Origin of the sequence: Bradyrhizobium viridifuturi (assembly GCF_001238275.1) — a bacterium.
Classification (GTDB): Bacteria; Pseudomonadota; Alphaproteobacteria; order Rhizobiales; family Xanthobacteraceae; genus Bradyrhizobium; species Bradyrhizobium viridifuturi.
Genome location: NZ_LGTB01000020.1, coordinates 54887 through 110755, shown reverse-complemented (window position 1 = coordinate 110755; position 55869 = coordinate 54887). Strand labels below are relative to the sequence as shown.

At 63.5% G+C, this 55869-nt stretch carries 50 protein-coding genes and 6 pseudogenes (1 of these 56 running past the window's edge); 20 read left to right on the top strand and 36 right to left on the bottom strand.

The genetic code is table 11. The features are described from left to right. Positions 1-23: 23 nt before the first annotated feature. Positions 24-1688, bottom strand: a complete 1665-nt coding sequence (locus tag ALC15_RS19590; RefSeq protein WP_050628657.1) for a methanol/ethanol family PQQ-dependent dehydrogenase — start codon at positions 1686-1688, stop codon at positions 24-26. Positions 1689-1916: 228 nt separating this feature from the next. Further along, positions 1917-2162 (bottom strand): hypothetical protein, encoded by a 246-nt coding sequence (locus ALC15_RS19585; RefSeq protein WP_050628656.1) that lies wholly within the window; start codon positions 2160-2162, stop codon positions 1917-1919. A gap of 202 nt (positions 2163-2364) precedes the next feature. Between ALC15_RS19585 and lanM the strand changes: the two genes are divergently transcribed. After that, positions 2365-2763: a lanmodulin LanM gene (gene lanM / locus ALC15_RS19580; protein ID WP_050628687.1), complete on the top strand. Its 399-nt coding sequence runs from the start codon at positions 2365-2367 to the stop codon at positions 2761-2763. Between the two features lie 342 nt (positions 2764-3105). Beyond that, entirely contained in the window at positions 3106-3186 is an 81-nt protein-coding gene (pqqA, locus tag ALC15_RS42005; protein WP_009031067.1) for a pyrroloquinoline quinone precursor peptide PqqA, read from the top strand. A gap of 104 nt (positions 3187-3290) precedes the next feature. On the opposite strand, the gene ALC15_RS19575 is transcribed toward pqqA, so the two are convergent. Further along, positions 3291-6419: an efflux RND transporter permease subunit gene (locus tag ALC15_RS19575; protein ID WP_050628655.1), complete on the bottom strand. Its 3129-nt coding sequence runs from the start codon at positions 6417-6419 to the stop codon at positions 3291-3293. Then, positions 6412-7248 (bottom strand): efflux RND transporter periplasmic adaptor subunit, encoded by an 837-nt coding sequence (locus ALC15_RS19570; protein WP_244486159.1) that lies wholly within the window; start codon positions 7246-7248, stop codon positions 6412-6414. Before ALC15_RS19570 ends, ALC15_RS19575 begins: the two co-directional genes overlap by 8 nt. A gap of 440 nt (positions 7249-7688) precedes the next feature. Between ALC15_RS19570 and ALC15_RS19565 the strand changes: the two genes are divergently transcribed. Continuing rightward, positions 7689-7922, top strand: coding sequence for a hypothetical protein (locus ALC15_RS19565; RefSeq protein ID WP_050628654.1), 234 nt, complete (start codon positions 7689-7691; stop codon positions 7920-7922). Between the two features lie 3 nt (positions 7923-7925). On the opposite strand, the gene ALC15_RS19560 is transcribed toward ALC15_RS19565, so the two are convergent. The 4 genes from ALC15_RS19560 to ALC15_RS19545 are packed head-to-tail and all read right to left on the bottom strand — an operon-like array spanning position 7926 to position 10740. After that, positions 7926-8279, bottom strand: coding sequence for a hypothetical protein (locus tag ALC15_RS19560; protein ID WP_050628653.1), 354 nt, complete (start codon positions 8277-8279; stop codon positions 7926-7928). A 40-nt stretch (positions 8280-8319) separates the two neighbouring features. Then, entirely contained in the window at positions 8320-9030 is a 711-nt protein-coding gene (locus ALC15_RS19555; RefSeq protein WP_050628652.1) for an ABC transporter ATP-binding protein, read from the bottom strand. Further along, complete coding sequence (locus ALC15_RS19550) at positions 9020-9757, bottom strand: ABC transporter permease (protein WP_050628651.1); 738 nt, start codon at positions 9755-9757, stop codon at positions 9020-9022. Before ALC15_RS19550 ends, ALC15_RS19555 begins: the two co-directional genes overlap by 11 nt. A 2-nt stretch (positions 9758-9759) precedes the next feature. Continuing rightward, positions 9760-10740, bottom strand: coding sequence for an ABC transporter substrate-binding protein (locus tag ALC15_RS19545; protein WP_050628650.1), 981 nt, complete (start codon positions 10738-10740; stop codon positions 9760-9762). Positions 10741-10841: 101 nt separating this feature from the next. On the opposite strand from ALC15_RS19545, the gene ALC15_RS19540 reads away from it, so the two are divergent. Beyond that, positions 10842-11186 (top strand): hypothetical protein, encoded by a 345-nt coding sequence (locus ALC15_RS19540; protein WP_430649180.1) that lies wholly within the window; start codon positions 10842-10844, stop codon positions 11184-11186. A 25-nt stretch (positions 11187-11211) separates the two neighbouring features. On the opposite strand, the pseudogene ALC15_RS19535 reads toward ALC15_RS19540, so the two are convergent. Beyond that, positions 11212-12035: pseudogene (locus tag ALC15_RS19535) on the bottom strand (quinoprotein dehydrogenase-associated SoxYZ-like carrier). A gap of 43 nt (positions 12036-12078) precedes the next feature. After that, a pseudogene (locus ALC15_RS19530) lies at positions 12079-12968 on the bottom strand (quinoprotein relay system zinc metallohydrolase 2). Positions 12969-13171: 203 nt separating this feature from the next. Here ALC15_RS19530 and ALC15_RS19525 point away from each other — a divergent pair. Next, on the top strand, positions 13172-14053 hold the full coding sequence (locus ALC15_RS19525; RefSeq protein ID WP_050628648.1) for a substrate-binding domain-containing protein: 882 nt from the start codon (positions 13172-13174) through the stop codon (positions 14051-14053). Next, complete coding sequence (locus ALC15_RS19520) at positions 14050-14604, top strand: PQQ-dependent catabolism-associated CXXCW motif protein (protein ID WP_050628647.1); 555 nt, start codon at positions 14050-14052, stop codon at positions 14602-14604. The genes ALC15_RS19525 and ALC15_RS19520 overlap by 4 nt, the downstream gene beginning before the upstream one ends. Before the next feature lie 37 nt (positions 14605-14641). Here ALC15_RS19520 and ALC15_RS19515 read toward each other — a convergent pair whose 3' ends face one another. The 6 genes from ALC15_RS19515 to ALC15_RS19490 form a co-directional block, all read right to left on the bottom strand. Beyond that, positions 14642-14938, bottom strand: a complete 297-nt coding sequence (locus ALC15_RS19515) for a copper-binding protein (protein ID WP_050628646.1) — start codon at positions 14936-14938, stop codon at positions 14642-14644. 126 nt (positions 14939-15064) lie between these two features. After that, positions 15065-15682, bottom strand: a complete 618-nt coding sequence (locus ALC15_RS19510; RefSeq protein ID WP_050628645.1) for a hypothetical protein — start codon at positions 15680-15682, stop codon at positions 15065-15067. Continuing rightward, positions 15679-16527 (bottom strand): ABC transporter permease, encoded by an 849-nt coding sequence (locus tag ALC15_RS19505; protein ID WP_050628644.1) that lies wholly within the window; start codon positions 16525-16527, stop codon positions 15679-15681. Before ALC15_RS19505 ends, ALC15_RS19510 begins: the two co-directional genes overlap by 4 nt. Beyond that, positions 16524-17339: an ABC transporter ATP-binding protein gene (locus ALC15_RS19500; RefSeq protein ID WP_050628643.1), complete on the bottom strand. Its 816-nt coding sequence runs from the start codon at positions 17337-17339 to the stop codon at positions 16524-16526. Before ALC15_RS19500 ends, ALC15_RS19505 begins: the two co-directional genes overlap by 4 nt. Continuing rightward, positions 17336-18313, bottom strand: coding sequence for a YVTN family beta-propeller repeat protein (locus tag ALC15_RS19495; protein WP_050628642.1), 978 nt, complete (start codon positions 18311-18313; stop codon positions 17336-17338). The genes ALC15_RS19500 and ALC15_RS19495 overlap by 4 nt, the downstream gene beginning before the upstream one ends. Before the next feature lie 5 nt (positions 18314-18318). After that, positions 18319-19500 carry an ABC transporter substrate-binding protein gene (locus tag ALC15_RS19490; protein WP_050628641.1) on the bottom strand — a complete coding sequence of 394 codons (1182 nt, stop codon included), beginning with the start codon at positions 19498-19500 and terminating at the stop codon, positions 18319-18321. Between the two features lie 176 nt (positions 19501-19676). Here ALC15_RS19490 and ALC15_RS19485 point away from each other — a divergent pair, with 176 nt between their 5' ends. Next, a complete protein-coding gene (locus ALC15_RS19485; RefSeq protein WP_094193972.1) occupies positions 19677-20153 on the top strand; it encodes a DUF3280 domain-containing protein in 477 nt (158 codons plus the stop codon). Positions 20154-20166: 13 nt separating this feature from the next. Here ALC15_RS19485 and fghA read toward each other — a convergent pair whose 3' ends face one another. Then, the gene (fghA, locus tag ALC15_RS19480) at positions 20167-21006 is read right to left on the bottom strand and encodes an S-formylglutathione hydrolase (RefSeq protein ID WP_050628640.1); all 840 of its coding nucleotides are present in this window, start codon (positions 21004-21006) and stop codon (positions 20167-20169) included. Between the two features lie 30 nt (positions 21007-21036). Beyond that, on the bottom strand, positions 21037-21657 hold the full coding sequence (locus tag ALC15_RS19475) for a response regulator transcription factor (RefSeq protein WP_050628639.1): 621 nt from the start codon (positions 21655-21657) through the stop codon (positions 21037-21039). Positions 21658-21838: 181 nt separating this feature from the next. Here ALC15_RS19475 and ALC15_RS19470 point away from each other — a divergent pair, with 181 nt between their 5' ends. Beyond that, entirely contained in the window at positions 21839-23212 is a 1374-nt protein-coding gene (locus ALC15_RS19470; protein WP_050628638.1) for a histidine kinase, read from the top strand. Here ALC15_RS19470 and ALC15_RS19465 read toward each other — a convergent pair. After that, a complete protein-coding gene (locus ALC15_RS19465) occupies positions 23193-23588 on the bottom strand; it encodes a YkvA family protein (RefSeq protein WP_050628637.1) in 396 nt (131 codons plus the stop codon). The two genes, ALC15_RS19470 and ALC15_RS19465, sit on opposite strands and share 20 nt — an antisense overlap. 30 nt (positions 23589-23618) lie before the next feature. Further along, complete coding sequence (locus tag ALC15_RS19460) at positions 23619-24593, bottom strand: helix-turn-helix domain-containing protein (RefSeq protein WP_050628685.1); 975 nt, start codon at positions 24591-24593, stop codon at positions 23619-23621. A 420-nt stretch (positions 24594-25013) separates the two neighbouring features. On the opposite strand from ALC15_RS19460, the gene xoxF5 reads away from it, so the two are divergent. The 5 genes from xoxF5 to ALC15_RS19435 all read left to right on the top strand — a co-directional run bounded on the left by xoxF5 (position 25014) and on the right by ALC15_RS19435 (position 30272). Continuing rightward, positions 25014-26819, top strand: a complete 1806-nt coding sequence (gene xoxF5 / locus ALC15_RS19455; protein WP_050628636.1) for a lanthanide-dependent methanol dehydrogenase XoxF5 — start codon at positions 25014-25016, stop codon at positions 26817-26819. 124 nt (positions 26820-26943) lie between these two features. After that, the gene (locus ALC15_RS19450; RefSeq protein WP_050628684.1) at positions 26944-27426 is read left to right on the top strand and encodes a c-type cytochrome, methanol metabolism-related; all 483 of its coding nucleotides are present in this window, start codon (positions 26944-26946) and stop codon (positions 27424-27426) included. 31 nt (positions 27427-27457) lie between these two features. Further along, entirely contained in the window at positions 27458-28585 is a 1128-nt protein-coding gene (locus ALC15_RS19445; RefSeq protein WP_050628635.1) for an S-(hydroxymethyl)glutathione dehydrogenase/class III alcohol dehydrogenase, read from the top strand. A gap of 33 nt (positions 28586-28618) precedes the next feature. Continuing rightward, on the top strand, positions 28619-29182 hold the full coding sequence (gfa, locus tag ALC15_RS19440; protein ID WP_050628634.1) for an S-(hydroxymethyl)glutathione synthase: 564 nt from the start codon (positions 28619-28621) through the stop codon (positions 29180-29182). A 136-nt stretch (positions 29183-29318) separates the two neighbouring features. Further along, complete coding sequence (locus ALC15_RS19435; protein WP_050628633.1) at positions 29319-30272, top strand: hypothetical protein; 954 nt, start codon at positions 29319-29321, stop codon at positions 30270-30272. Positions 30273-30281: 9 nt separating this feature from the next. Here the strand turns inward: ALC15_RS19435 and ALC15_RS19430 are convergent, their stop codons facing one another. Beyond that, positions 30282-30737, bottom strand: coding sequence for a hypothetical protein (locus ALC15_RS19430; protein WP_050628632.1), 456 nt, complete (start codon positions 30735-30737; stop codon positions 30282-30284). Positions 30738-30952: 215 nt separating this feature from the next. On the opposite strand from ALC15_RS19430, the pseudogene ALC15_RS19425 reads away from it, so the two are divergent. Then, positions 30953-32093 (top strand): annotated as a pseudogene (locus ALC15_RS19425) (epoxide hydrolase family protein). A 61-nt stretch (positions 32094-32154) separates the two neighbouring features. Here the strand turns inward: ALC15_RS19425 and ALC15_RS19420 are convergent. The 6 genes and pseudogenes from ALC15_RS19420 to ALC15_RS19395 all read right to left on the bottom strand — a co-directional run bounded on the left by ALC15_RS19420 (position 32155) and on the right by ALC15_RS19395 (position 38372). Then, positions 32155-33165 (bottom strand): ABC transporter ATP-binding protein, encoded by a 1011-nt coding sequence (locus tag ALC15_RS19420; protein WP_050628683.1) that lies wholly within the window; start codon positions 33163-33165, stop codon positions 32155-32157. Further along, positions 33158-34137, bottom strand: a pseudogene (locus tag ALC15_RS47225) (ABC transporter ATP-binding protein). Before ALC15_RS47225 ends, ALC15_RS19420 begins: the two are co-directional and overlap by 8 nt. Then, positions 34134-34954, bottom strand: a pseudogene (locus ALC15_RS19410) (ABC transporter permease). The pseudogenes ALC15_RS47225 and ALC15_RS19410 overlap by 4 nt, the downstream one beginning before the upstream one ends. A gap of 67 nt (positions 34955-35021) precedes the next feature. Continuing rightward, a complete protein-coding gene (locus ALC15_RS19405; RefSeq protein ID WP_050628631.1) occupies positions 35022-35957 on the bottom strand; it encodes an ABC transporter permease in 936 nt (311 codons plus the stop codon). 55 nt (positions 35958-36012) lie between these two features. Further along, complete coding sequence (locus tag ALC15_RS19400; RefSeq protein WP_050628630.1) at positions 36013-37602, bottom strand: ABC transporter substrate-binding protein; 1590 nt, start codon at positions 37600-37602, stop codon at positions 36013-36015. A gap of 113 nt (positions 37603-37715) precedes the next feature. Beyond that, positions 37716-38372, bottom strand: coding sequence for a GNAT family N-acetyltransferase (locus tag ALC15_RS19395; RefSeq protein WP_244486158.1), 657 nt, complete (start codon positions 38370-38372; stop codon positions 37716-37718). Positions 38373-38673: 301 nt separating this feature from the next. On the opposite strand from ALC15_RS19395, the gene ALC15_RS19390 reads away from it, so the two are divergent. Then, positions 38674-39300 (top strand): invasion associated locus B family protein, encoded by a 627-nt coding sequence (locus tag ALC15_RS19390; RefSeq protein WP_050628629.1) that lies wholly within the window; start codon positions 38674-38676, stop codon positions 39298-39300. Between the two features lie 46 nt (positions 39301-39346). On the opposite strand, the gene ALC15_RS19385 is transcribed toward ALC15_RS19390, so the two are convergent. Genes ALC15_RS19385 through ALC15_RS19375 form a run of 3 tightly spaced genes read right to left on the bottom strand, consistent with a single transcriptional unit; the run spans position 39347 to position 43026 of the window. After that, positions 39347-40288 (bottom strand): aldo/keto reductase, encoded by a 942-nt coding sequence (locus ALC15_RS19385; RefSeq protein ID WP_050628682.1) that lies wholly within the window; start codon positions 40286-40288, stop codon positions 39347-39349. Between the two features lie 15 nt (positions 40289-40303). Then, complete coding sequence (locus tag ALC15_RS19380) at positions 40304-41797, bottom strand: DHA2 family efflux MFS transporter permease subunit (protein ID WP_050628628.1); 1494 nt, start codon at positions 41795-41797, stop codon at positions 40304-40306. After that, a complete protein-coding gene (locus ALC15_RS19375) occupies positions 41794-43026 on the bottom strand; it encodes an HlyD family secretion protein (protein ID WP_050628627.1) in 1233 nt (410 codons plus the stop codon). Before ALC15_RS19375 ends, ALC15_RS19380 begins: the two co-directional genes overlap by 4 nt. Positions 43027-43172: 146 nt before the next feature. Between ALC15_RS19375 and ALC15_RS19370 the strand changes: the two genes are divergently transcribed. After that, complete coding sequence (locus ALC15_RS19370) at positions 43173-43814, top strand: TetR/AcrR family transcriptional regulator (protein ID WP_050628626.1); 642 nt, start codon at positions 43173-43175, stop codon at positions 43812-43814. A gap of 273 nt (positions 43815-44087) precedes the next feature. On the opposite strand, the gene ALC15_RS19365 is transcribed toward ALC15_RS19370, so the two are convergent. After that, the gene (locus ALC15_RS19365; RefSeq protein ID WP_050628625.1) at positions 44088-44882 is read right to left on the bottom strand and encodes a class II aldolase/adducin family protein; all 795 of its coding nucleotides are present in this window, start codon (positions 44880-44882) and stop codon (positions 44088-44090) included. A gap of 187 nt (positions 44883-45069) precedes the next feature. Here ALC15_RS19365 and ALC15_RS19360 point away from each other — a divergent pair, with 187 nt between their 5' ends. Further along, positions 45070-46566 (top strand): M81 family metallopeptidase, encoded by a 1497-nt coding sequence (locus ALC15_RS19360; RefSeq protein ID WP_050628624.1) that lies wholly within the window; start codon positions 45070-45072, stop codon positions 46564-46566. Next, positions 46563-47573: a glutathione S-transferase N-terminal domain-containing protein gene (locus tag ALC15_RS19355; RefSeq protein WP_050628623.1), complete on the top strand. Its 1011-nt coding sequence runs from the start codon at positions 46563-46565 to the stop codon at positions 47571-47573. Before ALC15_RS19360 ends, ALC15_RS19355 begins: the two co-directional genes overlap by 4 nt. 39 nt (positions 47574-47612) lie before the next feature. On the opposite strand, the gene ALC15_RS19350 is transcribed toward ALC15_RS19355, so the two are convergent. The 5 genes from ALC15_RS19350 to ALC15_RS19330 all read right to left on the bottom strand — a co-directional run bounded on the left by ALC15_RS19350 (position 47613) and on the right by ALC15_RS19330 (position 53586). Further along, positions 47613-48242, bottom strand: coding sequence for a 2-hydroxychromene-2-carboxylate isomerase (locus ALC15_RS19350; RefSeq protein ID WP_050628622.1), 630 nt, complete (start codon positions 48240-48242; stop codon positions 47613-47615). Positions 48243-48803: 561 nt separating this feature from the next. Next, positions 48804-50669 carry a flavin-containing monooxygenase gene (locus ALC15_RS19345; protein WP_244486157.1) on the bottom strand — a complete coding sequence of 622 codons (1866 nt, stop codon included), beginning with the start codon at positions 50667-50669 and terminating at the stop codon, positions 48804-48806. A gap of 9 nt (positions 50670-50678) precedes the next feature. Further along, positions 50679-51452: an SDR family NAD(P)-dependent oxidoreductase gene (locus ALC15_RS19340; protein ID WP_050628621.1), complete on the bottom strand. Its 774-nt coding sequence runs from the start codon at positions 51450-51452 to the stop codon at positions 50679-50681. Continuing rightward, positions 51449-52093, bottom strand: a complete 645-nt coding sequence (locus ALC15_RS19335; protein ID WP_050628620.1) for a TetR/AcrR family transcriptional regulator — start codon at positions 52091-52093, stop codon at positions 51449-51451. The genes ALC15_RS19340 and ALC15_RS19335 overlap by 4 nt, the downstream gene beginning before the upstream one ends. Further along, positions 52090-53586: an AMP-binding protein gene (locus ALC15_RS19330; RefSeq protein WP_050628619.1), complete on the bottom strand. Its 1497-nt coding sequence runs from the start codon at positions 53584-53586 to the stop codon at positions 52090-52092. The genes ALC15_RS19335 and ALC15_RS19330 overlap by 4 nt, the downstream gene beginning before the upstream one ends. A gap of 170 nt (positions 53587-53756) precedes the next feature. On the opposite strand from ALC15_RS19330, the gene ALC15_RS19325 reads away from it, so the two are divergent. Further along, on the top strand, positions 53757-55016 hold the full coding sequence (locus tag ALC15_RS19325) for an ABC transporter substrate-binding protein (RefSeq protein WP_050628618.1): 1260 nt from the start codon (positions 53757-53759) through the stop codon (positions 55014-55016). Between the two features lie 97 nt (positions 55017-55113). After that, positions 55114-55869: pseudogene (locus tag ALC15_RS19320) on the top strand (branched-chain amino acid ABC transporter permease); it runs 146 nt beyond the window's last position.

The following is a 55869-nucleotide window of genomic DNA, read 5'->3' as shown; positions in this document are numbered from 1 at the left end:
TTTCAGTCACGTGTGCTCCGCGCTCAGTTCTTGACCGCGAAAACCCACACCGAGCCGCCGGGCGGCACCTTGGCAAGCCGCTCGTCGCCCGAGAACAGCGAATAGACGCCGCCATATCCCGAGGTGACGGCAACATATTGCACGCCGTCCTGCTGCCAGGTTACCGGTTGTCCTTCGATGCCCGAGCCGGTCTGGAACTGCCAGAGCTTCTTGCCGTTGTCGGCGTCGAACGCCTCGAACTCGCCGGTCAACTGACCGGAGAACACCACGCCGCCGGCCGTGGAGAGCACGCCGGAGAAGCGCGGAATATCGCTCGGCGCTTCCCACTTCGCCTTGCCGGTCATCGGATCGATCGCCTTGAGATGGCCGCGCGGTCCGGTGCCCCATTCCCAGGGGTCGGTGAGGTCCATGCCGAGATACCATTCGCCCTGCTTGAACGTCACCGGCTCGGCCTTGTACTTGCCGCCGAAGGCGAGCGTGTTGGCATAGGCGAGGCCGGTCTGCGGATTGAACGACATCGGCTCCCAGTTCTTGCCGCCGAGGATCGACGGGTAGACCGTGACCTTCTTGCCGTCACGCGCATCCTTGGCGACGTCGGTCTCGATCGGCCGTCCGGTCTTCAGGTCGACGCCGGTAGCCCAGTTGACGTTCACATAGGGATTGGCCGCGAGCAGCTTCCCGTTGGTGCGGTCGAGCACGTAGAAGAAGCCGTTGCGGTTGGCGTCCATCAGCACCTTGGTCGGCTTGCCCTCGACATTCATGTCGGCGAGCACCATCTCGGCCACCGAGTCGTAGTCGAACGGGTTGTTCGGCGAGAACTGGTAGTGCCACTTGATCTTCCCGGTCTTCGGATCGAGCGCCAGCACCGAGCAGGTGTAGAGGTTGTCGCCGGGACGCACGGCCGAGTTGAACGGTCCGGGATTGCCGATGCCCCAATAAACCGTGTTCAATTCAGCATCGTAGGAGCCGGTGATCCAGGTCGATCCGCCGCCGAGCTTCCAGGTATCGCCCTTCCAGGTGTCGCCGCCGGGCTCGTCTGGGGTCGGGATCGAGTAGGTCCGCCAGAGCTTCTTGCCGGTGGCCGGATCCCAGCCGTCGATGAAGCCACGGGTGCCGAATTCGGCGCCCGAGATGCCGGTGATCACGACGCCGTCGGCGACCAGCGGCGCCACCGTCATCGAGTAGCCTTCCTTGATGTCCGCAGCCTTCTCGCGCCACAGCTCCTTGCCGGTCTTGGCATCGAGCGCGATCACATTGGCGTCGAGGGTGGTGCGGAACAGTTTGCCGTCATAGAGGGCAGCGCCGCGATTGATGATGCCGCAGCAGACGATGCGCGGCGTCTCGGCGGGATATTCGACCTTGGTCTTCCAGATCTGCTTGCCGGTCTTGGCGTCGATCGCGATCGTGGCGTTGTGCGTGGTGACGTAGAGGACGCCTTGATACACGAGCGGCTGCGATTCTTCGCTGCGGTCGTCGTTCAGGCTGTAGTTCCAGACCGGCACCAGATTCTTGACGGTGTCCTTGTTGATCTGGTTCAGCGTCGAGAAGCGCTGAAGGTTGTAACCCATTCCGTAATTGAGAACGTTCGATGTATCCGTCGCACCCTTGACCAACTGCTCGTTGGTCTGAGCGCTTGCACCGTAAGATGCAAGAATCACGAGGCTTGCGGCCAGCGCAATGCGTCTCATCCTATCCTCCCAATGAACCTTTTGCTGCACGCCTATCCTGACGTTGCGGATGGAACCATCGGCCTGAAACCAAAACGGGTCAATACGAAAACGTGAACGAACCCCAGTCACCGCGCAAAGCCGATCGAGGGCGTCGACTTTTCCGCTGATGCGTCCGTAGCTTACCGTCGTGTGGAATACGCAAGGCCACGGTCGGCTCGACCTTATGCCGCAGCGCGAACGGTTCGATCAGCTCGACGGTGCATGGGGGCAGGCACTTGGCCGCGGCTTGGTGCCCCGCTTGTCCAGCGGCACATTGCAATTGTCGATGCGCTGCTCGTCGGTCCATTTGCGTCCGAGCCGTTCCTTGCCGGTGAGCACACGCGGCTGGACGGCCTTCGCCGCCGGGGCAGGGACCGTGTTTTGCGCGGACACGGGCGCACTCAGACCGAGCGCGACGACGCAGCCCAACATGGTCCCGCAAATGCCGCGCATGGGTTACCTCGCTTGTTCCGGTGCAATGCCATCTGGCCGGCTGCCACAGATGAGCCGTGAGGCAGTTTCTTTCCACCCGAATCCCGACAGGCCGTGCTGGTCGCACGCGCTGTAGGAAGCTTCGTCGAAGCTGCTATGGTGGGCCTTGATCACAGGGCACACTCCGCGTCCGCGGCGGAGCGGCACTCAAGGGAGACGAATGATGATTTCGCGCCGATCGCTTGCTTTGACTTTGGCCGCTGCCGTCCTGTCCGGTCCCGCTCTGGCCGCATCGGTTGGCCGCAGCGCGCTCAAGATGCTCGACCCCGACAATGACGGTACCGTCGACCTTGCCGAAGCCAAGAAGGCTGCCGCCGACCTGTTCGCGAAGCTCGATCCCGACCACGACGGCACGCTCGACGTCCGCGAATTGCGCGGACGGCTGACCGCGAAGGAGCTCAAGATGGCCGATCCGGATCACGACGGCACCCTGACGCTCGACGAATACCTCGCGGTCGTCGAGCAGCGTTTCAAGGCCGCCGATCCCGACAACGACGGAACGCTGGATGCGAAAGAGCTGAAGACGCGCGCCGGCCGGGCGCTGCTGCGCCTGCTCAAATAAGTCCGTGCCTCAGGATTGTGCCGGGTGGACTCCGGTTATTGATGCAGGATTCTGCGCATCACAAAAAAAAGTTGCGATTTCGCTCTTGGGCAAGACGTCGCCGGCGCAATCGGGTCTGCTTATCCGTGCGTCGCCGCCCGGCAGTCGGAAAATGCCTGACAGATCAGCGTCGGGATTTCCCGGCCGTTCAAGAGCCGGACGGACGTCAGCGAGCCGTCGTCCGCTTCGGCATGTCCAGCAGCGAAGTCGGGTCCTTAACCGGCCGGCTTGCGCCCTGGAAAGGCCAGCCCTAGCTTGCCGTGCGGCGCGAGGCTTGCGCCAACTTATACTTGGGAGAAGGAAATGGCCTGGAAAACACCGAAGATCGTCGAAGTGCCGGTGGGCATGGAAATCAACATGTACGCCTGCGCAGCGCGCAAGTAAGACACCATTGACGACCTGCCACGGCTTCTATGGCGAATGCCGCCGAAGCCGTGGCATTGTCGACCTATCCTTTCTCGGCGCATCATCGCGCGCCTTGCCCGCGCTCAGGGGCGGCTCTTGAAGCGTGCAAATCGAAGCGCGAGGGTCGGCAGCACCAGCAGACTCAGCGCCATCGACGTCATCAGACCCCCAAGGATGACGACCGCCATCGGGCCCTCGATTTCACGCCCCGGCTCTCCTGCACCGATCGCCAGCGGCAGCAATCCAAGGCCAGTCACGAGAGACGTCATCAGGATCGGGACGAGGCGGTCGGCCGCGCCCTCGATCACGGTATCCAGCCCCCACACGCGACCGTCGACCAGGACGAGGTGCTCGTAATGCGAGATCATGAGGATCGAGTTGCGCAGCGTGATTCCGAACAGCGTAACGAAGCCGACCATCGATCCGAGTGAAAGCAGGCCACCGGTCAACGCCAGTGCGAACACGCCACCGACAAACGCAAACGGCAAGTTGATCAAGACCAGCAACAGATTTCGCCAATGGCCGGTCACCATCGCAAGAAGAACGACGATGCCTGTCCCGGCTAGCAAGGAGTTGATGATGAGATCGTGCCGCGATCGCGCCTGCGCCTCGGCTGCACCGGCAAATTCCACGTGAGCACCGGGCGGCAACGTGACCTCGCGGGCCAGCTTGCGTTTGGCGGCGGCCACAAAGGATTCGAGATCGCGTCCGCTGACGTTCGCCGTTACGGTCTGAACGCGCTGCGCATTCAGGTGCTGGATCTGATAACGGCCCGAGGTCTCGTAGACGTCGGCGATTTGCTTCAGCAGAATGTAAGCGCCGCTCGGCGTGCGTACAGGTAAGTCACCGATCTGAGTGACTCGGGCGCGGACATGCGCGTCGAGGATCACGATGACATTGAAGACGGCGTTGCCTTCATATCCCTGGCCGACGACATCGCCCTGATAGGCGGTGCGAATGAGTTCGAGCACTTCGACCGCATCAAGGCCCCAGCGCTGCAGATCCGTCGGGCGAAGCGTCACATTCACTTGCGGCATTCCCGGCGGGGATCGTTGCTGCACATCGGCGGCCCCCGCGACTTCATCCAGTTCTCGCGCGACGTCGCGCGCCGCGCGCTCGAGCAAATCGAGATCGGGCCCGTAGATGTTGACGACTACCGCCGCGGTGAAGCCGGAGACGGTCTCCTCGACACGTTCCGTCAGATAGGTCTTGCTCGAGAAGGAGACCCCGGGGAAGCCGGCAAGAGCGACCCTGATGCGCGCCTCGGCGGCGGATTGCGCCCGACCCGAGAGCCCCGGCTCCAGGTCGACCTCGAACTCGCTGGAATGTGGCCCGACCGTGTCGATGCCGGCCTCGGCGCGGCCTGCATGCTGCGCCACCCGGCGCACACCCGGAATTTTTAGAAGCGTATCGGTCATCAGCTTGCCGATCCGAAGCGATTCGTCGAGCGAAGTGCCGGGGATCGCTGAGACGTGCAGAATCAGATGGCCTTCGCGCAGATCCGGCAGGAACGTCCCGCCGAAGAAAGGCAGCATTGCAGCGCCTGCGATCGTCAAAACCGCGGCCGCCGCCGTTACCAGCTTCGGGTAACGGCCGATATGACGCAGCAAGGCCTCGTAGTAGCGACGGGACCACCGTACCGCGGGCGGTTCATGCAGGCGCTGTCCGCCGGTCCTCCCGACCAGAAGCAGCATGGAAAGCGCCGGCGTCACCGTGAGGGCGACTGCCAGCGAGGCGAGCACGGCCAAGATGTAGGCGATGCCGAGCGGCCCGAAGAGGCGGCCGGCAATACCGGAAAGCGTCAGGATCGGGAAGAAGACCAGCAGCACCGCAAATGTCGCATAGGCAACGGCGGTACGCACTTCGAGGAAGGCCTCGAGCACGACGCGAGCCTCGGGTCTCGGCGCTGTCGCCCGGCGGTTTTCGCGCAGTCGACGCACCACATTCTCGACGCCGATCACGGCGTCATCGACGACTTCGCCGATCGCGATTGCGAGGCCGCCCAGCGTCATCGTGTTAAGCGTTTCCCCCATCCATTGCAGCGCGAGCACGGCCGCTATCAACGAGAGCGGAATGGCAGTGCAGCTGATGATCGAGGTGCGCCAGTCGAACAGAAACAAGAACAGGACGACGACCACGAGCGCCCCGCCGATCAACAAGGCGTTGAGCACGTTCTCGGTCGCCGCGTCGATGAAATTGGCAGGCCGGAAAATGTCCGCGTGGAGTTTGACACCGTCGGCTTCAAGGCCCGGTCGAAGCTCTTGCAGGGCGGCTTCCGCCCGCGTGGTGACCTCCCGCGTATTCGCGCCGTATTGCTGGCTCACCATGAGCATGATGCCGGGCACGCCGTCGATGAGGGCGGCCCCGATCGGCGGCTCGGGAGCGGTCACGACGGTGGCGACGTCGCCGAGGACCACGCTTGCGCCGCCTTCGTGCAGCAGAACGGTGCGGGCAAGCTGATCGGGCGTCAGGGACTGTCCCTGGGTTTGCAGCGTGACGCGCTGATTGGCGGTATCGATGAAGCCGGCGCCCCGTACGCCGGTCGCCTTGCGCGCGGCGGCGAGTACATCGTTCATGCCGACCCTGAACCGGATCAGGTCGTCCGGACGGACCTGCACCTGCAGGGACCTGACGTCTTTGCCGTAAGTGGATACTTGTGCCACGCCCGTGACAGCCAGAAGCCGTCTTGCCACGGTCCAGTCCGCAACGGTGCGCAAATCCATCAGCGAGCGCCGGTCGGACGTCAGGCCAATGACCAGCACCGTGCCGGCCAGCGGCGTCAACGGTGTCATCGAGGGCGGCTGCACGCCTTGTGGCAGCCGCGCGGCCACGGCTGAGAGACGCTCAGTCACCAACTGGCGCGCCCGGTAGATATCGCTGCCCGGCTGGAAGACGACCGTCACCACGGAGAGGCCCTGGATCGACGACGAGCGCAGGCTTTCGACCCCGGCTAGGCCGTTGATCGACGTTTCGATCGGTTGCGTGACCAGAATCTCGACATGCTCCGGGCTAAGGCCGGGAGCTTCGGTCTGGATAGTAACCTGTGGCGGTGCGAATTCGGGGAAGACGCCATATTTGGCCTCGCCGAGCGCGAACAGGCCGTAGCCCAGCAGCGCGAACGAAAGCGCGAGCACGATGCCGCGGAAGCGGATGGCGAACGCGACGAGAGCGGCTTGCGGTCCTGAACGGTCGGAGCCGGTGCCGTCAGTCATTGTCGTCGCCGCTCCGAAGCTCGCTCTTGGCCTCCTCGGACAGCAAGACCTGTGCACCCCGGATGACGATTTCGGATCCCGACGGGATGTCGCGGACGACGTAGTCGTCATCCGAGACCGGCTGATCCGTGCTGATCGGATGACGTCGGAAGCTGTCGGGGCTCACGCGCAGGTAAACCCACGATCGGCCCTGCCATCGCACGATCGCGGTATCCTCGATGAACACGCCTTCGTAAGTGGTGCCCGACGGCACATAAACTGTGGTGTTCATGCCGGGCAGCAGACCACTGTCGCCAGGCGCCGAGAAGAAATAGCTCAATCCCTGGATACGGGTGTCGGTGCGTGTTGCCGGGGAGATGTACTGCAGATCGATATTCGCATTGCGCGTCGGCGCCTGTGCGAGGGCCGTTCCCGGAGTCTCGGTGACACTCACGCCGGGCGGGAGCGTCACCTGAACCAGAAACTGATCGCGCTCGATCAGCCTCACGACCGCGGGCGAACGCTCGACGATTCCGTGGCCGATCACCGGTCCCCATTCCTGTTGTGCTGTTGCTGCGAGAGTCCTGAGTTGCGATTCCGCCGCGGCAAGCGCGGCCCTGTCGGTTCGCAGCGTGCCCTCCGCGGTTTCGGCTTCCTTTTTCGGGAGCGCGGCGGAGTCGACAAGATTCTTGGTCCGGTCGAATGCGCTCTTCGCGACTTCGAGCTTGGCCTGCGCTGTCTGGAGTTGAGCCTGCGCATTGGCGTAGCTGTTGGTAAGCTCCGTGATGCGAGAGATGTCCAGCACCGCGCCGTATGCTCGGAACTGCTCAGGATGCGGTGCGGCTTTCACAACCGAAGTTTCGAGCCCGATCTGTCCCTGCTGGCTGGGCGTCAGCTTGACCGGTGCCTGATTGCTGTTTGCGGTGCGGGAGGCTCAGTGCGCCCCGAATCTGGCTTGTCCGGCTGCGACTCCGCCGCTGTGCCCCGAACCAGCCCCGTGACAGCCCAAGCGCCGGCGGTGAGCGCCAGCAGGCATATGGCGACCGCGACGCCGCGCCGGGAGGTTTCCGTAAGAGCCATCAGCCTGTTAGCAGTTGTGGGAACCAGCTTATTGACGAAATGAACCGGCGGCAAGGCGTCGGTTTCACGGTTGTTGGCTCGGGTGACGCCGACGTGCCGGCGGGGCGGCGACCGTCGGGTTCCGCTTGATCTCGCGCGAAAATGAAACTTCCGGCTGCTGCGGGCGTAGCGCTTATGTTATCTTTTCACGACGCTCGCGAGGTTTCATGCATGAACCCGATTGATCTGATCGTCACCGTATGTGCCGTGCTGTCGCCGGCGACCTGCGAGGAGCAGCATCTGGTGTTCAACTGGAGCGGCTCGCTGCAGCAATGCGCCATGGCCGCGCCGCCTTACATTGCTCAATGGGTCGGCGAACATCCGAAATGGACCGCGGTGCGATGGCGTTGCGAATATCCGCACACCAATGATCGCGCGAGCGCGGACGGCAAGCCGCCGGCGTAGCCGTTACTTGTTGCAGTCCTTCAGGTCCTTGTCGGATACCGAAAACACGGCATCGGCCTTGATCTCGAGGTCGCGGGCGAAGCACTGTTTGCCTCCGCTATAGCCGACCTTGGCGTCGTAGCGGCCGGGCTCGACCCCGGTGATACGCAGGCGCTCGTCGTGGTCGACCTCCTTGTCCTTGTCGTTCAGCGTCTGGTTGGGACCCCATTCATTCTTGCCGGCCGGCGACAGCTCGAAGCTCGCAATCGTGGCGCTGGTCAGATTCCACAACCGGATGCCCTTGCCCTTGCTTTGGGCGAGCACTGCGGTCGGCAGCAAAAGCAAGGCAACTCCAACGGCAATCAACGCACGCGACATCCGACTTCTCCCTTACGCTTCGTCCAAGGATGACGGCGTCTCACATATTTGCAAGGTCCAACTGCGAGAGCTGCCGCTTGATCTCGCCGATCTCCAGCTCGCCGCGCGTCGCACGTGGTGTGGTGATGGTCTCGACGTGAAGGATTCGGGCCGGCCGCGGCGACAGGAAGAACAGGCGATCACCGAGGCGGACCGCGTCGTCGAGATCGTGGGTGACCAGGAGCGTCATCATCTTGCGGCTGGCCACCAGGGTCGCGACCTGGTCGCGCAGCCTGCCCGCGAGGGCATTGTCGAGCGAGGCCAGCGGCTCGTCGAGGATCAGGAAATCCGGCTCGATGGCGAAGGCGCGGGCGAGGGCGACGCGGCGGGCGAGGCCGAGCGACAACTCGCCGGGAAAGTGGTTGCGATGCGCGCTCAGTTCAAGCACCTCGAACAGCGCCGCCAGCGTGCCGTCGTCGACGTCAGGCGCGGCGAGCCGCACATTCTCCTCCACGGTGCGCCAGGGCAGCAGCCGCGGCTCCTGGAACACCATGCCAAGGCGCATGCCGGGCGAGCGGTTGACGTGGCCCCGGTAATTGCCGTCGAGCCCGGCGAGGATCCGCAGCAGGGTGCTCTTGCCGCAACCCGACGGTCCGAACAGCACGCCAACCTCGCCGGCGTTCAACGTGAAGGTGACGTTATCGAGCACGTCGTGCCGCTTTCCGGCCGCGCTCTCGAAGCTTTTGCCTGTGATATTGACCTCAAGCTGCACGGAGCCGCCACCGCGTTAGCCTGGTTTCGAACGGCTGCACCATCAGGGTCTCGATGACCAGCACGACGCCGGCAAAGCTCAGCGAGTAGGCGAGCAGCAGTGGAATGTCGAACAGCTGGAAGGCGACACCGATCTCGAAGCCGACACCGTTCGGCCGGCCGAGATATTCCGCGACCAGCACGATCTTCCAGACCAGCGAGAGCCCGGAACGCGCCGCGGCCGCGATGTAGGGCGCAAGCTGTGGCAGGATCACATGCCGGAACGCCCGGCCGCGCGGCAATGCAAACGCCGTTGCCATCTCGTCGAGCGCGGGGTCGAGCGCACGAGCGCCCTCGCGCAAGGTGACGACGGCGGTCGGGAGCTTGTTGATGGCGATGGCCGCGATCGCCGCGACCTCGGTCAGCCCGGCCCAGATATAGGCGAGCACGATGACGACCAGCGCCGGCAAATTGAGCAGCAGGATCAGCCAGGGATCGCCAAGGCGATTGGCGAGCGAGACGCGGCCCATCAGGTAGCCGATCGCCGAGCCGAGCGCCATTGCGAGCGTGAAGGCCAGCGCGACGCGGGCCAGCGTTGCGCCGAGGTTGACGAACAGCGCCCCCGATCGAGCCTCGGCGATGAGCACCGAAAGCACCGCAGGCGGCGCCGGCAGCTTCGCGTCGCCGATCGCGAGTGAGGCAATCCACCAGGTTGCGATGAACAGCGCGAATGACAGGAGGCGCAGCACCGTCAGTCTCCTGGGATCGCTTGATAGAAGGTGCCGGGATCGAGCTCGGTTGCGGTGCCGACCAGATCGCGGCCGCCGAGTTGCGCCAGCACCCGGTAGAGCACGCGGGCATCCGCCTCTTCGTCAGCGATCGGACGGCGCGGGATGCCTTCGCGGTAGCGGTCGCGATAGGCAAGCAGGGTTGCAGCGTCTTGCGCGCCGGTCAGCGGCGCAATCGTGTCCCATTCGGCATCCGAGGTTGCGAGAATGTCCTTAGCGGCGCGCGTCACGGCGATGAAGCGGGCCACCAGGTCCTTGTTGGCGCCGGCCCAGGCCTCGTCGAACACGTAGCCGATCATCGCGATGCGGCCCTTGCTGCCGAGCTTCTGCAGGATCTCTTCCATGCCGGCGAGCCGGCGAAAGCCCTTGGCCTCGAGCGCCGCGCAGAAATTCCAGTAGTTAAGCGTCGCGTCCATCTCGCCGCCGAGGGTCTTGGCGGCGAGCAGCGGCGGTGCGCCATAGACGATGGACGCCTGCGACTTCAGGTCGACGCCGTCCTGCTTCAAGGCGGCTTGCAGCAGCAGCCAGTTCTTGTCGATCGCGCCGCCCGCGACGGCAAGCTTGCGTCCCCTGAGGTCCGCGAGCGTCTTGATCGGCGAGGCAGCCGGGACCATCACGGCGCCCAGTGCGCTCGAATACGGATAGAACTGCAGCTTGGCGCCGAGCGAGCGCTCGCGCGATACCCAGGGCCAATCGGATACCATCACGTCGGCCGTGCCGGAGCGCAACGCGATCTTGCCGGCCTCGGGGCTGGCGAGCTCGACGACATCGATCGACAGATTGGCCTTCTTGTCGAGACCGTGGGAGCGAATGACAGCCAGTTCCCAGGCCAGCGTTCCGGTCTTCTGCGCTGCAACGCGGATGGTCTCCGCGGCGCACGAGGTGCCGAGCTGCGTGACCGCCAGAACTGCCGCAGCCAACACCATGCGTACAGACATGATCATCGTTTCTTGAGCCACTTCCCCGAATGTTTTCTTTTCTGATCAACACCCATAGCATAGCTTGCGGGAAGAGAAGAGGAAGCACGACCATGGCAGGAGCTGGCATGCTACGACCGATTGTCGCCGTCCTGGCGGTGCTCGCCGGGACTTCCATGGGCGCGTGGGCTCAGGAGATCAACGACTATCCGACCTCGGCGCGGGCGGAGTATGTGTTCGGCTGCATGAAGGCCAATGGCGAATCCCGGCAGTCGATCGAACAATGTTCCTGCTCGATCGACATCGTCGCCTCGATCATTCCCTATGATCGCTACGTCACCGCCGAAACGGTGCTGAGCATGGCGCAGGTGCGCGGCAATCTCGGCGGCCAGTTCCGCTCTTCCGAGCAGGCCGCGAACGCACTCAACGACCTCAGGCGCGCCCAGGCCGAAGCCGAAGTCCGCTGTTTCTAGCGTTGATCGCGGGATCGCGTACTCTTCAGGTCCCGGGATTCTCGACCTTCCATTCGTGCTCGAAGACGTGCCCGTCGGTGTCCTTGGCTTCGGCACGGAAGTGCTTGGCGCCGTTCGAGACGTAAGTGAAGCGGATATTGGGGTCCTCGGAAATCGAGATTCCGCCTTCCATCGCCAGCACCGGACTGTCGTCCTGCCAGATGTGCAGCTCGTTGACGAAGAAGGCCGGGATATAGAGCTGCGTGACCTGGTCCATCTGCAGGCCTGAATTGTTCGGGTGCCCGATCATGATCTGGCTTCGCGCGTGCTGGTCGCCGGCCCCTGTTCGGACTTTGTGAATTGCCGGTAGCGCATCTGGCCGAGCCGGTTCTTGGCTTCCTCGACGTTCTTGCCGGCCGGTGCCGAGCAGCCGCCGGATGCCTTGACGTAAACCTTGCTGACATAGAGCTTGCCGTCGCTGAGCTCCGCGACCGCGTGCACGTTGGTGTAGTTGTTGACGCGGACGCGGGTCGATATCTCGGTGACGTTGGCGTCCGGCCCCAGCGTGAATTTCGCGGCCATCGGCGCCGGGTTCTCGTCGATCACCAAGGTGATAGCAACGACGCGGCGGCTGTCGCTGGGCTGCAGCTTGGTGCGCAATGTCACCGGCACGATCGCCGCGTCTTCCGCGCGCACCGGCATCTCGATGCCGATGACATCGTTGCCGTCATTCATCGGACGGTTGCTGAAGATGTCCTGGACCAGGCCCGGCCAGGGATCATAGGTCTCCGCCGCGGGCGCAGCCGGTATGCCCAGCGCGATCGCAACGAGGCTGGCGATGCAAAGCAGGCGGGCGCGATGTCCGGTCATGTTCGCAAGATCCTATGCTGCTGGCCCATTATAGGACCAACAGCTACTCCCATTCAATTTCCGAGAATGCTGCAGTTGCGTTGCGGGCATTGTAATCGTCGAACAATTGCCAGCGCGGCCGCTCGGCTGCCGCGGCCTGCTCCGCTGCATCCGTGATCGGCTTGCCGCTTTTGACCAGCGCACGAACGTCCGCGGCCAGCGTCTCGAGATAACGCCGCTCATCGGCGAGCGCCGCAGGCCATGCGCTCACGGGTCCGTGACCGGGAACCGCGCGCTCGGCGGGAATCGCGGCGAGCTGGTCCAGCGCACGCAGCCAGCCCTTGAGGCTGCCGTCGACCACGGGAATATGCTCAAGGAACACCATGTCGCCGGCGAACAGGGTCCCGCTGCGTTCATCGAAGACGGTGAGGTCGTTGTCGCTGTGGGCAGGGGGCCATGCCTTCAGGGTGAGGGACCGTCCGCCGAGGTCGAGCTTCAGCGTGTCCTCGACCAGCACGGTCGGTGGAATGATGCGGACCTCGTCGATCAACGCATCGCCCATGGTCCGGCGAAATCCGTCGAGATAGAATTGTCCTCGTACCGCCAGCGCGCGGGGCAGGGCCTTGTGGCCGACAAAACTGGTCCCGTCGCCTACGAATGCCGCGTTACCGAAGCTGTGGTCCGGATGCGCGTGGGTGTTGATCACGTAGCGGATCGGCTTGTCGCTATGGCTGCGCACCGCGGCGAGCAATTGCCGCCCTTCGCGGACGCTGCCGCCGGTATCGATGACGCGACCGCGCTATCGCCGATCACGAACCCCACATTGGCGATGGCGCCTTCGTTCTCGCGCGTCATCAGTGCGGTGACGCCGGTGTGAACGAAGATTCCGGGGGCGACTTCGCTCACAGGCAATTCCGCCTCTTGCGCCCGCGCTATGGTCGGCGCCCAAAGCATCAGGAGCAGCGCAAGCACCGAACCGGCATGAGCCATGTTTCCGCCTCAGTTTTTCCCGGACGCGCGAACGATGTCGTCCAGCGTCCGTTTGCGCTGCAACAAGCAACGCGGCGCCGTTGCGATCATTATCCCTGTTGCACGTCATGGCGCGCCGGGCAATTGCTTGACCACGGTGACATGTCTGCTCAAGAGGAGACCGCGTAATGAGAGTTGTCGGATGCCGTCCTGTCCTGTTTGCGCTTGTCGGCTTTATCGCCTGTCTCGCCGGCCGTGACATCGCGCTTGCGCAGGTCAATGAGCAGGGCGAGCTCTCCATCGAGCTGGTTGATCCCAAGGTGCTCCGCATCTGTGCCGATCCGCGCAACCTGCCGTTCTCGAACGACAAGGGCGAAGGCTTTGAGAACAAGATCGGCGAGCTTTTCGCCGAGAAGCTGCAGAAAAAGCTCGATTACATGTATTTTCCGCAGGCGACCGGCTTCGTGCGGGTCACCCTCGGCTCGCATCGCTGCGACGTGATCATGGGTTTCCCGCAAGGTGATGATCTCGCGCAGGGCACCAATCCGTATTACCGCACGGCCTATGCGATCGTCGCCAAGCCGGGCAGCGGATTGGACGAGGTCACGACTCTCGAGGATGAGCGGCTGAAGGGCAAGCACATCGGCATCGTCGCCGGGACGCCGCCCGCGACCAACATGGCCATCAACGGGCTGATGGGCAACGCGAAGCCTTATCCGCTGATGATCGATACGCGCTACGATTCCTCGGCTGGGGCGATGATGAACGATCTCGAAAAGGGCGAGATCGACGCCGGCATCCTGTGGGGGCCGATGGCGGGCTTTTATGCCAAGAAGGCGAACCCGCCGCTGCATGTCACGCCGCTGGTCAAGGAGACCACGGGACCGAAGCTGGTGTATCGCATCGGCATGGGCGTGCGCGGGTCCGACCAGAACTGGAAGCGGCAACTCAATCGCCTGATCCAGGATAACCAGCCGGCGATCAACAAGATCCTGCTCGACTTCGGCGTTCCGCTGCTCGACGAGAACGACCGTCCGATCGGGCCGGAGACCGCAACCAAGTCGCCATGATCAGGCTCGCGGCCATGCTTGCGGTGCTGGTGGTCGCCGTTTCGCCTGTCCGCGCGCAGGACCAGCCTGCGGAGCCCGAGGGGTACCGCACCGAGGATTACCGCGCACCCGTGCCCGCCACGCTCGCCGGCGCACGCGTGCTCACGACGGAGGACGCGGCAGCGATCTGGCGCGACAAGTCCGGTGCCTTCGTCGACGTGCTGCCACGCCCGCCTAAGCCGAAACTGCCCGCCGGCACGGTGTGGCGCGAGCGGCCGCATCGCGATATTCCGGGCAGCATCTGGCTACCCGATACGGGCTACGGCAAGCTTGCCGCTTCAACCGAGGACTATCTGCGGCGCGGCCTGACTCGTGCCTCCGGCGACGACAAAGCAAGATTGCTCGTAATCTATTGCCAGGAGAGTTGCTGGATGTCGTGGAACGCGGCCAAGCGCGTGCTGTCCTACGGCTACCACAACGTCGCGTGGTATCCCGAGGGAACCGACGGGTGGGAACGGGCCAAGCTGCCGCTGGCGCACGTTGAGCCCGAGCCGCGCGAGGGCGAGCAGTGACGCCGTCCTCGCACGGCCAGGAAAGCGCTCAAGCGCGTTATTTCTCCTTGTCGAGCTTGTCGATGGTCTTGCCGCCGTCGCTGTCCGAGGCGGTGAACGTGACCTTGTCACCGGCGTGGAAGGGTTCGAGCGACTGTCCTTTGGGCACCTTGTATTCCTGAATCGCAGCGCCGGTCGCGCCCACCGTGCCGCTCCGCGTCTGCTGGATCGAGATGGTGCTGCGCAGTCGGTCAATCTTGGTGACCATTCCCGACATGGATTGCTGGGCCAAAGCCGCTGAGGTGATCAGGCTCGCTACGGCGAGGCTGGTCATGACGATCTTGGCTGCTCTCATCGAGGTCTCCCAACTTCAGATATAGTTGGAGACAACGAGCAAGGAGCGCGGTTGGTTCCGGACCGCCGTGGTCAAGAAGCACCTGGGGAACAGGTCAATGATTGCCGGGGCGATCGGTCGCAGGCCTCAATCCAGCTCCTGCTGGATGGTGCGGCTGAGCGCAAACAGCCGTTGATCGATGGTGGTCGGCACCTCGCAGACGAATTTCACCACCCGTCCGCGGTCCTCGAAGATCCGCGTCTCCCAGACCAGCTGGTTGCCGAGCTCGTCGACCTTGGCCTGATCCGGTGGCGTGGCGTCCTGCAGTGCCTGCAGCTTGATCGTGTCATCGCGGATCTTCTCCGCGGCCTCGCGCTGCTTGCGCATCACGCGCTCCAGCCCGTTCATGACCGAGGCGCGCTGCTCGTTGAGCGTATCGAACAGGCCGGCGAACAGCAGCTTCCCCGCATTGGCCTTGTCGGCCGCGGCGGCCTGCAGGAATTCGGTGATCTGCTTCTGCGCATCCTCCAGCGGAATCCGGCGCGCCGCGAGCTTGGTCGCGAGTACGCTGATCTTCGGATCGTCCCTCCACTTGGTCTCGGCGTCGCCGAGCGGCGGCCCGGCCCAAACCGCGGCCAGCGAGATCTCCGGCACTTTGGCCTGTTGGCAGGGCCAGTCCGGGTAACGCGGGTCCGCAGCCGATGCGGCCTGGCTCGACAGAACCATCGCGAGCAGCGCGCCAAGTCCCGTTCGCCAGCCCGTCATGCCTCGCCTCCGCCGGGTCCGCGGCGCACCAGGCCGCGCGATGGATCGTAAGCCAGGATCGCGCCGATCATGAACACCACCGTGCAGCCGCCGACCACCGCGAGTGAAACCCAGTTCATCTTGCCGTAGAGCGCAAACCGGATCAGCTCCACTGCATGCGTGAACGGATTGCACTGGCAGACATAATACAGCATCGGGCTGCCTTCCTGCACACGCCAGAGCGGGTAGAGGGCCGACGATGCGAAGAACATCGGGAAGATCACAAAGTTCATGACCCCGGCGAAGTTTTCCAGCTGCTTGATGCTGGCCGAGATCAGCATGCCCAGCGCGCCGAGCATCAGGCCCGACAGCACCAGCGCCGGAAGCACGGTGAGGTAGCCGATGGTCGGCGGCGTGATGTCCCAGAACCACGCGATCAGCAGGAAGGCGTAGACCTGCAGCAGCGACACCGCGGTGCCGGCGAGCAGCTTGCAGAACAAAAGATAGCCGCGCGGCAGCGGGCTCACCAACAGCGTGCGCATGTTGCCCATCTCGCGGTCATAGACCATCGACAGCGAGGATTGCATGCCGTTGAACAGCTGGATCATCGCCATCAGGCCGGGCGCAATGTAGACCTCGTAGAGGATGTAGGTCTCATACGGCGGGATGATCGAGATGCCGAGCACCTGGCGGAAGCCGGCTGCGAAGATGAACAGCCAGACCAGCGGCCTGACCAGCGCCGAGACGAAGCGCTCGCGCTGATGCAGGAAGCGCAGCGCCTCGCGCCACACGATGCCGTTCAGGCAGACGATGTATTCCGACACCAAGAAGCCGCTGCGTTCGGGCGTGGCCGTCGTGCTGCTCATGTTGGCGGTTTTCCGGTGAGGGTTGCCGTTCCAGTCAGGCGCATGAACGCGGTGTTGACGTCTTGCGCGCCGGCGTCGGCGATCACGCGCGACATTGGGCCGTGCGCCAGCATCCGGCCCTGGTGCAGCACCACGAGGTCGTCGCCCGGCATGATCTCGTCGAATAGATGCGTCGCCCAGAGCACGCCGATGCCCTGCTCGGTGACGAGCTGCCGGACATGGTCGAGAATGTCGGCGCGCGCCTTGACATCGAGCCCGACGGTCGCTTCGTCGAGCAGCAGCAGCCTTGGCCGATGCAGCAATGCGCGGGCGATCTCGAGCCGACGCATCTGGCCGCCCGAGAGGTCGCGCACCTTGCTGCCGGCGCGGTCGGCAAGTCCGATGCGGCTGAGCACCTCGGCGCTGCGCAGCCGCGCTTCGCGCCGCGAGATGCCGTGCAGCGCGGCGTGATAGAGCAGGTTCTGGGTCAGCGACAGATCGAGATCGAGCGTGCGCGGCTGGAACACGACGCCCATCAGCCGCAACGCTTCGCCGGGCGTCCGGCTGATGTCGTGGCCGAAGATCTTGATCTGGCCGTTCTGAATGCCGAACAGCCGCGTCACCAGCGAGAACAACGTGCTCTTGCCGGCGCCGTTGAGGCCGAGCAATGCGGTGAAGCTCGCAGGTTGAACCGTGAAATTGACGTCGATCAGCGCGCGCCGCGGACCGTAGCTGTGGCTGACATTGCCGATCGACAGCGCCGGTTGCACGGCCGCTACGGTGGCTGCATCCGGCGAAGGCTGGCTCGCGATATGGGTGTCGGTTGCGGTCATGGCTGCGCGATCGTGATCCCCCACGGCAGTTCGCCGACCTGAATGGTCTTGATCACCTTCTGGGCCGCGACGTCGATCACCGAAACGTCGTTCGAAACGCCGTTGGTGACCATCAGATATTTCTCGTCGGGGGTGAAATCCATGTGCCAGACCCGCTGGCCGACCAGCAGATATTTGAGGACCTTGTGGGTCGTGCCATCGACCACCGCGACGCGGTTGGCGGGGCCGAGCGCGATGAACGCGGTCTTGCCGTCCTTGGTCATGCCGATGCCGACGGGCTGGATCGCCTCGTTGCGCAGGCCGGGAATGTCGAAGGTGATCTTGCTGGTCACCTCGCGCTTGACCGGATCGATGATCGACACCGTGCCGCCGATCTCCGAGGAAACCCACAATTCGGAGCCGTCGCGCTTGAACTGGGCAAAGCGCGGCCGCGAATCGACCAGCACATTGGCGACGATCTGGCGCGTCGTGGTGTCGATGAAATGCGCCATGTTGGTGGTTTCGGACGTGTTGATCAGGATCTTGCCGTCCGGGCTGATGGTCATGCCCTCGGGCTCAACGCCGACCTGAATGTCGCCGAGCCGCGCGCGCTTCCCGAGATCGATCACGGTGACCGTGTTGTCGTTCTCGTTGGCGACATACATGGTCTTGCCGGCGGCATCCTGGGTGAACAGTTCCGGGTCGGGGCCGGAGGGCAGGGTGTCGACAATCTCCTGGGTCTTGGTGTCGATCACCTGAATGGTGTCGTCGTCGCCGACCGCGACCATCACGAACTTGCCGTCGCGCGAGAACTCGATGCCGCGCGGCCGCTGCCCGACCTTGATGGTCTTGGTCACCGTCCAGCTGTCGGTGTCGATCACCGTGACCGTGTTGCCCTTCTCGTTGGAGACATAGGCAACGAAAGCGGACGCCGGTGCCGCGGCAAGCCAAACCAGCATCCCGGTCAACAGAAAGCGGCACCACATACGTTCCATCTCCCTCACTGCAGCTTGCACTTCGTTTCAGGCCGGTCAACACCGAGCGTGTCGAGCTCGGAGACTTGGTGCAGGAAACCTTCCTGCGGCGAGACCGAAACGACCATACGACCATCGGCCAGCAGGATCGGCTGGCGGAGCTGCCAATTCCAGTCTCGCAGGGTCAGTCGCGTGCCCTTGAAGGCGGCGATCGAGAAATCCTTGCCCTTGAGGAAGGCGATGACCTTCTTGGGATCCCCCGAATTGGTGCGGGACGTGGCTTCCCCGATCATGCGCGCAGCGGTCCAGGCCTGCATGTCGAGCGCCGTCATGCGGCGCATGTTCAGCTTGACGAAGCGGTTCTGGATCTGGACCGCACCCCATTGGTCATGAGCCGCGTCCCAGCTGGTCGGCACCAGGCCAGCCGAGCCCGCCACCGGGCGCGGGTCCCAGGTCCGGTAGGGCAGATAGTTCGCGAACACCTCGCTCTCGTCGGCGGCGACCAGCACGTCGTATGCCGGCGCCTGCTGCGTGAATACCGGCATCTGGCGCTGGATCAGCGTCACGCCAGAATCCGTCCGGCGCGCGCCGCCGGTGTCCTCGAAGGTGCGTTCCTGGACGATCTTGGCGCCGAAACGGGTGGCCGCGCGGCGCAGCGCGTCGGCGTAGAGTTTGTCCTGATCATGCGAGCCTGTCACCAGAAGCCAGCGCTTCCACTGCTTCCAGACCAGATACTGGCCGAGCGCGTCCGCCAGCATCGAGCGGGTCGGCGCGACATGGATGACGTTGGCGCGGCAGTCCTGCTCGCGCAGCCGGTCGTCGATCGCACCCGCGTTCAACAGAACGGTGCCACGGTCGCGCAGTGCATCGGCGACCTTGAGCAGTGCGTCGGCCGGCAGGTCGGTGATGATATAGTCGCTGTGGCCGGCGAGATCGGTCGCGACCTTGACGACGTCGTCGCTATCCTTGACCTTGACCTCGTCGAGCGCGAAGCGCTGGTTGAGGAATTTTCCGGTCGTATTGTTGTCTTCGATCGCAAGGCGCGCGCCGGCGATGCCGTCATTGTCGGCCGGCTGTTCGACCAGCGAGAGCGTCGATTTCACGCCGGCATGGCCGAGATAGCCGATATGGATCTCGACGGGATCAGCCGCCTGCGCTCCGGTCGCCATTATGCTGAGCGCGATTGTGCCGATCAGCCATCGGAACATAACTCCTCCCGCAGTCTTTCTTCACTCGGCACGGCATTGTCGGACCATGCGTTGACATGCAAGATGACGAAATTGGCCCGGCTTGCAACCCCGCTTTTTGTCGTTGCGAGGTCACAAATTTCGATTGGTTCACAATGATGAGATCAGCGTCCGCCATCGTCCTATCTTTGCTGGTGATGTCTGCGGCTGCGCGCGCCGAGCCGCCCAAGCTCGCGGTGTTCGACCTCGAGATGATCGATACCAGCCTGCAAGGCGAGATGAACGGGCCACGGACCGACGAACAGGCGCGGCTGCTCCGCACCGGCGAGCAGGTACGCAAGGAGCTCGCGGACTCCGGCAAGTTCCACGTGCTCGACATCGCACCTGTCAATGCTGCGGCGCACGGCAGCAATCTTCAGGCCTGTGGCGGCTGCGACGTGAAGCTGGCCGGCGAGTTGGGGGCCGACCTTGCGATGACCGGCGTGGTGCAGAAGGTCTCCAACCTCATTCTCAACATCAACCTCTATCTGCGCGACGTGCACACCGGGCAATTGGTGGCTGCAGCGAGTGCTGATATGCGCGGCAATACCGACGAATCCTGGTCGCGCGCCACCGATTACCTCATACGAAACCGCCTGCTCGCGCCGAACTACGGCGCGCCGCAAGCGCGTTAGCGCGATGCGATCGTCAGGCCTTCAGCCGCGCAGCATGCCAGCGCAGGTGGTCGGCCATGAAGGTCGAGATGAAGTAGTAGCTGTGGTCGTAGCCGGGCTGGCGCCGCAGGGTGAGGGGGATGTTCGCCTTCTCGCATGCAGCCTTCAGCAGCTCGGGCCGCAATTGCTCGGTGAGGAAGCCGTCGGCATCGCCGTAGTCGACCAGAAGGTCGGAGAAGCGCGCGCCGTCCTCGATCAACGCGACCGCATCGTGCCTGCGCCACGCCTGCTTGTTGCTGCCGAGATAGCCGCCGAGCGCCTTGTTGCCCCATGGCACCTGTGATGGCGCCACGATCGGCGCAAACGCGCTCGCCGCGCGATAGCGATCGGGATGGCGCAGCGCCACGGTCAGCGCGCCATGACCGCCCATGGAGTGACCGAGGATCGATTGGCGCGTCGTGTCGACCGGAAATTGCTCCGCGATCAGCTTTGGCAACTCCTCGGTGACGTAGCTCCACATCCGGTAATTGGTCGCGAACGGCTGCTCCGTCGCATCAACATAGAAACCGGCGCCGAGGCCAAAATCGTAGGAACTGGCGGGATCGCCGGGGACGCCTTCGCCGCGTGGGCTGGTATCCGGTGCGACGAAGATCAGGCCGAGCTCGGCGCAGGCCTGGCGAAATTCGCCCTTCTCGGTGACGTTGGCGTGCGTGCAGGTCAGGCCCGACAGGTAGGTCACGACAGGCAATTTGGCGCCGGCCGCATGCTCCGGGACGAACACCGAGAACGTCATGTCGGTCTTGGTCTCGCGGCTGGGGTGGCGGTAAACGCCCTGCGTGCCACCATGCGACTTGTTCTGGGAAACCGTCTGCATCGTCGTATTCCTTTGTGTTGGCGCGCGGCGTCAGGCGACGCCGCTCTCGATCGCGAGGCGCACCAGCTCGGCCGAAGTACGCACGCCAAGCTTTTGGCGCATGATCGATGACGTGTTCGCGACCGTCTTGTATGACGAATGCACGAGCCAGGCGATTTCCGACAGGCTCTTGCCGGAACTGAGCAGGCGCAGGATCTCCATCTCGCGCGACGTGAGCTTGGAGAGCGGATTTTGCGCAAAGCCCGGCCGGGCAAAGGCAACATTGCGGGCGATCGCCGGCGGCAGATAGACGCCGCCATTGCCGACCTCGCGCACCGCTTCCACCAGGTCGTTGGGATCGCCGGTCTTCGAGACGTAGCCCTTGGCGCCGATGTCGATGGCACGGGCGGCGAACACCGGGTCGTCGTTCATGCTGAACATGATGAGGCGCGCGGACGCATCGCGCGTCAGGATGCGGCGGGCGAGCTCGAAGCCGGAGACGGTCGGCAGGTTGATGTCGATCACGCAGAGATCGGGCTTCTCCGCGACGAAAGCCCGCTCGCCGCTCTCGGCATCAGATGCTTCGAGCAGGATGATCCCGGAATCGTCGGCGAACACGGTGCGACAACCGGAAGCAACGATGGGATGATCATCAACGATCAGAATGCGCATGGCGTTGTTCCGGCGACCTGCTTCGATTCACGCGTCGTCACATCGGCTAGCACGAAGAACACCTCGGTTCCGACCGGTTGTGCACCTCGCACGGGATTGCGATAGGGTGCGATTAGATAGCCGGGCAAATTTGGCTGTCAACGATCCTCTCGGAGGAGGGATCGCGGTCGGGGGCAACGTCATGTGGCAAAAGCTATCCCTGCGCGCACGGATCAACCTGCTGCTCGCGCTGATACTGGCGCTTGGATTGGGTATCAATATCGCGCGGCTGGTGCTGGAGGCGGGACCTCGCGTGCAGGCAGAAGACCAAAGCGTTATCCGGCTGGCGCGCGAGTTTGTTACGACCATCGTGGCCGGTCTCGACGAGGCGCCGGACCCGGATGCGCGGCTCGACCAGATCGTGCAGGACCTGAGCCGGCTGCGTCACGTCAGCATCACGCGGCAGGATGACGCGACCGCAAAGTCTCCCGGGCGGCCGGAGGAGGCCACCGATCCGCGCGCTCCGCCGGAGTGGTTCGTCGCGCTGGTTCATCCCGAGCAGACCTCGGTGCGGGTGCCGATCTCGGTTCACGGCAAGCCGCAATCGCTTGTCATCACCTCGCATCCCGACGACGAAATCGCCGAGATCTGGGACGGCATCGTCACCCAGCTCGAGGTCGGCTCCGCGATCGCGGTCGCGCTGCTGCTGGTGACCATGCTGGTGGTTGGCCGTGCCCTGGCGCCGCTGGAGGCGTTGTCGCAAGCCATGACCGGCATCGAGGCTGGGAATTACGACGCACGGGTCGAGCCCGGCGGATCGCCTGAATTGGCCGCGATCTGTGCCAAACTGAACCATTTGGCGGCGACCCTTGGCGAGGCCGTGGATAGCAAACGGCAGCTCGCCGAACGTGCCGTCTCGCTGCAGGATTCCGAGCGGAAGGAGATCGCGCGCGAACTGCACGACGAGTTCGGGCCCTATCTGTTTGCACTGCGCGCACATGCCGGCGCGCTGAACCGGCTGTCGGAGGTGGACAAGGCGGATCCTGCCGCATTGCGCAAGCACGGCAATGCCATCCTCGAGCAGGTCAACGCGCTCCAGCAGTTCACCCGCCGCATCCTGGAGCGATTGCGGCCGGTGGGATTGGCCGAGCTTGGGCTTGCGGAAGCGCTCGGCGCGCTGGTGCGGCTGTGGAGCGAGACGCACCCGGAGGTCGAGATCGAGAGCCGCATATCGCCCACACTCGGCGATACCGGTGAGATGGCCGATTTGACGATCTACCGCATCGTCCAGGAAGCGCTCACCAACGTGTTCCGCCACGCCGGCGCAACGGCGGTCCATATTACCATCGAACCTGTGGAGCGACAGCCGGGCTTGCACGGCAGCCGCGGCGGCGCGCTGGTGCGGGTTCGCGACAACGGCCGCGGCATGCTGGCCGATCACAGGCTTGGTCGCGGCCTGACCGGCATGCAGGAGCGGATCCTGGCGCTCGGCGGCTCGCTCAAGATCAACTCCACCGATGATGGCGTGACGGTCGAAGCGCTGGTGCCGAAGGCCGCTACCGCGGCAAGTATCTGAAGGCGGCCCACGCCAGCGCCAATGCGCCGGCGAACCAGAGCACGATGATTGCGATCATTCCGCCGCGACTGCTGGGACGCTGCAATAGCGCGCTGGCCTTGGTGCGGCACTCCTCCATCACTTCGTCCGGAACGAGCGCGAGCGCGAGCCAGATGCCAAGCGGCAGCAGAATCAGATCGTCGAGATAGCCGATGATCGGGATGAAGTCCGGGATCAGGTCGATCGGGGAGAGCGCATAGGCCGCCACCGCGACCGCCACGGCTTTTGCGTGCCACGGTACGCGCGGATCACGCGACGCGAGATATAGCGCAACGCTGTCCCGTTTGAGGTTGCGCGCCCAGGCCTTGATTGACGAAAACTTGATGGCGAACAGCATGGCGTGACGCCTGCACGCCGGACAGAAGCACTATTCCAGCACCACATCCACCGGCAGGCCGCCGTGGAGACCCTTGTGGACGGAAGAGGGCGCGATACCGAAGTACTTCCGGAACACGCGGCTGAAATGGGACGAACTCGAGAAGCCCCACGAGAAGGCGACGTCGGTGATGGTCTTGCCGTTCTGGGATTCCAGCTCCTGACGGCAATTCTGCAACCGGGCCTTCCAGATGTAGTCGCTGACCGTCATTCCGCGATCGCTGAACAGCATGTGCAAATAGCGCTTCGAGCAGCCGAGCGCCGCCGAAATGCGGTCGATGCACAGATCGGGATCGCGCAGATGCTCGCGGATGAAGCCCTGGGCACGCACATAGGTCGCCTCGGCACTGCCGCGGTCGAACATGGCGCCGGTCTCGCGCAGCGGCAGCAGCAGCAAATCGATCAGCGCATCGGCTACGCCGACCGCGTTGACCGGGGTCAGCGTCGGTGCCTCGCCGAACGCGGCATGGACGAAATCATAGGCGATGCGGCCGGTGCCGTTGCGCGCCGAGAGCTTGCACGGCGCCATCTTGGAGAGCTGGAAGCCGCGCTCCTTGAGCAGGTCCTTCGGAACGATGACGACCTCGTGACGCGTCAGGGACGGGCTGATGATCGTATGCGGACAGGACACGTCGTAGGCGAAGCAGTCGCCCGGCATGATGTCGAAGTGCAGGCCGTCCTGCTCGAAATGCGAGACGCCGTGGGTCTGGAATACGATCTTGATGTAGGGGTGCTCGCTCAGCTTGATGCGCGAGATGGTATGCGCGATCCGGTGCTGGCTTGCCTCGATCTGGCACAGCTTCAAGCGCGAGACCGTCGTGAAATTGATGCGGCCCTCGAGCGAGGATCCCTCCAGCGCATCGACATCGAACTGACCGCAGAGGTCAGTGAGCGCATCCGACCAGCGCTGGATCTGCCGCTTGGGCGTCAATCCGTTCGTGCTGAGTGAATGGACTGTATCGGACATCTTTCCAGCCACCGATTCGATCCCCAACGTGACTGCTCACCGAGCTCAATCTGGCTTGGGACGATGCGCCTTCTCCCTGATTCTGAACAGCTTAGGGAGGTGGCGGGATTTCTTCCCGGTTAATGTCGGGTGATCCTCCGACTTAGTTCTGGGCTCGTCAAGCGCAACCTTAGAACGCGTCAATCTGGCGCTTCGAATTCGCGGGCCGCGATTGATGCCCTGCAACATGAAGCAACCCTTTCCACCCATTCGGGGCCGGCCTGCAAAAATCTGTCGCAGCTTCGCTTTTGAGCAAACGCCTCTTCTCTATTGGGCAAGTCAGCACGGTTCGATCGGATTACGACTGGGGCACCAAAATGGAAGAAGTGGGGCCGTTTCGGCGGAAACCCTTGAGCTCTTGAACCTGGGAGGAAATCCACGATGCGCAAGATGCTTTACGCGACTGGTCTTGGGGCAATGGCGGTGTTTGCCGTCGGAGCTGCCAGCGCCAACGACGAACTCCACAAAATGTCGCAGAACCCGAAAGACTGGGTGATGCCGACCGGCGACTACGCCAATCAGCGCTACTCGAAGCTGAATCAGATCAACGCCCAGAACGTCGGAAAGTTGCAGGTAGCGTGGACGTTTTCGACCGGCGTGCTGCGCGGCCACGAAGGCGGCCCGCTGATCGTCGGCAACATGATGTACGTGCATACCCCGTTCCCGAACAAGGTCTACGCTATTGACCTTTCCAAGGACAACCAGATCGTCTGGAAGTACGAGCCGAAGCAGGATCCGAACGTCATTCCGGTGATGTGCTGCGATACCGTTAATCGCGGCGTCGCCTATGGCGACGGCAAGATCTTCCTGCATCAGGCCGACACCACGCTGGTCGCGCTCGATGCCAAGACCGGCAAGGTGGAGTGGACGGCGAAGAATGGCGATCCGAGCAAGGGCTCGACCGGCACCTCCGCGCCGATGGTGATCAAGGACAAGGTCCTGATCGGCATCTCCGGCGGTGAGTTCGGCGTGCAGGCTCACATGAGCGCCTACGACATCAAGACCGGCAAGCTGGTCTGGCGCGGCTTCTCGGAAGGTCCGGATGACCAGCTCCTGGTCGACGACAAGACCACCGAGCTCGGCAAGCCGATCGGCAAGGACTCGAGCCTGAAGACGTGGCAAGGCGATCAGTGGAAGATCGGCGGCGGCGCGACCTGGGGCTGGATTTCCTACGACCCCGAACTGAACCTCGTCTATTACGGATCGGGTAATCCCTCGACCTGGAATCCGAAGCAGCGTCCCGGCGACAACAAGTGGTCGATGACGATCTGGGCGCGTAACCCGGACACCGGTGTTGCCAAGTGGGTCTACCAGATGACCCCGCATGACGAATGGGACTATGACGGCGTCAACGAGATGATCCTCTCGGATCAGAGCATCGACGGCAAGCCGCGCAAGCTGCTGACGCACTTCGATCGTAACGGCCTCGGCTATACGCTCGATCGCGCCACCGGCGAACTGCTGGTTGCCGACAAGTATGATCCGAAGGTGAACTGGACTTCCGGCGTCGACATGAACAAGAGCTCGCCGACCTATGGTCGTCCGAAGGTTCTTGACGCAGCGTCGACCGACAAGGCCGGCGAAGACCACAACGTCAAGGGCATCTGCCCGGCAGCGCTCGGCTCGAAGGACGAGCAGCCGGCAGCCTACTCGCCCGAGACGCAACTGTTCTACGTGCCGACCAACCACGTCTGCATGGACTACGAGCCGTTCAAGGTGAGCTACACCGCAGGTCAGCCATATGTCGGCGCGACGCTGTCGATGTATCCGCCTCCCGGTGAGACCAACATGGGCAATTTCATCGCCTGGGACGGCAAGACCGGCAAGATCGTGTGGTCGAACAAGGAGCAGTTCTCCGTTTGGTCGGGTGCGCTCGCAACCGCCGGCGGCGTGGTGTTCTACGGCACGCTGGAAGGCTATCTGAAGGCTGTCGACGCGAAGACGGGCAAGGAGCTCTACAAGTTCAAGACTCCGTCCGGCATCATCGGCAACGTCACCACCTATGAACATGGCGGCAAGCAGTACGTCGCAGTTCTGTCGGGTGTTGGCGGTTGGGCAGGCATCGGCCTCGCGGCCGGTCTGACTGACCCGACGGCCGGTCTCGGCGCGGTCGGCGGCTATGCGGCGCTGAGCAACTACACCGCGCTCGGTGGAACGCTCACCGTGTTCTCGCTGCCGCAGCAGTGAGCTGAGCAAGCCTCGTTCCGGCGCATGGGGCGATCTCCATGCGCCGGTCCGTCTTCAATCCGCACGCGAGGATATGCTTTTGCGTAAGATCTGGTTTGTGACTGCTGCGATCTTCGTCGTGGCAATGGGAGGAGTTGCCTCTGCCGAAGCTCCCGGCGACCCGACAGCGGTCAAATCCGAGGACGGCAAATATCTCGATAAAGACGGTAACCCGACCTACAAGGTTGAGGCTGACGGGACCGTGGATTGGTACACCTACTCCGGATATCGCCGATACCATTCGGAATGCCATGTTTGCCACGGGCCCGATGGCATGGGTTCGACGTACGCGCCCGCGCTGAAGGACTCGCTGAAAAGCATGAACTATGCCGATTTTCTCGGCGTGGTCGCGAGCGGACGCAAGAACGTCTCGACGTCGCAGGAGAACGTCATGCCCGCGTTCGGCGACAATCCGAACGTTGCTTGCTACATGGACGACCTCTATGTGTACCTGCGCGCTCGTTCCAATGATGCGGTTGGGCGCGTACGGCCGGCCAAGCACGAAGACAAATCGGAAGCCTACGGCAAGGCGGAAGACGCCTGCATGGGCCATAACGACAAGAAGTGAGCGTGACCGGCGCGAATGACAAACCTGTTTGATGTTTTGTGGAGACCAAGATGAGACCCGCGCCGCAGTCGCATTCGAAGCCAAGAAGCCGCTTGAGATCGTCGAGCTCGACCTGGAAGGCCCGAAGGCCGGCGAGGTCCTTGTCGAGATCAAGGCGACGGGCATCTGCCACACCGACGCCTACACGCTCGATGGTTTCGACAGTGAAGGCATCTTCCCGTCGATCCTCGGGCACGAAGGCGCGGGCATCGTTCGCGAGGTCGGCGCCGGCGTGACGTCGGTGAAGCCGGGGGATCATGTGATCCCGCTCTACACGCCCGAATGCCGCCAGTGCAAAAGCTGCCTCAGCCAGAAGACCAATCTCTGCACCGCGATCCGCGCGACGCAGGGCAAGGGCGTGATGCCCGACGGCACCTCGCGCTTCAGCTACAAAGGCAAGACGGTCTTCCACTATATGGGTTGCTCGACCTTCTCGAACTTCACCGTGCTGCCCGAGATTGCGGTCGCCAAGATTCGTGAGGACGCGCCATTCGACAAGAGCTGTTACATCGGCTGCGGCGTCACCACGGGCGTTGGTGCGGTCGTCAACACCGCCAAGGTGACGCCGGGCGCCAACGTCGTGGTGTTCGGTCTCGGCGGCATCGGCCTCAACGTGATCCAGGGCGCCAAGATGGTCGGCGCCGACAAGATCATCGGTGTCGACATCAATGACGCGAAGGATGCCTGGGGCCGTCAGTTCGGTATGACGCATTTCGTCAACCCGACCAAGGTTTCGGGCGATATCGTCCAGCACCTGGTGGCGCTGACTGACGGCGGCGCCGACTACACCTTCGACTGTACCGGCAACACCAATGTGATGCGCCAGGCGCTGGAAGCCTGCCACCGCGGTTGGGGCGTCTCGGTCGTGATCGGCGTCGCGGAATCCGGCAAGGAGATCGCGACCCGGCCATTCCAGCTCGTCACCGGACGGGTGTGGAAGGGCACCGCGTTCGGCGGCGCGCGCGGCCGCACCGACGTGCCGAAGATCGTCGACTGGTACATGAACGGAAAGATCCAGATCGATCCGATGATCACCCACGTGCTGAAGCTCGACGAGATCAACAAGGGCTTCGACTTGATGCACGAGGGCAAGTCGATCCGTTCGGTCGTCGTATTCTGAAATCAAAACACCAAGCACTAGGAGGATAGACCAATGACTGTTCATATCCACCCGTCGGTCGACAATGGCGTCAAACAAGGCTCCGGCAGTTTTGCCGGCGGCACGCTCGTCTGCAAATGCGCGGACAAGAAGGTCAAGGTCGGGGTCAAGGGCGATGTCGCCCACAACCACGCCTGCGGCTGCACGAAGTGCTGGAAGCCTGCGGGCGCCACCTTCTCGGTAGTCGCGGTCGTTCCGCGCGAGAACGTCACCGTGCTGGAGAACGGCGACAAGCTGAAGATCGTGGATAGCGCGGCGGTGATCCAGCGCCATGCCTGCACCGGATGCGGCACCCACATGTACGGTCGGATCGAGAACAAGGGCCATCCGTTCTATGGCCTCGACTTCATCCATCCCGAACTGTTCCAGGAGCAAGGCTCGGCAGCCCCGGGTTTTGCCGCCTTCGTGTCATCGGTGATCGAATCCGGCGTCAAGCCGGCCGATATGGCCGGGATCAGGTCGCGGCTGAAGGAGCTTGGGCTCGAGCCCTATGACTGTCTGTCGCCGCCGCTGATGGATGCGATCGCCACCCATGTGGCGAAATCCAAAGCGGCCTGACCAGGTTAGCCGACAGAGGCGGCCTGACCGGTTCGTCCTGACGAGATTCGGCGTCGGCAGAGAGCCTGCCGGCGACGGATATGCTGGTAGTACCCGTGACCTTGAACCTTGCATGCCTTGCGGGCGACCACAGGGCATGCATTTTATTTTCCGCCTTGCCCTCGTCCTGTCCCCGATCCTGACCCTGTCGCCGGCCAGCGCCGCGTCGCCGGAAGATCGCTACATCGCGACGCGTGACACCGCGATCGCCAAATTCGCCAAGCTGTCAAACGACAACAAGATCAACGAGGTCGTCGACAAGGCCGAGGCGGCCGCGCGCGACGAGCTCAAGGGGCAGCTGGCCGCGATCCTGTCCCAGCCCGCCCGGCCGGGCTTTGCGCCGGCCCAGCTCAATCTCGACACTCTATATAAGGGCGACATGGGGTTCGGCATGCTGGACGGCCTGCGCTTCGATGCCGACACCGGCAGGGACGGCGCCAAGATCGGCGAGAAGCGTGCCGACGGCAGCTTCGTCGAGCCGAAGGCCCATATCATCGTGACATCCGAAGCCCTGTTCACCCGCTGGCTGCACGAGCACAAGACCTGGTGGGACAAGGGCAGCAAGAACGTGCCGCAGCAGATCGAGCCGGCCCTGAAGTTCGAGGGCCTCTACACCCAGGCGATCTCGACCGATGCGGCGGTGATCAACTTCAACGAGCTGCCGGTCGCCAAGCCGGCGTCGGCAACGCTTACCTACGGTTTTCTGGCCGGCCGCACCCAGGACTCGACGCCCGAGGCCGCCGACGAGGTTTTCGTCGCAGCGCTCGCCAACGGCAAGTTCTACATCGCCTATGGCGAGATCGAGCCCACGGTCCAAGTGCCGGCCTGCACCGCGATCCGCGCCGACTACAACAAGAAGGCCGACGCCGCGGCCGAGAAACTCGAGCGCAAGCAGATCACCCGGGCGGCCTACGACAAGCTCGGCGACCTGCGCCAGCAGGGCGACGACGCATTCAAGCGCTGCTTTGTCCAGCAGGCGCCACGGCAGCCGGCCTTCGCCGCGGCCACCAAACAGGCTCAGTCGCTGCTGGAGACGGCGCTCGGCAAGTAGTCTAGCGCGCTATTCCCACTCGCCGAACAGCAGGCACATCCACACCACCTGCAAGATCGGCCAGGCCGCTATCGCGATGCACAGCAGCCCATGGCTGAGCGGCTTACCCTGTCGGCGCACCCTGTTCAGGGACGTAACCCCGAATGGGAGCAAGAGCACAAATGTCGGTGCGAAAATCGCACCGTACAACACGACGAGCTCGGCATGCGCGGCAACGCCTTCCTGCGTGCAGGATTGCAGCAGAAAGAAGTACATGATGAGGAGAAGTGGAGCGAACAGGGCAGACGTTGCGGCCGGTGAAAACCCCGATGAAGCAATGCCAGGCGTCGTCACCCATCGCCTGATGATGATCCACGCCGACAAGAACATAATGAGCACCGGCAGCCCGATCTTCAACAGAACGTCTTGCACGTTCAGGATGCTCGTCAAATACAGTGCCACAATAATCTCCGTGAGCCGCAACATGCGTGCCTCGCTCGTGATTCACGCCGATCGATCGCCGCCTCTGTCTTAACAAGATGGCGAGGGCTGTGGCGGGCTTTGTCATGCAGAATTCGCGCTTTGTCGTGCAGGGTTTGTGCAGGCGACGGATAGGGGTACGTCAAATCGGGGCACTGATTTGATCAGCGAGCCGCGCGCCCCTATCTTGTCCGGAAAGTTCAGCATCCCCGGGAGACGCCATGACAAACGCCATCAGTCCGTTTCGCATCGCCGTCGGCGACAATGTCCTCGAGGATCTCCGCACCCGATTGCGCCGGACGCGCTGGCCGGAGGCCGAGCTGGTCGACGACTGGAGCCAGGGCGCGCCGCTCAACTGGATCAAGGACATCTGCCAGTATTGGGCCGAGACCTATGATTGGCGGCAGCGCGAGGCGCGGCTGAACCGGTTCAGCCAGTTCACCACCGAGATCGACGGACTCAACATCCACTTCATCCATGTCCGCTCAAAGCATCCGGAGGCGCGGCCCCTGATGATCACCCATGGCTGGCCGGGATCGGTGGTTGAATTCCACAAGGTGATCGAGCCGCTGACCGATCCGACGGCGCATGGCGGCAGCGCCGCCGATGCGTTCCATGTGGTGTGCCCGTCATTGCCGGGCTTCGGCTTCTCGGCCAAGCCGGCCGCGACAGGCTGGGGCGTCGACCGGATCGCGAAGGCCTGGGCCGCCCTGATGGAGCGGCTGGCTACGCCAAATACTTCGCGCAAGGCGGCGACTGGGGCTCCGCGGTCACCACCGCGATCGGCGGGCAGGATCCGGCGCATTGCGCCGGCATCCACATCACGCTGGCGATGTCGACCCGGCCCAATGTCGAGGGGCAGCCGACGCCGGAGGAGACCCGCGCGCTCAACGGTATCAAATATTATGCCGACTGGGATTCGGCTACTCCAAGCAGCAGTCCACCCGGCCGCAGACGCTCGGCTATGCGCTGACGGATTCGCCGAGCGGGCAGGCGGCCTGGATCCTGGAAAAGTTCTGGGCCTGGACCGACTGCGACGGGCATCCGGAAAACATCCTCAGCCGTGATGAACTGCTCGACAATGTCATGCTGTACTGGGTCACCGAGACGGCGACATCGTCGGCGCGGCTGTATTGGGAAAGCTTCGGGCCCGGCAAGCGAACCCCTCACAAGGTCAGTGTGCCGACGGGCGTTGCCGTGTTTCCCAAGGAGATCGTCACGCCGGTCCGCAAATGGATGGAGACGAGCTTCACCAACATCCAGCACTGGAGCGAGATGCCGAAGGGCGGGCACTTCTCCGCGTTCGAGCAGCCCGAGCTGTTCGTTGGCGAGGTGCGGGAGTTCTTCGGGAAGCTGCGCTAAGCACGATCCGGAAAAGTGGAAGCCGGCTTTCCGAAGGGATCATGCTCGAACTTAAGAGAGATCAGCTCGCTTGACTGGCGATCTCGTCGGCCCGCCAGCACCGGACCGCGTGCCCATCCGGACGCGTCTCGAGCGAAGGCCCGGGTTCACGGTGACACACCGCTTCGGCATAACGACAGCGCGGACTGAATGCGCAGCCGTCCGGCGGATCGAGCGGATTGGGAAGCTCGCCCCTTGCCGTCGCCAACGGCACGCGACGTAGCGGATCGGGAATCGCTGATATCAGGGTTTGCGTATAGGGATGCGCCGGCCGTTCGAAGATGTCGCGCCAGCCGCCTGTCTCCACAATGCGGCCGAGATACATCACCGCGACCCTGTCGCTCATGTGCTCGACCACGCCGAGGTCGTGGCTGATCATGATATAGGAGAGGCCGAGGCTCTCCTTCAATTCCAGCAGCAGATTGATGATCTGGGCGCGGATCGAGACATCGAGCGCCGACACCGGTTCGTCGCAGATGACGATCTTCGGATTGAGGATCAGCGCGCGGGCGATGCCGATCCGCTGGCGCTGGCCGCCGGAGAATTCATGCGGGTAGCGGCCGGCCTGTTCCGGCCGTAGGCCGACCTGCCTGAGCATCTCGGCAACGCGTCCGTCGATCTCGCTCTGGGCCGTCACGCCATGCAGGCGCAGCGGGTCCTCAAGCATGCGGCGAACGGTCTGGCGTGGATTGAGCGAGGCGTAGGGATCCTGGAATACCATCTGCGCGATACGGGCCAATCGCTTTCGATCGACCGACCGCCGCTCCGTCACGACGTGTCCGTCCAGCACGATCCTGCCACGCGTCGGTGTCAGCAGTCCAAGCAGCGAAAGTGCGACGGTCGACTTGCCGCAGCCGGATTCGCCGACCAGACCGAGGCATTCACCGCGCTTCAGTTCGAGATCGATGCCTTCGACCGCGCGCAGCACCCGCCGGTCGCCGCCGAGCAGGCCGCCGCCAAGCGGGAAATGCACCGCGAGATCCTTCACGCTGAGGATGACGTTGTCATCGGGCCTCCCCGCGGGTTCAGCCATGGTGGTGGCACCTGACGAGGCCGCCTGCATCGAGCCAGGTCGTCTCCGGCACGGTGGTCCGACAAATCTCGGTCGCTTGCGCGCAACGCGGATTGAAGCGGCAGCCGGCGGGGAAGTCTGCAATCGCCGGCACGACGCCGGCGATTTCCCTGAGCCGCGACCGGCCAAGCGCCGCGCGGCTTCCCAGCCGCGGCAGCGAGTCGACCAGGCCCTGCGTGTACGGGTGCGCGCCGGCGCGGAAGATGTCGTCCGAGCCGCGCTCCTCGACGATGCGGCCGGCATACATCACCCCGACGCGGCGGCAGACATTGGCGACCAGGCCGAGATCGTGGCTGATCATCAGGATCGCAGTGCCTCGCTCGGCGCACAGATTGCGCATCAGCTCGATGATCTCCGCCTGCACCGTCACGTCGAGCGCGGTGGTCGGCTCGTCGGCGATCAGGAGATCCGGATCGCAGGCCAGCGCGATCGCGATCATCACGCGCTGGCGCATGCCGCCGGAAAGCTGGTGCGGATAATCCTCCACCCGCCGTTCCGGCGCGGGGACGCGGACATTCGCCAGCGCCTCGACGGCGAGCTCGTTTGCCTCGCGCCAGCTCTTGCCCTTGTGCAGCACGAACATTTCGGCGATCTGCCGGCCGACCGGCGAGACGGGGTTGAGCGCCGTCATCGGCTCCTGGAAGATCATCGCGATGCGGTTGCGCGCAGCGCACGCTGCTCGGCTGCGGACAATCCCTGGATCTCGCGGCCCTCGAAGCGGATGGCGCCGGCGGCGATCGAGAGCGGCCGGCGCAACAATCCGATCAGGGCAAGTGCCGTGATGCTCTTGCCGCAGCCGGACTCGCCGACCAAACCGAATGTCTCGCCGCGATCGATGCGGAACGAAACCCCCTCGACTGCCGCGACATGCGTGGCGCCGTCATCGAGATCGATGCGCAGGTCCTCGACTTCGATCAGCGGAACGGCCGTCATGCGCGCCGGCTCCGCGACTGGGGATCGAGCACGTCACGCAAGCCGTCGCCGAGCAAATTGAGCCCGAGCACCGTCAGGAAGATCGCGAGCCCCGGAAACACTGAAAGCCACGGCGCTGTGGTGATCTGGTCGCGTGCCTCCGACAGCATGCTGCCCCAGCTTGGATAGGGTGGACGGATGCCGAGACCGAGGAACGAGAGCGAGCTTCCGCAAGTACCGCACCGCCCATGCCGAGCGTGCCGATGACGATGATGGGACCGATCATGTTCGGCAGTAGCTGCGTGATCATGATGCGCAGATCTCCATAGCCGAGCACCCTTGCTGCCTGCACATAGCCCTGGCTCTTGAGCGACAGCGTGGAGGCCCGTGCGATCCGGCAGGTGAAGGACCAGTTGGTCAATCCCAGTGCGATCAGCAAGCTCGTCAGGCCGGGTCCGAGCACCGCCATGATGGCGAGTGCGAAGATCAGCGACGGGATCGCGAGCATGACATTGGTCAGCCCGTTGACGAAATCGTCCCACCAGCCGCCCCAATAGCCCGCAGTCAGGCCCAGCGTCACGCCGATGACACTGTTGACGAGCTGCGAGACGATGCCGACCGTCAGTGAGATGCGCGCGCCGTGCACGACGCGGGAATAGATATCGCGGCCCTGTGCATCGGTGCCGAACCACCAAATCCAGCTCGGCGGCTCCTCGGCATTCATCAGATTGGCGCCCATCACCGGATCGGTATGCGCCAGCCAGGGCGCGAACAGGCCGACGAAGATCGCCAGCGCGAACAGCAGCCCGCCGATGATCGCACTGGTTCCAAGCTTCATCGCGGCCGCTCCGCCGTGGCAGGTTGCGCGGCCGGTTGTGCAAAGACGTGATGAAGCCGGCTTCCGCTCATGCGTATCTGATCCTGGGATCGATCACCCCGTAGAGCAGGTCGACCAGCGTATTGACGGCAAGGAAGAACAGCACCACCACGAGGATGGTGCCTTGCACGGCGGGAATGTCGCGCTGCAAAACGCTGTCGACCAGCAGTGAGCCGATGCCCGGCCAGGAGAACAGCTTCTCGACGACGACCGCTTGCCCCATCACAACACCGAATTGCAGGCCGATCGCGGTGAGAATAATGACGAGGGCATTGCGCATCACGTGCCAGGTCACGACCCGGGTCTCGCTCATGCCCTTCGAGCGCGCAGTGCGGACAAAATCCGCGGTCATGATCTCGAGCACCGCGGCACGCGTCGTCCGCGCCAGCAGCGCCATCGGCGAGACGCCGAGAGTCATGGCGGGCAACAGCAGATATTTGAGCCCGCCATCGCCGTAGCCGAAACTCGGCAGCCAGCCGAGCTTCAATGCGAACAGGTACATCAGCAATAGTCCGAGCCAGAACTTGGCCATCGAGAGGCCCGATACCGCGAGCACCATCGAGAGCGTGTCGACGATGCTGCCCGGCCTCAGCGCGGCGATGAAGCCCAGCGGCACGCCGACCGTGACCGCAAATGTCAGCGCCGCGAAGATCAATTGCAGCGTCGGCCACATCCGTTTGGCGATCATGGTCGTGACCGGCTCGCGGGTCCGGAACGAGGTGCCGAAATCACCGGTCGCGAGTTTGGCGATATAGGCGCCGAAACGCACATAAACGGGATCGTCGAGGCCGAGCTGTTTCTTCATGCGTTCCACGACCTGCGGGTCCGTCGGGCCGCGGCCATCGTCGCCCATGCTCGACGCGATGCTGCCCGGAACGATGCTGAACAGCACGAAGATCAGCAGCACGACGGCCAGCACGGTCGGAATGGTCTGCAGGATTCGACGGATCGCGAAGGAGAGCATTGAACGTTTTCCTCACTCCCTCCATCTCGCGATGGAGGGAGGACGGTGGCACCTGTCACTTCGCGGGCGAGGTCTCGTCGACCCAGAGGTCCTCGACATTTTGATGGGTCAGTTCGGTGGCGTCGAGCTGAATTCCCTTGAGCCAGGGCTGCACCGCCATAACGGCCTTGTTGTAGTTGAAGAACCAGATCGGCGCTTCCTCACGGAGCAGCGCATTGGCTTTTTGCAGCAGCTGGACGCGCTTTGCGGGGTCGTCGGTCTGTCCGGCGTCATCGATCGTCTTGTCGAACTCCGCGTTCTTGAAGTTCGTATAGTTGCAGGCCGATTGCGGCGTCGCCGAGTGGAAGCATTTGAGCGCCGCCTGCGGATCCGGGCCGGTCGCCTGCGAATAGATGAAGGCCTGGAAGTCGCCCTTGCGAATGACCTCCGCCAGCACGGCGGTCTCGACCTGCTTGACCTTCACCTTGATGCCGACCTTGTCCAGCATAGGGATCGCTGCTTCGACGATCGGCAGGCCCCAACTTTCATTCTGGCTGGTGGTCCATTCGAATTCGAAGCCGGTGGGATAGCCCCCGTCGGCCAGCAATTGCTTGGCCTTCGCGGGATCATAGGGGTAGGGCTTCATGGCCTTGTCGTAGGCAGGCGAGGTCAGCGGCAGCCAACTCGTGGCGCGATAGGCCTTACCCTTGACCAGTTTGTTGATGATCAGATCGGCATCGATCGCGTAGTTGATGGCCTGTCGAACCCGCTTGTCGGCGAACGGCTTGAAGGCGGGGTTCATCCCCATATAGCGCGTGAAGACCTCGGCGACCTCGACGATGGTGCCCTTGAGGTCGGGATCGGCCTGATAGGCGACATACTGTGCCGGCCCCAGCACCGAGGTGTCGATCTCCTTGTTGCGGAAGGCGACATCGCGCGCCGCGGCTTCGCCCATCAGCGAGATCACGAGCTTGTCGGCGTATGGCTTGCCTGGCTTGTAGAACCGGTCCCAGCGTTCCAGCACGATGCGCGATCCCGGCACGTGCTCGACGAACTTGAACGGACCAAGCCCGATCGGCTTCTGGAGGAAGCTTTCCTTGCCGCCCTCGTCGGCGGGATAGATCGAGGTCAGCGCGGTGAAGAAATAGAAGGCCGGATCGACCTTTTCGGTCAGCTTCATTTCGAGGGTGAAGTCGTCGATCTTCTTCAGGCCGGAGATCTCCTTGGCCTGGCCCTTCTCGACCTCGGCCGCGCCTTCGATGATGCGGACGAAGCGCGCGCCGGGATAGGCCTTGGTGCCGTCCATGATGCGATTGTAGGACCAGATGATGTCGTCCGCGGTCATCTTGCGGCCGTTGTGGAAATAGGCGTCGTCGCGCAGCTTGAAGGTGTGAACGAGACCTCCGCCCGAAACGACGACCTCCTTGGCAAGTTCCAGAACCGGCTTACCTTCGGTAGAGTCCCAGATGTAGAGCGACCGGTGCAGCCCCTTGGCGTAGATCTCGTCCTGGGCGCGTGGCGTCGTGTGGATGTCCATGCTGGTGAAGCTGGAACCATAGGGCGCCGTCATGCGAATGGTCCCGCCCTTGCGCGGTGTCTGGGCCGCCGCCGTGGTGGCGAGCGCGAGCCCCAGGCCGGCGGCGATCGCAATCAACTTGAACTTCATGTTTCCCCCAACGATGCAGGAACATTCCGATCCGCGAGTTGACCATCGGCGGCATGTGAAGCGCAAGGTCCTCATGTCGTGTCGATGGCGACCGGCACCAAATAATTGTGCCGCTATGATGCGAGGAGCGGGATCGCGAAGAGCAAGGCATGGCGTGCATCTGCGATGCGGTGGCGTCGACTGCAGTGCAACTTTTGCTTGTATGTAAGCGATTGCGATTGAACGGATTTCGGGTTCCGTCCTGAATTCGCCAAGGCAGGGTCACAACCCAGGCTGCTATCGGTCGAGCGAAGCACAACCCGCCATCTACAGCAGTCCCCGATAAATTCCCGGCGCGGAGCCTTCGATCGCCACCGCGCGACGGCCTTCGTATAGAAGTCTGCCGGCCCGACACCACCGATGATGGCGTAGCCAAAGCCCTGATGCTTCATGTCCTCGAGACAGGCGAACAGCAACGCCTTACCGATGCCGCCCTGCTGCGCCTTGGGTGCGACGCCGGTCGGGCCGAAGAAGTTACGGCAGGCTGCATCGTAGCAGGCGAACCCGACGATCTTCTTGTGCTGGATCGCGATGAAGCAGGAGACCGGCTGGTGGCTGAACGCGACTTCGGTTTCGCTAGCCCATGCCTCGCTGAATGTCTCGCGTATCCAGCCGACGACCTTGTGCTTCTCAGGGGCGAGCGCCCGGCGCATGACAATCCCGGCCTGCTGCAACCGATCATAGGCGGGCCGGGAATCGGGAAGGGCATAGAGCTTGACGAGCATGTCCATCCGGTGAGCTTAGTTGAAAACGCGCCCCGCGGGCAAATCAGGCGAGGAACGGGTCTTCGCAACGCTGTTCTGCCGCTAGGACGGCTGGGTCATTTGCGCTGTTGCTTGTCCGAGATCCTGATCTCACGCGCAACTGCCCAAAAATACCCGCCGCAGAATGCAACGATCGCAACGATCACGGTGGCGGCGATAAGCTCTTGCATGTCCGCGGGTCTCCAAGTACACGTACCTCCACGTACGTGGGAAATATGCCCACAAAATGGAAAATCGGTTTCCGGACGTAACGGGGCGGAGCGAATGCATGGTCGGAGTCAGTGCAGCGGGCAAACGTCTTCGGCCGATCGTCGTTCTGGCCATTCTGGCCGACATCAGTTCGGCGCAAGCCGCTCGAGCCCCTGATCTATCGGATGCCAGCGGCGTCTCCGTTTCGATCGACACGCGGAGTCAGACGTCCGCGATGGATGGCGCGGTCCACCCCGTGCAGCTTCCCAAGGGGGCCTCCGCGATCAGCGAGACCTACGGGGACTGGATCGTCAAATGTCAGCTCGACGGCGGAGTAAGGCTGTGCACACTCAGCCAGACACAGACTTCCAAGGAGACCAACCAGCAAGTCTTCGCCATCGAACTGCTGCCACGGAACGGAAAGGCCGAAGGCAACATGTTGATGCCGTTCGGGCTCAAGCTCGACGCCGGGGCCGTCGTCAAGCTTGACGGCAAGGACCTCGAGCAGACGCGCTTCTCCACCTGCACCGCGCAAGGCTGTCTGCTTCCGGTGTCTTTTCCCGCCGTTGTGACCGACACCATGAGCAAGGCCAAGACGCTGACCATTGCCGCGCAGAATATCAACACCGGGCAGGCGGTCGTCTTCAATGTCCCGCTCAACGGCTTCGCCGCGGCGCTGGAGCGGACGATTCAACTTGGTACCTGAACGGTCGCGCGTCTCGCGCTGCGCGTCCAGCCTGCCGTAAGGCGGTTCATCGCGATCCCGGGATGAAACCCGGCACGCCGGTCCGCACCACCGAGTTGAACCGCACGTTCGTCGTGATGCGGTCGCGCATTTCCTGCATGGCATCCTCGGGCAACGCCGAGATATCGAAGTTCTCGCGGATGCGCTGAGGATTGGTCGAGGTGGTGAGGAAAGCGGCGCCGCGCTGCACGGCCCAGGCGAGGGCAACTTGTGCCGGGGTCTTGCCCAGGCGGCGCGCGATGGCGGTAATGACGGGATCCTCCAGGAGATTGGGCTTCATGGCATGCCCCAGCGCGGCAAACGCCTGCAGCACGATGCCATTCTGCCGGCAGAATTCGAGCAGCTCCCATTCGGGAAGATACGGATGAGACTCGACCTGCACCACGGCAGGCTTGATCCGCGCGACCGCAACGATCTCGCGCAGCCTCTCCAATGTGATGTCCGACAGGCCGATCGCCTTGCAGCGGCCGTCGTCCACCAGGCGTTCCATCGCCCGCCACGTCTCCACCAGCGTCACGCCGGGGTCGTAGATCACCTGGCCGCGTTCGTCCCTCGGATCCTGCTCATCGCCTGGCTGGAAGGCAAAGGGTGTGTGGATCAGATAGCAATCGATGACGTCGAGTTGCAATCGCCGCCGGCTGGCGTCGAAAGCAGGCATGACCCGCTCCGGGCGATGATTTGTGTTCCACAGCTTCGTCATGACGAACAGTTCCTCGCGTTGCACGATTCCTGCACTGAAGGCGTCCTGTATTGCCTCGCCAACCGCCGCTTCGTTGCGATAGCGTTCCGCACCGTCGAGAAGGCGGAATCCGGCCTCCAGCGCGATCCTGGTGGCTTGTCTGGTTGCAAGCGGATCCGGGATCAGTGTGCCAAACCCGACCGCCGGCATTGCACCAGCGCCGTGATTAAGGGGAAGCCGCGTATCACGAAGCGTCCTGGACATTGTCATGCTCATATTCCCTTCCTAGTTGGCCGGCCGCGGTTTCCGGAGAAGCAGCACCAGCGGACTGACGACCAGTATGGCGAACATCAGGATCTCGAACTGGCCGATCACCGCCACCACGGCGGCCTGCTGCGTGACCAGTTCGTTGAGCGCGGCAAGACCCGGCGCTCCGATCGAACCCACGACATGCGCGGCGGCCCGGTACGGCGTGAGGTCGCGGGCGAGTGCCGCGTGCATGGCCTGCGTATTGTTGTAGAAGAAGATCTGCACCACTGCGATTCCGATCGTGCTGCCATAGAGTCGCGACAGGTTGAGCAGGGCGCTACCCTCCGGGCGCAGCTTCGGATCAAGTGTTCCGAACGCCGCCTTTCCGAGCGCCGGGATCAGCATGCCGAGACCAACCCCCTGGAGAACGCCGGTCTGAACCACGGCTTGCCAGTCCATCTGTGGCGAATAGCCGAGCATCATCCAGTTGGCATAGACCACAAGTGCCATTCCGCCGAGCATGAACGGCCGGTAGTCGATCTGGGCGGGCACCAGGCTCGTCATCACGACCGTTCCAACCAGCGCCACGCCGCGGGGGATGGTCATGAAGCCGGTGGTGTCAACCGGATAGTTGAGCAACTCCTCCAGCATCGGCGAGGTCAGGGCCAGGGTTGGCAGCAACACGAATCCAAGCGCAAACGAGATCACCGTCGAGAGAACCAGATTGCGATCCTTGAACAGCGCCGTGCGGAGAAAGTGCGTCTTCGTGGTCAGAACGTGCACGATGAACAGGTAGAAGCCGAGCACCGAGGCACCTGCTTCGATCCAGATCTCAGTCGACGCGAACCATTCCAGGCGTTCGCTACGGTCGAGCAGCATTTGCAGCCCGATCATACCGAGCGAGAAAGTCGCAAGCCCGAAGAAGTCGAACGGCTTCGAGCGCTCGGCCCGCTTCTCGCGGAGCAGCAACGCCGTCACCACCATAACAAGCGCCGTCGCCGGCAGGCTGACATAGAAAATCGACCGCCAACCATAGTACTCGCTGAGCCAGCCGCCAATGCCCGGCCCACTGCTGATTCCGATCAGGAAGCACAACGACCATATCAGGTTGATCCGGGCATGCTGCGCCGGCGGACGTGTCTCGAGCAGGATGGCCAGCGACAGCGGCGCGAGCGGTCCGCTCGCCGCACCCTGAAGGACCCTGGCGAGCACGAACTGCACTGAACTCGTTGCGAGCGTATCGAGCAGAAGCGCAAGCGCGAAGACGGCGAGCGACATCTGGTAGACGGTCTTGCGGCCAAATCGTCCGGCGAGCCAGTTCGCCACCGACATCACCACTGCGCTCGCGGCGATGTAGGAAGAGAACACCCAGCCGACCTCGTCGGTGGCCATCGACAGGGCGCCCTGGATATGGGGCAGGGCGGCATTCGGCAGCGAGATGTTGACGGCTTGCATATAGGTTGCCGCGAACGCTGATAGCGCGAGAGTGCGATGGCCATCGCCTCCCGCTGATGGCAGGGTGGTGCTCATTTGGCCGCCCCCATCGCGTTGGCGAGTTGGAGCGGATGACCCCAGGCGCGGCGATAGCCGGTGTTAACCTGTGCCGTCACGCTGATGCCCGAATAGAGCGGCCGGTTGGGATCAACCTCATCGAGCTCGAGGCGCACCGGCAGTCGCTGCACGACCTTGACCCAGTTGCCGGTCGCATTCTCAGGCGGCAGCACAGAGAAATCCGAACCGGTACCCGGGCTCATGCTGACGATGTGCGCCTTGAAGGTGCGATCCGGATAGGCGTCGACGTCGATCGTCGCGGCCTGGCCTGGGCGCATATGGGTCAGGCTGGTTTCGCGGAAGTTCGCCTCGATCCAGACGTGCCGGCTCGACAGCAGCGAAAACACCGGTGCGCCGGCATTGACGAAGCCGCCGATCTGCAGGTCATCAACCCTGGTCACGATGCCGTCGTCCGGCGCCGTCACTGTTGCATAGGAGAGGTCGAGTTTCGCACGATCGAGCTGGGCCTTGGCTGCACGAACCGTCGGATGGCGATCGATCGCGATGTCGGCGTCGCCGTCCAGCGCAGCCATCGTGTTGGCGATCTGCTGTTCGACCGACACGATGCGCTGGCGGGCGACCTTGAGATCGGTCTCCGCGCGCTCATAGACCGCGCGCGGCGTGAAATCCGAGGTGACCAGCGCCTTCTTGCGCTCGTATTCGCGTTCGTCAAACGCCGCGGTATCCTGGGCGGACTGCAGTTCGGCCCGTTGCTGGCGATAGGTCGCCTTCAGCGCGTCGATCTGGAGGCGTGCGCTGCCGAGCCGTGCCTCCGCCTGATCAACCGCGATCTGATAGGGTTCCGGATCGATCCGGAACAGCAGCTGGCCCTGGCGGACCCGCTCATTATCGTGGACGGCGACCTCGACCGCCTGGCCCGAGACGCGGGCATTGACCGTTATCTTCGCCGCGCGGACGAACGCGTTATCGGTGGAGACGTAAGGCTCCCCGGCGAAATAGACCGCAGCGCCTATTGCTGCGGCAAACAGTGGCACCGCTATCATCAGCGTCCGCCGTAGCCGTTCCCTGAAGCCCCTGCCGGACGTCACGGTCGCAGGTTCCGATACCGGACGGGCGGTCCCGCCGTCGAAGCGTGCCTCGACCGCATTCGCCCCCATGGCACCCGTCAATTGAATCGGCGCTTCGCCTGCGCGGAACGCCTTGAACTCGCCTATCCAGCCGGCGAACGGCGAAAAATCGAAGCGCATCGTAGGGCCCTTCACCAATCCGTTTAATTTTGTAACGTTGATGACAAAATAGAGCGAGCCCGATCGGCGTCAAGAGGGTCGCTCTTGATTTTTGTAACGGTGTATACAAATATAGGTGAGCTAACGGTTATCGGAGTATTTGCACAATGGCGGGAAAGAACAGCGAATCGGGCCCGGCACGGCGGGGGCGGCCGAAGGCGTACGATGCCCAAGCCGCGCTGAAGCAAGCCACGGAAACCTTCTGGAGGACCGGTTATTCCGGAACCACGCTGGATAGCATTGCCGCCGCTACGGGCATGAATCCGCCGAGCCTTTACGCTGCTTTCGGAAACAAGCATGCTCTTTATCTCGAGGCGCTGGATCGCTATTGGGAGATCAGTCTGGCCGCGACGCGCGAAGCTCTGGCGCAGGAGCGTCCGCTGGCCGACGCGCTGATGTTGGCCTACGACGCCGCGCTGTCGATCTATTTCTCGGGGCGCGGCAGCGCGCGCGGCTGTTTTGTGCTCGGTACCGCGGTCGTCGAATCGGTCGAAGACACCGCGATCCGGAGCAGCGTGGCGAAGGGACTCCGTGCGATCGACGCCGATTTCGAAGCTCGCTTCCAGACCGCGCGCGAGCGAGGCGAACTCAAAGCCGACGCCGATCCTGAAGCGCTCGCGATCCTGGCATCGGCCACGATGCACAGTATCGCGATCCGTGCGCGTGCCGGTGCGCGTCGCACCGAACTGCGCGAGATCGCGCGGAAAGCGGTGAGTGCGATCTGCGGATGCCCTGTCGCGGTAAGCTGAGCGGGACCCGTTTGGTTACGCATTCCGGTGTGGCTCCGCGCAGGGTGATCGGAGTTCGGACCTGATGTCGCGAGAACGCAGGCGTATGGCTCATCAGCAGCGCCAAACACTCATTGTCGTCCCGGCGAAGGCCGGGACGCATAACGACGAATGCGAACTGTTACGCGATGCTGGAACGCCGAGTCTCGCCTGCGACGGCTGCTGCGGCGTATCGGTCCCGGCCTTCGCCGGGACGACGGCGTTATTCGGAGTGGCGCCTCGCGCTCAACCGCCTCAATCCCGATACGACGGATCCGCCCGATCGAGCTTGCGCAGCAGCGCCGGCCAGGCGAGCTCGCCGTTGCGGGCGGCGCGGCCGGGCTTGGGCAGCATCCGCTCATAGGTGTCTTCGAGGATGTTTTGCGGCGGATAGATCAGCTTGGTGTTGCAGGACAGCGCCATCACCTGGGTCTGGCAGGCGCGCTCGAGCCGGAACAGCACGTTGAAGGCGGCGGGCACGGTGCGACCGACCACCAAGAGGCCGTGATTGCGCAGGATCATCGCTTCGTTGTCACCGAGGTCGCGGACCAGCCGCTCGCGCTCGTCAACATTGTCGGCGATACCTTCGAAGTCGTGATAGGCGATGTGCAGGAAGCGCATCGAGGTCTGCGCCAGCGGCAGCAGGCCGCATTCCATTGCCGAGACTGCCATGCCGGCCGGCGTATGGGTGTGCGCGACGCAGTCCATGTCGTGCTTCGCCATGTGGATGGCGCTGTGAATGACGAAGCCGGCGACGTTGACGTCATAGTCGCTGGCGTTGAGCAGCGTGTTGCCCTCGACGTCGACCTTGATCAGGCTGGAGGCGTCGATCTCCTCGTACAGCATGCCGTAGGCGTTGATCAGGAACTGGTCGGTGGTGCCGGGCACGCGGCAGGAAATGTGGTTCGCGATCATCTCGGTCATCCCGTACATCGCGGTGAGACGATAGCAGGCGGCCAGATCGACGCGGGCCTGCCACTCCTCGGCGCTCACCTGCTCGCGAACGGATTTCACGACCTTGATTGCGGGCGAGCTGATGGGGGGATTCATGGTGTTCTCTCCTTGGGATGTCTGCAAGGCCGGGCCCGACTATTTGGCAGGGACCATAGCAGAATCGGCGCGGTGGTAAGGCGCGTCGCGTCTGCTTATTTGCAGGTCTGTCGGGCAAAAACCGAATGCGGATTGGCGCGCGGCGCCTTCGATGCCACACTGCGGAAAACAGCCGAGGCACACCAACATGAGCGATCGCAAGATACGTATCGCCGTCCTGCATTTCTCCCACGAAACCGTCTCGTTCCTGCCGAACGAGACTACGCTCGACGACTTTATCTATCCGGGCTCGCCGGCCAAGGGCGAGGCGCTGCTGCAGTTCGATCCCAAGAACTACATGGGCGGGTTCGTGCAGGTTGCGCGCGAGTTCTCCGAGGTCGAGCTGGTCGGCATCGAATCGCCGCTCTGGCCGAAGACCTACACCGGATCGGGCTGGATCACCCAGGAGGCTTATCGGACCTTTACTGGCAAGATGATTGCCGGGCTCAAGGAGGAGGGGCCGTTCGACGGCGTCTATCTGTGCCTGCATGGCGCCATGGCCGTGCGCGACGTGCCGCGGCCGGAGGCCGATCTGGCGCGAAAAGTCCGCGAGGTGGTCGGGCGCTCGGCTTTCATCGCTGCGACCTTTGATCCTCACGGCAACGAGGACGAGGCGTTCCTTGAGCAGGCGGACATGGCGTTCGCCGTCAAATATTTCCCGCATTATGATGCGCATCTGCAGGGCGAGCGCGCGGCGCGCATGCTGGTGCGGGCGATCCGCGGCGACTACAAGCCGGTACACAGGACGATCAAGGTTCCGGTGATCTCGCCCACCGTGCTGCAATGGACCGGGGCGCGCCCGTGGATGGATCTCGTGCAACGCGCGCTGGTGTGGGAGGCCCGCGAGGTCGACGTCTACGTCAACATCTTCTTCGGCTTTCCGTTCGCCGATGTTCCCGACGTCGGCATGACCGTGCAGGTCTTGACCAACGACAACCCGAAGCTCGCCGAGCAAATCGCGCGCGATCTCGCCGGTATGATCTGGCGGCTGCGTGAAGCGTTGCTGCAATCGACGAAACTCCACAGCATCACCGAGGGCGTCGCGCTGGCGAAGCAGGCCGTCGCGGACCGCAACACGCCGGTGGTGCTCGCCGATCACAGCGACCGTTCGGGATCGGCGACCTGGCTGCTGCGCGAGATCATCGCGCAGGACCTCGCCAATACAGTGGTTGCGACCATTGCGGACGGCAAAGCGACGGCGAGCCTAAAGGCCGCCGGTGCCAAGTCCGGCGATGACTTCGACATGGAGATCGGCGGTCTCGCCGACGAGTCGGCGGGCGATCCGGTTCGGATCCAGGGTACCATCTCGGCGGCGGGCGAGGGCTACGGTCAATTCTGGGTCTGCGTGCGCTTTGGCCGAAACAATGTGCTGATCCTGTCCACCTATCTGGTGCAGATCATGGAGCCGTTTTCGCTGAAGGTGCTGGTGCCTGACATCGATGCATTCGACGTGATGGCGATCAAGTCGCGGGTCCATTTCCGGCGCGGCTTCGACGATAATGGCTTTGCCAAGACGATCCTGCTGGTCGAGCCGGAGCAACCGTTCCTCGGGACCACGCGTCTGGACAAGCTGCCCTACAGGAATGTCGACCTCACACGGTTCTATCCCTACGGCAGCCCGGCATTTTCGGAGACGTCGTCATGACTGAAGGCCGCTATCGCCTGATCGGCTCGACCGCGTCGCCCTATGCGATCAAGCTGCGCGCACTGATGCGCTACCGGCGGATCCCGCACGACTGGGTGATCATGACCAAGGCGCTGCGCGCGGCGACCGCACATCTGAAGCCGATGCTGATCCCGGTGCTGCAATATCCCGACGGCAGCTATCGCGGCGAGACCACCACGCTCGCTTATGATCTGGAAGCGCGCCATCAGGAACGCTCTGTGATCCCAAAGGACAAGGCGGTCGCATTCGTCTGCGATCTGCTCGAGGACCTCGCCGACGAATGGGCGGTGAAGCCGCTGTTTCTCTTTCGCTGGTGGGACCCGGAAGACCAGGCCTACGTCTCGCGCTGGGCCGGTGAGGAATGGTCGACGTCGGAAGCCGAGACCGGCAGCCGCGAGGAGATCGAGGAGTTCCGGAAGCGCCAGATCTCGCGCATGGTCATTCTCGGTGCGACCGACGAGAACCGGCCCCTGCTCGAGGAGAGCTATCGGCGGACGCTGGCAGCATTCGAGCCGCATGTCGGCATGACGAACTATCTGTTCGGCAGCCGGCCGTCGCTGGCCGACTTTGCCTGGTTCGGACAACTCAGCGAGATGGCGACCGACCCTACCCCGATGCGGATCATGCGCGAGCGCGCGCCGTTCACCGATCACTGGGTGCGGCGGCTCGACGACGCGTCCGGTGTCGATGGCAGCTGGTATCCGCGTGAGCAGGCGCTTGGCGGGTTCGCTGAAGCGTTGCTGCGGATCGCGGGCGAGCTCTATCTACCATTCCTCGCTGCCAATGCGGATGCATTCGCGAAGGGCCTTGAGCGCCTCGAGATCAAGGTCTGGGGACTGCCCTATGCGCTGGCGCCGTTCAAATATCAGGTGAAGTGCCTGCAGCAGTTGCGCGAGAAGTTCGTCGCGCTCGATGCCGGCGATCGCGCTGCGTTGAAGCCGATGCTGGAACGCACCGGATGCTGGGCCATCCTGGATGGAGGCTGATCGATCGCGGACGGCAAGCAGGTTCAAAATGGCGTGAGCTTAGCTCCGATGTCTGCTCCCGAGTGCGAGCGCGATCGATTCGGGATTTCTGATCCGTTCGACCAGCAGGTCGATGCGGTCCCCACCCCAGAACAGTTCCCCGTTGAACACCATGCTGGGAACCCCGAACACGCCGAGCGCTTCGGCTTCGTCGATGATGCGATCGTGCTCGGCGCGGGCAGGGCCGTTGACATAGGCCTCGAACGCGTCGGTAGATCCGCCGATAGCGGCAATCACGCCGGCAATCTCCGACAACTCGTCGATCTCCAGCTCGTGGTTCCAGAACTTCCGGAAGACCGTGTCATGATAGGGCCGGAACAGCCCATGGCGCTGCGCGAACAGCATCCCAGCGCTTGAATAGAAGGCATCGTAGATCCGGCGCGGGCCCTTCATGGTCAGTCCCTGCGCGTTGGCGAACCGCCGCGCATCCATGTAGGAGTAGCGCACCTTGCGCCAGAAATGCGGCGTGCGCCCTTCGACCGTGCCCATGAATTCAGGGATGCGCAACGTGTAGGGCAGCCATTCCAGTTCGACGCCGAAGGTCTCCTCGAGTTCGAACAGCCGCTTGTTGGCGACATAGGCGTAGGGAGATTTGTAGTCGGTGTAGACGCGCACCCGCGGCTTTTCCATGATCGCTCCTGATCCCGTCAGGACGATTGTTCCCGATCCCGAGCGGCGACACAATGCGGCGTGATGAAGGGGAGACGGCGCGCAAGCGAATGGGCCCCGGTGCATTCAAGCATCGCGGGGCCCTGCTACTTCGTTTTAGCGAAGGATATCTGGTATAGACCAGTGGTGTTTCGGGATCCAAAAGCGCTTGGCCTTTGCGCTCTCGTCCTGCGGATATGTTCAGATTGTCGGCAGCGCACGCGGCTAGCAGCTGCTATCGCCTCAACGTGCACCGAGACCTTGCCGCTGAGCAAGGTCGCTGGCTTGCGCCGGTGGCGTCATGCTCCTCTCCAAGGGTGGGCCGACGGACATCTGTCCGCTTCTGCTGCCTGGCGGCCGATCCCATAATCGTCCGACAATTCCTGCGACGCGAGGAGCAGGCGCTCCAGCACCCCAACAGGTGCAGTCATCGAAATGCTGCGGCAGTTATGGCCTGCTGTCAAGTTAACGAACAAGGGAATTCAGGTCAGCCTTCCTGTCACGCCCTGGTCCTTCGATACTGCGTGAAGTCGGGATCGTGCGTCATCTTCCAGTAGTCGACGAACCGCCACGCATTGCCGAGAACACACGGCCGCGGCTGTTGCGGTAGTAAGTCGTCATGCCCGGATGCGTCCAGATCAGCTGCTCATGCTCCGCATCGACGTTGCGGATGTATTCGTCATGCGCGGCGGGGTCGACGTCGATCGCCGCGATGTTGTTCTCGATCATCTCAACCAGGCAGGCCGAAATGTAGCGGCTCTGGCATTCCGACTGGAAGATCACGCTGCCGCCATGCGCGGGTCCCGAGTTCGGGCCGAGCATCAGAAACAAGTTGGGGAAGTCAGGCACGGTGAGGCCGAGATAGGCGGTCGGATTGTCGTTTCCCCAGACCTGCTTGAGGTTCTTGCCTTCGCGCCCGGTGATGTTGAGACGTGCTGCCATCTCGGAGACCTTGAAGCCGGTCGAGATCACGATGATGTCGTGTTGCCGCGATGTGCCGTCGGCGGTGACAATTCCGTCGGTTGCGAAGTGGTCGATCTTGTCGGTGACCAGCTCGACATTCGGCCTGGTCAGCGTCTTGAACCAGTTGTTGTCGAGCAGGATACGCTTGCCGTAGGGCGGATAGGTCGGCATGCACTTCTCGATCAGGTCCGGGCGGTCCTTCAGTTCGGAGAGGATGAAGTCGGCGAGCTCCTCGCGGTGGCGGTCATTACCCTTGTTGACAGCGCGTTCGGGGTGCGGCCAGGCCGGATCCTTGCGCAGGAACGGCAGCAGCCCGTCGCCGTAGCGCCAGAACATGTTGAAGCGATACCACTGCACATAGAACGGCAGATGCGCCAGCAGCCACCGCGCGCCTTCGGTGATCGAATCGGAATAGCCTTTCACCGGCCGCGCCCACTGCGCGGTGCGCTGGTATACGGTGACCGAGGCGACGCGATCGGCGATCGACGGCACCAGCTGCATCGCGGTGGCACCGGTGCCGATCACGGCGACATGCTTGCCATCGAGCTTGATGTCGTCGGACCACAGCGCCGAATGGACCTTGAGGCCCTTGAAATCCTCGTCGCCGTCGAAGCGGGCGGGCAGGGGATCATTGAGTTGCCCGATCGCGCTGACCAGCGCGGTGGACTCGAAGGTCTCGTCGCCGTGCGCGGTTCTGAGCGTCGAGATCCAGCGCCGCTTGGCTTCGTCCCAGTGCGAGGCGACCAGCTCGGTCGAGAGACGGACGTGTCTGCGGATGTCGTGCTCGCGCACGACCTTGAGCAGATAGTCCAGCAATTCCTGGCGCTGAGCGAAGTAGCGCGTCCACGGATTGCGGGCGCCAAACGAGAACGAGTAGGAGTGGTTCGGCGTATCGACGCCGCAGCCGGGATAACGGTTGACATACCAGGTGCCGCCGATCTCGTCCTGCTTCTCGACGATGGTGTAGGGAATGCCGAGCCGTCCGAGCGCAACGCCGAGCGCGATTGCGCAGACTCCGGCGCCGACGATCAGCATATGTTGCTGAGCCAGCCTCTCGTCAGCGGGACGTGTGCGCCAGCGGGCATCGCGGGGAACGAAACCCATTTCCTCGCGCATCAACGGTGCATATTCCGGCGCGACGTTCTCGCCGAGAGTCGCGCGCATCATCCGCAGCATCAGCTCATCGCCGGGATCGGTGATGACGGGCTTCGGCGTGCCGTCGGCGAACAAGTTAAGGACAGCAGCGCGGATCTCGTCCTGGATCGGCTTCGGCACGCCGGCGTCCGGATCGGGGATCAGGCGGACATCGCGCTTCGGCTTGTAGGGCGGCTCGAGCCACTTCTCCTCGCCGGTCATGTGCACCAGCACCATCAGCAGCACGCGGATGTCGCCCTCGGCGATGGCGGAGGACAGATCGAGATGTTGGCGCGGAAGCTCGATATTCATGAATTGTCCTCAGCTGCGTGGTGCTTCCGGCAGGCCGCCATAGGCGGCCCACGTGGTGCCCGCGATGTAGCCGGCATCGACCGGCAGGTTGATGCCGGTCACGCCGCTGCTCTGCGGCGAGAGCAGCCAGGCGATCGCCTGCGCCACTTCCATCGGCTCGACCAGCCGGTTCATCGCAGTCGGGTGGGCCAGCAGCTCCCTGTTCAGGGCGCCGGATGCAATACCGGCTTCGAGTGCCGCCGTGCGGGTGAAGCCGGGAGACACCGCGTTGACGCGGACGCCGGTCCGGCCCCATTCCGCGGCAAGCGTCTGGGTGATCTGGATGACGCCGGCCTTCGCCGCGGTGTAGGCGTGGATCGGACCCGACGTCATGCCGGCCACCGAAGCGACATTGACGATCGCGCCATGCCGCCGTTTCGCCATCCCGATGCCGACGCTGCGCGCAACCAGGAAGGTGCCGCGCAGGTCGATATTGACCTCGCGGTCCCATTGCTCCATCCGCACCCGGTCGATCGTGTGCATCTTGCCGAATACGCCGGCCGCGTTGACGAGACCGGTGATCGGGCCGTGGGCCTGCTCGATATCCGCAATGCCCGCGACCACGGCGCTCTCGCTCGCGACGTCGAACGGTGCCGGCCAAAGGATGACGTTCGTGCCGACTAGCGGTTCCGGCGCGATGTCGACGACGACGACGCGATGGCCCTGATCGGCAAGCAGTGTTGCGGTTGCAGCGCCGATGCCTCGGCTGCCGCCGGTGACGAGGATGGTGCCGTCAGCGCTCATGTCTTGCTTCCCTTGTTGCCGGCATTGAACAGGCCGCGGGTGACCAGCTTCTGGTAAGCCGTGATCACATAGTCGGGCACCGCGGTGACGCCGTGCTCGGAATAGGAGTAGCGGCGGCTGAGATAGCCGCGGGCGCCCATCAGGACCTGGACGATGGCCTCGAATTCCTCGTCGCTGAATTTGTCGGTCGCGCCCGCCGCCCGCGCGCGCTGGAGGATCCGGACATACGCATTCGAGATGTTGTCGAAATGCTTCTGGTAGCCGATCGGCGCGAAGAACTCGGCCTCGTTGAGAATTCGCAGGAATTCCGGCACCTCGCGGATGAAGTCGAAGAACGCGCTGAAGCGCTCGATCTCCTGCCTGGCCTCGTCGGCGGTGCCGGTGCGCGCATGGATGAAGCGGACCATGTCGAGGCCGATCTTCGGCAGCAGCTGGTCGAGCAGCTCCTGGCGGTTCTCGAAGTGATTGTAGAAGGTACCCTGCGCAACGCCGGCGGCTTCGGTGATGCGGGCAACCGAGGCTTCGGCATAGCCATATTTGCCGACGACCTTGGTCGCGGCGTCGAAGATCTTCTGCTTGGTCCAGGCGTTGCGCTCGACCCGGTTGAGCTTTGTCACCTTGGAGGATGTCGCTTGTGTCATGCGGAGGCCTCGAGTTCGGCGCGGAGCACGCGCTTGAGCACTTTGCCGGATGGATTGCGCGGCAGGCTGTCACGGATGATCAGCTGCCGCGGCACCTTGAAGCCGGCGAGCCGAGCGCGGCAGAAATTGGTGAGGTTGGGCAGATCGAGCTTTGCGTCGCCGTCCAGCACCACGACGGCGACCGGCTTTTCGCCCCATCGGTCGTCCCGCAGGCCGATCACTGCGACCTCGCGCACGCCGGGCATTTCGTAGATGACGCGCTCAACCTCGGAGGAGGCGATGTTCTCGCCGCCGGAGATAATCATGTCCTTCTTGCGGTCGGTCAGATAGAGGAAGCCGTCGTCATCGAGATAGCCGATATCGCCGGTGCGAAACCAGTCGCCGAAGAAAGCGGATGCGGTCTTCTCGGGGTCCTTCCAGTAACCCTGCGTCACCTTCGGCCCGCGCAGGCAGATCTCGCCATCCTGGCCAGCGGGCAGGCGCTTGCCGGCGTCGTCGCGGATCTCGATCTCGACATGGGCGATGGCGCGGCCGGTCGACCCGATCTTCTCGATCTCGCGACCGGCGTCCATGAAGGTATCGCCGCCGCAGCTTTCGGTGAGGCCGTAGGCATCGATGTAGCGCGCATTCCTGAAATAGTCGGAGAAGGCACGGATGCGCAGCTCCGGCGTTTTCTCGCCACCGCCGATCGCCCATCGCAGGCTGGAGACATCGTAGCGCTCGCGGTTGGGGCAGGTGAGGAGCGCCGTTGTCATGACCGGCGCAAACCACGCCGCGTTGAGTTTCTCGCGCTCGATCGCGGCGAGCGCGGGTTCAGGTTCGAAGCTGCGGTGAATGCAGAGCATGCCGCCGTGCCAGAGTACGGCGATGCCGGGCAAATCGAGCGCGCCGACATGGTAGAGCGGGCCGACCACGAGCAGCCGGGTGTCCGTGTTCAATCCGAGCACCAGCGTCTGGTCGGCGGATTTCCAGTAGATGTTCTCGTAGGTGAGCATCACCCCCTTGGGACGATCGGTTGTGCCCGAGGTGTACATCAGCCGCATCAAATCGCGTGGCTGCCGCACATGGATCGGTGCCGGCGCGATGTCGGGCGCGAGATTGGTGACGCTCGACTGTGCGACTTCACCTAGCAGCACCACAGGTGCGCCGCCCGTTGCGATCGCGGCGAATTCATCATCGGCGACCAGCAGCCGCGCGCCGGAATTGCCGATGATGTAGCCGACCTCGTCGGCCGACAGCCGATAGTTGATCGGCAGGAAAACCGCGCCGATATGGCTCGTTGCGAACACCAACTCGAGAAAAGCGGTGCTGTTCTTCATCAGGATGGCGACGACATCGCCGGGCGCAATCCGGCGCATCGCGAGCCAGCTGCCGACTTGCCGGATCCGCAGGTCAAAGTCGGCGTACGAGACGTCCTCGCCGCGATATTTCAGCGCACAGCGGTCCGGCGTCCGCCTGGCATGAAATGCGATGAAGCTGGAAAGATTGATCATTTGCCGCTCGTCGGGCCAATTCTGGCGCCGTTTTCTCCCTGAATGAATTATGAGTCGTAATTCATCTTTGGCTTGACGTCACCCCCCTGGCTCTGAAAACATCACGGGCATGGAGACGAAACGATCTCCGCAAGGGATTTTGGGAACGCAAACCCGATAGGGAGGGGAGTATGACGAGGACCCGGAAACCGGGCGTCAGTCGGCGCTCGACGCTTGCGCTGATGGGCGCCGGTGCGGTGACCTTTGCTGCGCCATGGGTGGCGCGCGCGCAGGCCAAGACGATCAAGATCGGCATGCCGACGATTCTGTCGGGTCGCGTCGCGCAGCTCGGCACATCCTCGCGCAACGCGGTGATGCTGGAAGTCGAGAAGGTCAATGCCGCCGGCGGCCTTGCAGGGCGGCAGATCGAGATGGTGATCCGCGATTCCAAGGGGCAGCCGCAAGAAGCCGCGCGTATCGCGCGCGAGCTCGTCAACACCGACGGCTGCGAGATGCTGCTCGACGGCGAGGCGTCGTCGGGATCTTTCGCGGTTCATGAGGTGGCGCGCGATCTCGGCGTGCTCTGCATCCACACCTGCTCGGAAGCGTCGTCGCTAACGGCTGATCCGAAGCAGCACATTCCAAATGCCTTCCGTTGCGTGCGGCAGGGCATCCACGACTCGATCGTTGGTGCGGGTTACGCGGCAGGCATTGCCAAGACCAAGGGCCTGAAAAAATGGGCGACATGTTCGCCCGACTACGCCTATGGCCGCGACACCACCGGCGAGTTCGTCCTCTATCTGAAGAAGTTCGCGCCTGATGTCGAGATCATCAGCGAGTCCTGGCCCAAGCTGTTCCAGCCCGACTACACCGAAGTCGTGACCAAGATCCTGCAGGCCAAGCCGCAGGCGCTGTATTCATGCCTGTGGGGCGGCGATCTCACATCCTATATCGACCAGGCCAACATCTACGCGCTGTTCACCCAGATGGAGGTGTTCGCGGTCAACATGGCCGACTACACCGCGCTCACGGTGGTGAAGAACCTGCCGAAGGGTATCCACTCCGGCGACCGTTACATCAAGACATTCCCGGCGACACCGGAGAATGCGGCCTGGGGCGACGCCTACAAGGCGAAGTACAACGAGTACCCGACCAACTGGTCCTGGCAGAACGCGACCGCGGTCATGTTCCTCAACGAAGCCGTCAAGAAGGCGAACTCGACCGACGGCAAGAAGGTCGCAGAAGTCCTCACCGGGCTCACCATCAAGTGTCCGTTTGGCGCCGATGGTACCGTCACCATGCGTGCGGACGATCGCACGCTGGTTGGCTACGCGATCGGCTGGGGCACCACGATCCCGCAGGAGCCCTATGTGCCGGACGTGAAGGCCGGTGACTGGAAGACCATCTTCGAACTTGAAGCCGAGTGGAAGAAGAGCAAGGGCTACACCTGATCCACATGTCAGGCGGAGAGGGCCGCAAGCTGTCTCCGCCTTTCATCTGATGCTTGTCGCGCGCCGGCGTTGCGGCCCGCCGTAATGGATGATTCTCGTGGACCTCGACGCGCTCGCCAGTTGCCTCGCCAGCCCTGCCTGCCTGGTGACCCAGACCACCAGCGGCTGATCATCGGCATGCTGCTGTTTCTCGTCGCCGTCGGGCTGACCCTGATCTTCGGCGTGCTCAAGGTGGTCAATTTCAGCCACGGCGCCTTCTACATGTTTGGCGCCTATTTTGCGATGACGGCCTACCAGCTCACGGGAAGCTTTGCGCTGGCGATGCTGAGTGGCGCGGCCGGCACCGCGATCCTCGGCCTGATCTTCGAGCGCGTGTTCATGAGCCGGGTCTACGGCCGCGACGTGCTGATGCAGCTCCTGGTCTGCTATGCCTTCGTGCTGATCTTCGACGACGTCGTCCGCATGATCTGGGGACCGGAATTCAAATCGATGGGTATGCCGGCCGCCTTTCAGGTGCCGCCACTGTTCATCGCCGGCGGCGTGGTGCCGCCGTACTACCTGCTGCTGATCGGCGTGGCGCTCGCTGCGGCCGTGATTCTCGGGCTGGGGCTGGCGCGCTCTAGGATCGGCAAGGTGATCCGGGCGGCGGCACATAACCCCGGTATGGTATCGGCGCTCGGCATCAACACCGGGCTGATCTATGGCGGCGTGTTTGCGCTCGGCGGCATGCTGGCGGGGCTCGCGGGAGCGCTGGCGGCGCCGGTGCGCTCGCTGACGCCGGGCATGGGTTTCTCGGTTCTGATCGAATCCTTCATCGTCACCGTGATCGGCGGCATGGGATCGATCCTGGGCG

Excerpts from the sequence above, each read along its gene's own strand:
- ALC15_RS19375 (WP_050628627.1), bottom strand. The coding sequence starts at position 43,026 with ATGCGCTTCGATTTTTCGCCGTTCGCCGGCTGGATAGGCGAGTTCAAG.
- ALC15_RS19335 (WP_050628620.1), bottom strand. The coding sequence starts at position 52,093 with ATGACACAAGCGACATCCTCCAAGGTGACAAAGCTCAACCGGGTCGAG.
- ALC15_RS19435 (WP_050628633.1), top strand. The coding sequence starts at position 29,319 with ATGCATTTTATTTTCCGCCTTGCCCTCGTCCTGTCCCCGATCCTGACC.
- ALC15_RS19485 (WP_094193972.1), top strand. The coding sequence starts at position 19,677 with ATGTCTGCGGCTGCGCGCGCCGAGCCGCCCAAGCTCGCGGTGTTCGAC.
- ALC15_RS19370 (WP_050628626.1), top strand. The coding sequence starts at position 43,173 with ATGGCGGGAAAGAACAGCGAATCGGGCCCGGCACGGCGGGGGCGGCCG.
- ALC15_RS19325 (WP_050628618.1), top strand. The coding sequence starts at position 53,757 with ATGACGAGGACCCGGAAACCGGGCGTCAGTCGGCGCTCGACGCTTGCG.
- ALC15_RS19505 (WP_050628644.1), bottom strand. The coding sequence starts at position 16,527 with ATGAGCAGCACGACGGCCACGCCCGAACGCAGCGGCTTCTTGGTGTCG.
- ALC15_RS19365 (WP_050628625.1), bottom strand. The coding sequence starts at position 44,882 with ATGAATCCCCCCATCAGCTCGCCCGCAATCAAGGTCGTGAAATCCGTT.
- ALC15_RS19360 (WP_050628624.1), top strand. The coding sequence starts at position 45,070 with ATGAGCGATCGCAAGATACGTATCGCCGTCCTGCATTTCTCCCACGAA.
- ALC15_RS19510 (WP_050628645.1), bottom strand. The coding sequence starts at position 15,682 with ATGACGGGCTGGCGAACGGGACTTGGCGCGCTGCTCGCGATGGTTCTG.
- ALC15_RS19560 (WP_050628653.1), bottom strand. The coding sequence starts at position 8,279 with ATGTCGCGTGCGTTGATTGCCGTTGGAGTTGCCTTGCTTTTGCTGCCG.
- ALC15_RS19540 (WP_430649180.1), top strand. The coding sequence starts at position 10,842 with ATGCTACGACCGATTGTCGCCGTCCTGGCGGTGCTCGCCGGGACTTCC.
- ALC15_RS19355 (WP_050628623.1), top strand. The coding sequence starts at position 46,563 with ATGACTGAAGGCCGCTATCGCCTGATCGGCTCGACCGCGTCGCCCTAT.
- ALC15_RS19565 (WP_050628654.1), top strand. The coding sequence starts at position 7,689 with ATGAACCCGATTGATCTGATCGTCACCGTATGTGCCGTGCTGTCGCCG.
- ALC15_RS19465 (WP_050628637.1), bottom strand. The coding sequence starts at position 23,588 with ATGCTGTTCGCCATCAAGTTTTCGTCAATCAAGGCCTGGGCGCGCAAC.
- ALC15_RS19500 (WP_050628643.1), bottom strand. The coding sequence starts at position 17,339 with ATGACCGCAACCGACACCCATATCGCGAGCCAGCCTTCGCCGGATGCA.
- ALC15_RS19400 (WP_050628630.1), bottom strand. The coding sequence starts at position 37,602 with ATGAAGTTCAAGTTGATTGCGATCGCCGCCGGCCTGGGGCTCGCGCTC.
- ALC15_RS19450 (WP_050628684.1), top strand. The coding sequence starts at position 26,944 with ATGGGAGGAGTTGCCTCTGCCGAAGCTCCCGGCGACCCGACAGCGGTC.
- ALC15_RS19350 (WP_050628622.1), bottom strand. The coding sequence starts at position 48,242 with ATGGAAAAGCCGCGGGTGCGCGTCTACACCGACTACAAATCTCCCTAC.
- ALC15_RS19340 (WP_050628621.1), bottom strand. The coding sequence starts at position 51,452 with ATGAGCGCTGACGGCACCATCCTCGTCACCGGCGGCAGCCGAGGCATC.
- ALC15_RS19405 (WP_050628631.1), bottom strand. The coding sequence starts at position 35,957 with ATGCTCTCCTTCGCGATCCGTCGAATCCTGCAGACCATTCCGACCGTG.
- ALC15_RS19385 (WP_050628682.1), bottom strand. The coding sequence starts at position 40,288 with ATGACAATGTCCAGGACGCTTCGTGATACGCGGCTTCCCCTTAATCAC.
- ALC15_RS19545 (WP_050628650.1), bottom strand. The coding sequence starts at position 10,740 with ATGATCATGTCTGTACGCATGGTGTTGGCTGCGGCAGTTCTGGCGGTC.
- fghA (WP_050628640.1), bottom strand. The coding sequence starts at position 21,006 with ATGCAGACGGTTTCCCAGAACAAGTCGCATGGTGGCACGCAGGGCGTT.
- ALC15_RS19585 (WP_050628656.1), bottom strand. The coding sequence starts at position 2,162 with ATGCGCGGCATTTGCGGGACCATGTTGGGCTGCGTCGTCGCGCTCGGT.
- pqqA (WP_009031067.1), top strand. The coding sequence starts at position 3,106 with ATGGCCTGGAAAACACCGAAGATCGTCGAAGTGCCGGTGGGCATGGAA.
- ALC15_RS19380 (WP_050628628.1), bottom strand. The coding sequence starts at position 41,797 with ATGAGCACCACCCTGCCATCAGCGGGAGGCGATGGCCATCGCACTCTC.
- ALC15_RS19575 (WP_050628655.1), bottom strand. The coding sequence starts at position 6,419 with ATGACTGACGGCACCGGCTCCGACCGTTCAGGACCGCAAGCCGCTCTC.
- ALC15_RS19345 (WP_244486157.1), bottom strand. The coding sequence starts at position 50,669 with ATGAATATCGAGCTTCCGCGCCAACATCTCGATCTGTCCTCCGCCATC.
- ALC15_RS19475 (WP_050628639.1), bottom strand. The coding sequence starts at position 21,657 with ATGCGCATTCTGATCGTTGATGATCATCCCATCGTTGCTTCCGGTTGT.
- ALC15_RS19525 (WP_050628648.1), top strand. The coding sequence starts at position 13,172 with ATGAGAGTTGTCGGATGCCGTCCTGTCCTGTTTGCGCTTGTCGGCTTT.
- ALC15_RS19420 (WP_050628683.1), bottom strand. The coding sequence starts at position 33,165 with ATGGCTGAACCCGCGGGGAGGCCCGATGACAACGTCATCCTCAGCGTG.
- gfa (WP_050628634.1), top strand. The coding sequence starts at position 28,619 with ATGACTGTTCATATCCACCCGTCGGTCGACAATGGCGTCAAACAAGGC.
- ALC15_RS19390 (WP_050628629.1), top strand. The coding sequence starts at position 38,674 with ATGGTCGGAGTCAGTGCAGCGGGCAAACGTCTTCGGCCGATCGTCGTT.
- ALC15_RS19430 (WP_050628632.1), bottom strand. The coding sequence starts at position 30,737 with ATGTTGCGGCTCACGGAGATTATTGTGGCACTGTATTTGACGAGCATC.
- ALC15_RS19520 (WP_050628647.1), top strand. The coding sequence starts at position 14,050 with ATGATCAGGCTCGCGGCCATGCTTGCGGTGCTGGTGGTCGCCGTTTCG.
- ALC15_RS19470 (WP_050628638.1), top strand. The coding sequence starts at position 21,839 with ATGTGGCAAAAGCTATCCCTGCGCGCACGGATCAACCTGCTGCTCGCG.
- ALC15_RS19395 (WP_244486158.1), bottom strand. The coding sequence starts at position 38,372 with ATGGACATGCTCGTCAAGCTCTATGCCCTTCCCGATTCCCGGCCCGCC.
- ALC15_RS19460 (WP_050628685.1), bottom strand. The coding sequence starts at position 24,593 with ATGTCCGATACAGTCCATTCACTCAGCACGAACGGATTGACGCCCAAG.
- ALC15_RS19330 (WP_050628619.1), bottom strand. The coding sequence starts at position 53,586 with ATGATCAATCTTTCCAGCTTCATCGCATTTCATGCCAGGCGGACGCCG.
- ALC15_RS19495 (WP_050628642.1), bottom strand. The coding sequence starts at position 18,313 with ATGGAACGTATGTGGTGCCGCTTTCTGTTGACCGGGATGCTGGTTTGG.
- ALC15_RS19490 (WP_050628641.1), bottom strand. The coding sequence starts at position 19,500 with ATGTTCCGATGGCTGATCGGCACAATCGCGCTCAGCATAATGGCGACC.
- ALC15_RS19590 (WP_050628657.1), bottom strand. The coding sequence starts at position 1,688 with ATGAGACGCATTGCGCTGGCCGCAAGCCTCGTGATTCTTGCATCTTAC.
- lanM (WP_050628687.1), top strand. The coding sequence starts at position 2,365 with ATGATTTCGCGCCGATCGCTTGCTTTGACTTTGGCCGCTGCCGTCCTG.
- ALC15_RS19515 (WP_050628646.1), bottom strand. The coding sequence starts at position 14,938 with ATGAGAGCAGCCAAGATCGTCATGACCAGCCTCGCCGTAGCGAGCCTG.
- ALC15_RS19445 (WP_050628635.1), top strand. The coding sequence starts at position 27,458 with ATGTTTTGTGGAGACCAAGATGAGACCCGCGCCGCAGTCGCATTCGAA.
- xoxF5 (WP_050628636.1), top strand. The coding sequence starts at position 25,014 with ATGCGCAAGATGCTTTACGCGACTGGTCTTGGGGCAATGGCGGTGTTT.